Consider the following 56,492-nt stretch of genomic DNA (forward strand, 5'->3'; position numbering starts at 1 on the left):
GGCAGCTCGGTGGGCTTCCTCGGCCGCACGGCGGCTGGCGTAGCCTTTGAGCCGAAGCTCCATCTTGTCGCGCCACATCAGGCCGCGCAGGCGTTCGATGGTCATACGCTGACCATCCTCAGAGACCAGGTGGCGACCCCGCAGCCGCCACCCGTACCAGTCGTCCTCGAAGTCGAAGTTCATGCAGGCACCCCTTGTGCCAGAGACCGGGGACTAGCGTCCGGGCAGGGGTGACGGGTTGCCCTGAGGCGGGTCAAAACCTTAGCCCAAAGCCCGCAGAGCCAAGCCAGGCGGCGGTTACGTCGTTTTACATAATATGCATTCGTCACGAACCACATCGACTGTGGTTATCGACTTCGCGCTGACATTTCCGAAGGGCAGTAGAGCGACAAGCGCTAGTGCGGCCGCTGTTCCAAGTTGACGCGCGAGGCGAGCCCACGCTTTGCCTGCAGGACCGTCAGTGCGTTCTGCCTTCACTGTAACGAGCCACTTCACAACATCTTCGTTCGCGACTTCTGCGAGTTGCGCGATGTTGTCTTCGCTTGGGTAGCTATCTCCACTGCGCCATTGGCTGATGACTTGGCGACGCCAGCCCATTGCGACGGCGAATGCGTTGTCGGAAGGAATGCCTTTGGTGGTTTTCGCCTTATCGAGCAAATTGGCAATAGCATTCATGTCCGGTGTCCTCTTGACATCTGTCCGTTAAACACTTTACATGCTCTCTGTCCGGTAATCACTGGACAGGGCCAACCCGCCGGGGACAGGCCCCGGCGGACAGGGGAGCCCCCTACGACCCGCCGCCGCAGTCCCCGGCCACCAGCCAAGGGGCAGGGCACATGGAAGGGTTCGTGGCGGTCGTGCTGCTCGGTGGGGCGCAAATAGCGCTCAGCCTGTTGGGCTACTGGGGCTTGGCGCTGGTCATTCGTGGGGCAGACCCGTTCGCAGGCGCCAGGAACCACGCGCAACGCGAGGCCAATCACTGCTGCGAGAAGAACCCCGTTCGCTCGGTGATCTGCCGCAGGGCGGAACGAAACACGTTGGCCGCCGGCGACTCAGGGTTCACCGAGTGCAGGAAGGCAAGGAACTCAGCTTCCATCTTGGATAGCTGCGACGGCGTTGCAAGGTCGATGCAAATCGCTAGGCAGGTCGCAAGCGCACCGAACATCTCGAGCGTCGGGTCTTCGTCGACTTCCATAGTGCCGTCCTCGGTGTGTTGGAGGGCCCAGGTCGCGAGCTTGATTCAGTGTACTGCTCTGCCGCTGGTGAAGCGTGTGAGGCCCAGGCGATGAGCCGCATCACCGACACCGAGCGCGGCGCGCGTCTGGCGCGGGATATCTCCCTTGGCAATCTGCACCCGGATCTGTTCCCGGACCTCATGCAGCCCGGCGAGCAAGAGCTGTGGGAATCCATCTTCTGCGCGGCCGGCGATCAGCTTGAGGAATGCCTGGCATTGCGTGAGGCGCGGCAATGAGCCGGGTGTCTGCGTTCTGGCGTTCGTACCGTCCGATCTATCGTCAGCAGGTCGCCGCACCCTCCGCCGCCGAAACCATCTCAGAGCTGGATCAGGCGCACGCAGCGGCCCTCAGTGAGGCGCGCACGTGCCTGCGCGACCCAAGCCGCTCTCTAGTCGCACACCGCGCTGCACGCGCATTCATTGCGTCTCAGGAGGTGCGTCATGGCTGATGGGGGCCGCCGTGAAGGACTCCCCTCGGCTAACAGGGGAGTCAGTCGTTCAGGTTCAGACGCGGTGGCGCTGGAGCATGCCCGTACCACGTCCTCCCGCACGTGGGCGGGCCTCGATTGGCTGGCCGGCAGCGTCGATCTGTGGAGCCTGATTGAGGAAATGGACTGGCGCTCGCGGGCTCCGTCGATCGACGGCTTCGAGACCGACGTGACCACGTTCGAAGGCCTCGCCGCGCACCTGCGCGCGTACGGGCCAAAGCGCAAGCGCGATGACGACCACACCGCCGACGGCGAGCTGGTGGTGGGCAAGCGCAACCCCTTCGTGCCCGCTGACGGCATCGTGATCAGCCTTGTCCAGGCGGCGTTCTGCTACTTCTTCGCCGGTACCGGACTGGTGCTCGCGGCGGAGGCCGCCCCGGGCAGCTTCTACGCGTATCGCTTCATGCTGCACAACGTGTTCGGCGACAACGCCGGCATGATCGAGATTGGCGGCGAGCTGACCCAGCGCAAGGGTGGCCGTCCCTCGTTGCGCTTCGAACTGACCGGCCTCGGATGCGCCCTGTACGAGCAGCGCGGCGATGCGTGCGCGGACCACGCGCAGCGGTGGTTGGCGCTGCGAGCGAAGCTCGCAAGCATCGACACGCTGCTCAGTCGAACCGACATCGCCTTCGATGATTTCGACGGCACGCGCAATCTTGCGCTGGCGCGCTGCATGTACGAGCTGGGCGAATTCGACTACCGCTTCGCGGGCGAACGCAAGCGCCCCGAGGCGAAGGGCTTCGAGGACTACGGCAGCGGCAAGGGCTCGACCTTCTACGTCGGCCACAGCAGCAGCGAGAAGCAGCTGCGCGTGTACGAGAAAGGCAAGAAGGCAGGCGATCCGGATTCGCCGTGGGTGCGCTGGGAAGTGCAGCTCAAAGGCTCCACGCGCAGGCGAGTCAGTCTCGACGTGCTCTCCGATCCGATGGCCTACATGCGCGGCGCGTTCGCGTGCCTGGACTTCGTCAGTTCGTGCGTGCAACGGCTGGTGGTCGCGAACGAAGTCAGCAAGGCGACGTTGAAGTCGATCAAGCGCCACGTGAAGCGGATGTATGGCGCAAGCCTCTATCAGTTCGTGCGTCTCGCTCCGTCAGCGGAGGCGCTTCTAGACCTAATCGAAATGATCAGCACGGACAAGGTGCCGCGCTGGATGAAGAACGCTGGGCGTCTTACGTGGGCGGACGTGTCCGGCATCGACCAATGCCCCGATTCAATGGAGAACAACGATGAACGCTGAAGTGATCGTGGAAGTACTGCCGGGTTCGGTGAAGGAGCGCAAGGGCGAATTCACCAACGACGCCGGTGACAAGGTCGCGTACGAGACCCGCTCGCAGGACGGCAAGCTCGAATGCAACGGGTTTGCGTACCCGTACACCGTGCGTCTGGAGAAGGACCAGCCCGAGTTCAAGCCGGGCCGCTACCGGTTGTCGCTGGAAAAGATGCTGACGGTGAACAAGGGCGCGCACTTCCTCGCCAAGTTCCCGGTGCTGGAACCGCTGGTTCCGGCGAAGTGACCCGTGGGGACCGTGCTCATCCAAGCCTGCCTGCCCGAGCACGTCTCGGCAGACGGCACGTGCGCGGTCCCGTTCTGGGTCGACAAACCCGAGCAAGTGTTGCCGACGCTCTCACTTGCCGAAGGCACCCAGGTGGCGCTGGCCATCGTCAGTGTCTGGACCGTCGGGCTGTGCTTCCGCCTCTATCGGCGCGCGGCGCAGCACTAGCGTCATCCCTCAACCACGAAAGGAGTAACGCCATGAACCGCACCAACGCCCAGTCCATCGCACTGCGTGCTCGCAGCCTGCGTGCCCGTGTCGCCGCGGTCACCGCTGCGCTGACCGCGTCGCTGTTCTCCGTCGCCGCCTGGGCGCAGGACAGCGACGTGGGTGCCGCGATCACCGCCGAGGTCCAAAACGCCAAGACCACGGTGGGCGGCATCCTGATGATCCTTGCCGGCATCGTCGGTGTCCTGCTGCTGTGGGCGTACGTCAAGCGCGCGAAGTAAGGCAGCCGAGCAGGGGAGGGAGGGCCGCCACGCGCGGCCCTTCACTCGAAAGGAGACACAGATGGGCTACTTCGTGATCGTCGCCATCCTCGGCGCGTTCTGGCTCGCGTATGAAGCGGTCTGACACACTCGTCGCCGTTGCGTTCGCGCTGCTGTTGGGACTGTTCGCGCCGGGAGCACACGCGGGCAACCCCGGCACGTACGTCAATCAGGCCGCCGCCGAGACGGCCTGTCATGAGTGGGGTGCGCACTGGGTCAACGTGTTCGCGACCGACAGCAACCCGAACCAGACGGCGACGTATGAATGCCTGCTCATCACGACCGTGCCCAAGCGCTACCAGTTCACGCTGACGGGCCAGCCCGGTGGCTGGTTGCGGGGCGACGCGTTCCAATGGAACAACGGCGGCGACTGCCCGCCCGGATTCGGGGCGGACCCGCTCAACCCGGCGCAATGCCTGGACGAGCAGAAGTGCAAGGACCGGCCGCCACTCAACGACGTGTTTACCGTGGGCATGGGCGGTTCCGGTTCCACCTGCAAGGACGGCTGCAGGTACTCGCCACCGGTCACCACGTGCACCGTCGTCAACGGACAGAAGGTCTGCTCGGTGGCGTCCGCGAAGGCCACGGGCCAAACGTGCGGTGCGGGCGATCTTCCACCCACGCCGGAGAAGCCGCAGGAGTGCGTTCCTGCCGGCGATAACCAGACCTTCTGCCTCAAGCCGGACGGCAATCACTGCCACAGCACGAGCAACGGACGCCAGGTGTGCTGGAAGCCGGGCGAGACCGGCGAGAAGAGCGATGGCAACGTCAAGCAAAAGCGCGACGCCGGCAAAGACCCGGTCCCGCCCAATCTGCAGCTGCCCAGCGGCGACAACCTGCAGCCGAAGGGGCCGCCTGTTCAAACCGTCACCACGACCAACAACACGACCGTGAACACCGTCGTGCAGAACTACCAGACCGAACACGGCACCAACGCCGGCACCGGCAACCAGGGCGAGAGCGACAAGGGCGACGGCTCCGGGAAGGAGAACGGCGACGGCAAGGGCGCCTCTGGCGGGGGCGATTGCAAGTCGCCGCCCATCGTCACGGGCGATGCGGTGCTAGGCATGGTCGCCACGCAGGCATGGGCTACGCGGTGCGCTGTCGAAGCCGGCAACGCGGCCAAGGTGAGCGGCGATGTCGGCGACTGCTCGCAGACGTTCACCGTCGAAGGCGACAACGCGAACGCCATCCAGCTGCGCGCGATGCGCGCCCAAATCTGCGGTAGCGACAGCAACGGCAACAAGCGTCCGGACTGGACCGAAACCAACGGCACCGAAAAGCCGGGGGAGGAGGGGGAGGGTGAGGGTGAAAAGCCCGGTCTCCTCGCCAAGCTCATCAGCACCGATTCGCTCGACGCCAGCGGCTTCTTCGGTGGCGGTGGCAGCTGCCCGCAGCTCGGCACGGTCGATCTCAAGTTCACCCAGGTGGACTTATCGGGCGCGGACTGGTGGTGTCCCTTCGTCACGATGTGCCGCGCCATCCTGCTGTTGATGGGTGCGTACATTTCCATTCGCCTGCTCATGGAGTAGCGCATGAACCCGTTGAGTTTCATTGCCGATATGGCGACGGCCATCGGCCGGTTCGTCTTCGCGGCCTTCCGTGACGGCATCGGGCTGCTCGTCGCCAAGCTGCTGGGCGTGTTCGGCCTGACCACGATTTCCATGTCGGCGGTGCTGCCGAGCCTGAAGTCGTTCCTGATGGAATATGCGGCCAGCTTGCCCTCCGTGGTGTTGGAGTTCGCCGGAGCCGTTGGGCTGGATGTGTTCATGAGCATGGTGCTCAGCGCCTTGACCATCCGGCTGTCCACGAAGGTCTTCATCGTGCCGAAGTCGGTCGCTGACCAGCTGCCGGGAGCAAGCCGATGATCTACTGGTACACCGGCCAGCCCGGCCACGGTAAGACGCTGCATGCGATCGATCACGCGCTGACCTTTCGCGATCAGGGCCGCCTGGTGTTCGTCGGCAACGTGCGCGGGTTCAAGCACGAAGAGGCGCGCGTGCTGCCGATTAGTCCCGAGCAGTTCCGCGACTGGGTGAACTTCCTGCCGGATGGCGCGGTGTGCCTCATCGACGAGGCTTACGAACACGAGATGTTGCCCAAGCGGCCACCGGGCTCCAAGGTGCCCGACCACGTGCGGGAGCTGGCCAAGCACCGGCATCGCGGCCTCGACTTCATCTTCGTCTCGCAGTCGCCGGCGAAGCAGGTCGATGAGTTCGTGCACGACCTGATTGAGCGGCATATCCACGTGCGCCGTCGCTTCGGTCTGCCGTTGGCGCACCTGCGGATCTTCGACCGGTTCGAGCGCAATCCGGAGAAGGGGAACCCGCTGATCCTCAAGCGGGTCAAGCTGCCGAAGCGGCCGATGGGTCTGTACGAATCCACGGTGCTGGACACCACCGAGAAGAAGATCCCCTGGTACTACATCGCCCTCGCGGTCGGCCTGCCGCTGACGGGCGTCGCGGCCTGGTATCAGTTCCGGGGTGTGGAAGAGAGCCTGGGCGGGAAAGCGACACAGGCCGCCACGGCGAACGCAGGAAGGGACGGAGCGGCTAACGGAGCGCCAGCGACGGTGGCCGCGACGGACCGCCCGGTGTCGAACGTGCCGACACGAGAAAGCGACTACGTGGCATGGCTCACGCCCCGCATCCCGGGGCAGCCGTGGACCGCGCCGGCCTACGACAAGCTGGGCGTCCCGATGCAGGCCCCTCGCGTGTTCTGCATGGCGTCGGGGCACGACGGCAGGGAAGGGTGCACGTGCCTGACGGAGCAGGGCACGCGGCACGTGATCGAGCCCAACCGCTGCCGGATGATCGCCAGGGAGGGCCAGTACGAGCCGTTCCTGGACGAGGTGCAGGGCGAACGGCGCCGCCTGGACGAAGTGACCCAACGCCGCCAGTTGCTGGAGCAACAGGTGCGAAGGGAAGGGGGTGTAGGGGGCGAGCCCCCTTCGGCTATGGCCGCGACTGCGGCCGCTCCTTCACCTGGTGCAGCGATCAGTGCGCCACAGGTGAGCGGCTATGGCGACATCGGAGCCCGTATGATCGAGACCGGCTCCCGCTAACCTTGCCGGTGATCGTTATGGAAGGCGAGTACGCGTTCCGATACCGCACTGTTAAGGGTGTTGCCTACAAGGGGCACACCATCAAGATTGCTGTGGCGAGGTCGAAGCTGCGGGGCAGATGGAGCTTCGAAGTCGACGTGTATCGCCCGGACGGCAGTTGGTTTCCGCGCTTACGAAGCACGGTCTCGTATGCCGAGGCGAGAGAGGCCTTCTCGACGGCGGAACGGATGGGAAGCCTGATCGTGGACTCGGCTAGTCTGGCGCGCCCATGACCGATTTGCTGCGATTACTTGCCTAGCTTTCCCGGGTGGTTGTCCGGTAGGTACTTCTTCCACCAGGTGCGCGTCTTTCTTCCTGCACGCCGATCTCTCTCGCGCTGCGCATCCTCAGGTGATTGCGCCATGCCACCGGGAGTCCACGTGTGCCCCCACGTGCCGTTGGCACGCGCGATCTGAGAGGTGGTTGGTTCGTTGTCGTCAGGGTCCGTGGTCATGACGGAAACGTTACGGTGAGCGAGTCTCAGGACGTGAGGCGTTCGAGCGTTGCCACCGGCGTGGGGAGGGGTAGGGGGCGAGCCCTGCGGCTATGGCCGCGAACACGGCCCTCCTTCACCTGTTGCTGCGATCTGTGCCCCCTCAGGTGAGCGGTTGGCGACCTTGGAGCCAGCATGCTCGAGACCGGTCTAGGTGACGATTCAAGGACTTAACGGCCGTAGGCCATGAGTTGAGGGCGGAAATGCGCCATGCTTCACGTATTGCTCATGCGCGGAGATGTAAGGTGCAATCAACGTAAAATATTGATTTAACATGATGTTGCGGCCGGGCCACGTTGTATATACAATGTGACCATCTCCTGCGGGGTCGCACCCATGCCGCTTATCATCACTGAAGATGTTCGGAAGAAGATCGCCGACGATAAGCACGGCAACCTCACGCCGGAGGAGGTGGAGCAATGTTTTCTGAACCACGATGGCCGCCTTTGCACTGACGATCGCGAAGAGCACCGGACCGACCCTCCCACACAGTGGTTTGTCGCCGAAACCAATCATCGCCGCAGACTGAAGATCGTCTTCGTTCGAAAGGGCTCGAACATTCATCTCAAGACCGCCTACCCGGCTACCGACACGATTAACCGCCTCTACTGCAAGTACGGAAGCTGATCCAGCTGATCCGATTACGGCGCGACGGTCGCCCAACTTTTGAAGTAAAAATTGAGGAATAACTATGAACCCTACCGAGAGAAATTCCCGTGGCGACGCTTGCCCGTGGGATTCGGGGAAGCTCGGCGAGGATGAGGCGCATGTTGTCGTTTCTTCGGCTGAGGAAGAGAGGGCAGTAGAGGATGCGCTGGGCTTGCAGATGATTTCGATTCGTCTGCAAAAGACGTTGTTGCGAGACTTGAAGACGATTGCTGATCACCATGGAATTGGATATCAGCCAATGATTCGGGATCTGCTGAATCGGTTCGCTCGATCCGAACTAGAACAGATTCTTGAGGCTCGGTTAAAGGAGCTGAAGGCATCGCAAGAGAATTCTGTTACGCAGCCAGTTGAGGACTTTCTTGAAAGAGAAAGAAATGTTGGTTGATTGGTAGATGCCCGTCGTAAGACGGGCTCTCCTTTCTCCTTTGCAGCGATCATGAAGGCAGGGAAGTTCCTGTCGCGCGTCACATGCTGAAAGGAGAAGTTTTATGCGATTCGTGGTCTACAAGTCGGGCGCATCGGCCCTAAGCCAGGTGTGGCGGTGGCGTCTCGTAGCAGCCAACGGCAAGACAATCGCTGATAGTGCGGAGGGCTACTACAGCAAGGCCGATTGCCTTCATGGCATCGAGCTTGTGAAGGGCACCAACGTGCTGACACCTGTAGTCGAGGTATGAAACAAACTGAGCCGTACGCACTGCGTACGGCTCAGTCATTTCGCGGGACAGAATTTACCTGGCGGCGAACAACCGAAACATGTGGTTGAAAATCGCTAGATATCCCGCGAACACGCATGCCAGTTTTCCCCAGAAGAACGCAATGGTCGGCCAGTTGGCGACGGGATGGACGCCTTCGAATTCGTCGTCCTCTTTCAGGCGTTTCTCGTAGTACCGATTGTAGGCGCCCCAGAGCAGGCTCGCGTACATAGCGTGAAGGAGATCCAAGCCGAGCGCGCCGACAAACAGTGCGGCAGGTATAAGCAAGTCACTCGGAATGGAGGCGACCGCTGGGCCAGGCGACTTGAACAGCCAGACAAGCGCAATTCCCGCGAATGACAGCTCGCGGGCACGCGAGCTAGCCTTCTCAGTGACGATGTTGTAGTACTCGCGTAGGTCACTGAGCTGCATATCTGTTGGTACCTATGGTGGCGCCGGACAAGGACCCATGCTCTTAGTTCGCTTTGCAGGTTTCTTGGCAGATTTATTCGACTGCTTAGGCTGGGGAGTAGGCTTAGGGCGCTGCGGCTTCTTTTTTGCTGCCATTTGCCACCTCTGCAAGTAGCGCGCGATTGACGCTCTGAGTTCAGTCTCCTTCGGAATGCAACGTTGATGGCGTTGCACCGCGGCCATCCCTGGCCTAGCCGCGCGCGCCTGTCGGCTGCAGGCTAGGACCAACGACGGCGGTAACTGGAGTAGGCGAAGGGGAGTGGGTAGGGGCGAAGGGCAGCGAGGAGCGTGTCCGGGGATACGGCGACCTCTTAAATCGTATGGTCGAGATAGGCTCACGCTGACCTGGCTTTTTGCTACGCTCGTCGCAGTTCCAAGGGGGTGGGACGATGCGACGGACAGCGCTCGTCCTGGGGCTGGTCATGGCACTCAGCGCCCAGGCACAGGTTCACATCTCAAAGCCAAGATCCACGAGCGCTCCCAAGCCGCGAGCGCCGACTGGCTTCAGTCCCAAGCAAATGGACTGCAAGACGCTGACTCAGAAGGACCCACATATGCGGTCATTCTGCGAGGCTTTGGACTACGACTTCGGTGTGGGATATTCCGCCCGAACGTTCGGCACGCCTCGGCCGTCCCGGCAAGTTGTCTCCCTACCTGCGCATGGCACTCCAAGGGCCAAGGTGTACGGAGTTGCGTGCATGGGGCAGTTAGCCATGCGTCGGCTCGAGAATGGCTGGGAGCAGCTTCGCGACAAGGAAGGCAACTACCTGCGTTGCCGAGATCTATAACGGAGGAGCTATGTCTTCATTGTTCGCAAAGAGCCCACTTAGCGAAGAACAGCTCTTCGCCGAGGTCGAAGATGTCATCCGTGCGGCGCCTGCCTTCGGAAACTTGGGTGACGACTCAGCCGAACAACATGCCTGGTTTGGGCGCGCTGTTTCCATTCTATCCATGTGGAATCCGATGAAGCAGTTGCCATTTGAGTTAGCTGCACAAAAGGCATTCGATGGAAATATTGCGACCTCAAGGTTAGGCGCGCGAGAAATCGTACTGGCATTGCAGCAAGCGCGACATGATCTCCGAATCCGTTCTGTCGGTCCGCTGGCGGTGGCTCTTCCACAGGGCGCTGTGTTCGACTATTTCGATGAGCTAAGAAAGCTTGTGGAAAGCGCTCATAGTGATCTTTTTTTTGTCGATCCGTACATGGATGCGGAGTTCGCAGAGAGATATTTGTTGCAGGTCAAGAAGGGGGTGGCTGTGAGACTCCTAGGCCGGGAGCTCATGGCGAAGCTTGTTCCAGCCGTAGAGCTAATTCGTCAACAAGAGGGCATGGCCATCGAAGTAAGGTCAACGAGCGCAATTCATGACCGATTTCTCTTTGTTGACGGAGTGTCCTGCTATCAATCCGGTGCGTCATTCAAAGATGGCGCGAAGAAAGCGCCAACTATGCTGACGCAGGTGCTGGATGCCTTTGATGCCGTCAAGAGAAACTACGAAGATTTGTGGTTGAACGCGACGCCTAGATAGCGCATGCGGTAGGCCATAGCAGCCTTGTCAGTAAAATTCCTTGCATTGGGGACGATCGTAATCGAACTAATGCCATGGCGCGAAACGCGCGCTTTCCCCGCGACCACCGGTCGCGTGGGAAGGGGCCTTAGCACAGCATGTTAGGAGAGGGTAAATGGTCATTTCTAGCGACTATGCGCATGACTCCATTGCCCAGCTATCTATTGCAGCCGGCTACATCAAGGCCAACATGAATAACGATGAGCGAACTATTGCGCTCGTCTTCTCGGCCATTGGCATTGAGAAGCTGCTGAAGTTTGTCATTGCAGAAGTAAATCCCTCTTTCGTACTCAAGTCTCAAGACTTCGAGAGCACGGTGCTGGCCTGCCACCGCGATCAAGTCGCAGCAGAGAGAATCGGCGATATTGAATCGAAGGCAAAGACAGATGTGCTTACCATGAGGGCGGCCGTGCAGCGGGCCAGTTTCTTTTCCGCAGCTGCTCGCAAACACTCCCAAGTGATTCACGCACTGGCAGACGCGCGAGACATCGCCGTGCATCGACCGACTCGTGAACTGGACGTTGCCAAAGTTGACGTATTGCTTACGCGTGATATTTATCGGGTAGTCGAAGATGTATCTTGCTCTACGACGCTCAGCATTGATCAGCTTCTTGGAGGTCATCGCGGACGACTCTCTAACCTGAGTCGTCAGATCGCGGAGCGCGACAACGTGCAAGCCAAGGTGAAAGCACTGCTTGCGGAAAGCTTAGAGCTCTGGGCGGGCCGCCAGACCAGGGGCGGTGTTGTTGAAGGCGCGGAAGCCGTTACGCAGAAGTGTTTGTCAATGATGGACAATGCGGTCTCGTGCGTATGTCCTGCCTGCGGCAACAAGGCTATTGCATACGTTGAGCCTGACTGGGACTTTGATGCCGACGATCAGGTTGTTTACGCAACCGGCGTAAGCGTGAGGGAGATCAAGTGTTTCTATTGTTCGCTTATGCTTGATGAGTATGACGAGCTTCAGTACGTGCGAGCGGATGAGTTGATCAAGGGCTAGGTCCCGGGCCTGACAAGCTCTCGGTGCTCGCTTCGCGACCGCTTCTGGCCGATAGCGCATTGGGGCAGGGCGGAAGGCGGGGGCTGGTGCTAATGTCCGCTTCCGACCCTACGCGGACACCGCGAACCAAGTCGAAGAGCAGCACGGAGCGGCGATGATCGGGAAGTACGACTGTGGCTCGTGTGGTGGGTGGCAGAGCCTCCACCTATTCGACCTGTTTCCTTCGAGAGGCAGCGGCTGGTCTGTCACCTGTGACCATTGCCAGATGCGAGGGTCACTGCCTCTTGTGCCGACGGTGCCTGCGTTCTTCATTGGGGTGGTGGCGTTCGTTATCGGCTGGCAGCATCTGCTTCGTGTTGGTGAGGGGGTGCTTGGCGCCCCTGTACCACTCGTGGCCTATCTCCTGGTCGTAGGCGCTGCTGGATTTATCGGGGTTCTCGCGATTGTCGTTGTGACATGGCTCTACCACCTGATGCTTGGCTAGCCTCTTGAATGACGCTTGTGGCCGATAGCGGTCATTGGCCGCGCGGGACGGCCGGAGCGGTGCTAATGTCCGCTTTCGACCCAAAGCGGACCTTGAGGGCGCCGGCTGCACTGACACGGGTCCCCTCCACGGAAGGTCACACTCAAACGGGGGCAAAGCGTGATTGAAGTTGAAATCTGGATCGACGTCGTCGAGAGGGCTGACGGTGTACTCGAAACGGTCTGTGTGCTGTTCGCAGCGCATACGCTGACCGTACGTCCGGTATGCGGAGAGTCGCTCTCCTACTTTCCGGGGAAGGGGGCTAGTCTCGAGTTTGAGCTCTGGACGTCGCTTGGCCCCATGAGGGAGAACTCGGTGCGAGTAGCAGTTGATGAGGTGACCCATTACGCCGTCAAGACCGAGGGCGGGATTGTGTACAAGACCTCCATTCGGTGCGAGGCGATTGAGGTTCCTTCCCTTGGAGATGCAAGGGCGGTGTGCGCATTCATGACAGAGCAAGCCGGATTCGAATTCGATCCGTACGCCATCAATCGTCTGTCGAGAGCCGACCTCTGAGCTTGCTACCGCCTAGCTCTTGCATTGCGAATGACCGGTTCTGGCCGATAGCGGACATTGAGACGGGATCAGGACGCAGCCATTCCGCGATGACGGTATTCGCCCAGGTCGACCACCAGCACCTTGACCTTGGGTCGGTTGGCGGCTCTCTGGGCTTCCTCGGCCGCACGCCGGCTGGCGTAGCCTTTGAGCCGAAGCTCCATCTTGTCGCGCCACATCAGGCCGCGCAGGCGTTCGATGGTCATACGCTGACCATCCTCAGAGACCAGGTGGCGACCCCGCAGGCGCCACCCGTACCAGTCGTCCTCGAAGTCGAAGTTCATGCGGGCACCCCTTGTGCCAGAGACCGGGGACCAGCGTCCGGGCAGGGGTGACGGGTTGCCCTGAGGCGGGTCAAAACCGCGGCCCAGAGCCGGAGAGCCCCAGCCCTCCGGCGTTTCCGAAGTTTACATAATATGCATTATGCGAAGTGATGCTAGTCACGGCAGGTCTGGGTGCTTCGCTCTTCCTCTTGAGGCGTCTGCGTTTCGCAGCCGCTATCCGACCCGCCCTAGCGGCTTGATCCTGATCCAACGGCGGCGAGGTTGAGCCCGATACGGTTGCTCGCCGCCCTCAAGGATGACTCCGATGACAACGATCGATCCGCGGCCGCCGTGCTGGCCTGAGGGCCAGCGCTGCCCAAACGACTGCGCTGCCCAGCAATTTGAGCGGCACGTTCACAACCGACTGTCACTCACCGGGCCATGGGCTGGCTGGCGATTCGCAGGTCGCGACCTGGTTGCACCAGACGGCCAGCGGATCAGCCCGGAACGCCTCCGGGGCCTGATGTTCCGCCAAACGCTCGAAGCACACCGAGATCAGGCCCGGACCAGGCGTCAGGCGAAACCTCAAATGGTACGAATCGTCGTGGTCGATCTGGCTGCTTACAGGATCCACGGCCTAGACGCGTCCTAAGGTCCGCTATCGGCCAGGAGCGGACATTGCCTTGCTCATTGGACCGGAGCGGCGCACCAACGAAGCAAGTAGTCATTCGCTTCGGACGTACCCATGAGGCCATCGCGGTGCAGTCGCCACACCACATGGACGCCCACTAGCTGGAGGCTTCCGTGAGCGATCAAGTCATCCCTTCGCGCAACCGATGCACGAACCACTTGGATTGCCATGGCGTCCGCCGATTCGTCGGCACGCAGCCAGGGCGTGACACTGGCATTCGCAGCCTCAAGGAGATCCTGCAGCGCGATTAGCTCGGCAGGTTTGCCGGCCAGATGGATAACCGTATGCCCACCATCGACGCTATCGCCGACTGCCGAGCAATGCGGGAACCGCCCGATGAGCGCGCATACCTCGTCCAGCGTCCTTCCAATGTCGTCCATGGGTGCTTCGGATGAGTGTCCGCTTTGGGTCGAAAGCGGACATTAACATCGCTGGCAGCCCCGCTCCCGCCCTAATGTCCGCTATCGGCCCGAAGCGGACGTAGCCCTATCTCAGCTTGTCACGGAGATACGCTTGGGCCCGTGGCGACAGCGACAGCGGCAATGGTCCGCCGCCCTCCACGAACTCAATCATTCGACCCACAGGCCAAGCCTCTCTTCGGCCATCCATGAACTCGATTCCGTGCTCGTCTCCGCGATAGTCGTGCCAGTACTTGGCGACCAGGTCAGTTTTGGAATAGATGCAGTAGCGGTACTCGCCGAATGGCTCGCGCTCGGCGTGCTCTTGCTCAATTCGATATGCCATGAGGCGCTCCGCCGCCTTTGCGCATCCGCGCATCCCATGGGATGACCAGGAGACGGGTGCCACAGAAGGCCCCGTTATCCATGCTGCCAGCTATGACAAGTCGAGCATTCTTGCCAGGATTGTCGTAGAACTCTGACCACTCATCACTGCCATGCAATGAGGCATCTGCGCCGGAAGACCCTGACCAACCGGCTGGAAGATCCAGTTGGCCAATGCAGATGGACGGATCCAACGGGATTTCTTGCTCCGATCGGTTGCCAAGTGCGGCGTCGACCAATCTCATTGCGCTTGCCTTCTCCTGCGGAGTTGCCCAACGCATGCCCACAGGAGGATGACCAATCTCGAGCACTGGCTCGACGAGCACAGGAAGTGCGGAACACGCCGTTAGCATGGTGATGCTTAGTGTGCTCGTAAGCAGAACGTGCGACATGGCCCCCCCCATGCGTTGTAGCTGCCAGACAGGCAGATCCAAGTATCCGATTATGCGTCTCTCGCTCGACCGGGAGCGTCCGCTTTGGATCGAAAGCGGACATTAGCATCAGCCCCCGCCGTCCGCCCTACCCAATGTCCGCTATCGGCCAGAAGCGGACATTTAACCAACCTAAGTCGAACCGGGAATTGTTACGCGCTCTCAAACTGCACTGTTTCCGACGACCTGTCCCGTGGAACGAGCATGCGCACGTACGACTTCTCCACGTAGGGTCTAACATCAGACGGCTTGTAGATCTCCAACTCGTAGAACAGGCGTTCTGTCGGCGCGAACCCGATGGTCAGCTCCCAACCCGGGCCTGGAGTGCCACCGGTTAGGAGCCCGTGAACCCCTAGGTCATCGAGCTCAACAGGCGTCAGATGGCCGGCGACAACAGCCTAGAAAGCCAGCCTCGCCCAACACCTCGGCCAAACCTGACAACCAACGCGCGAACCCCCTCCTTCTTCATGTCGCAAGTCTCGCAGACCCGCGGCGGCCGCGACGGAAGGTCGTACGGCTGGCGAAGATGCGGGCACGGAGCTGTACATGGCGACGGCGAAGGAGATCTTCGTTGCCGACATCCGGGCGACTGCACGCTCGCGGAGCGGTGGGCTGGTCGGTGACCTGCCCGACGGCGGCCAGCATCCGGACCGCCACACCCTCGCGTTCGGTCCGGACGGATGCTGTACGTAGCGTTGGATCAACCTGCAACGCGTGAAACGAGAGCAATTCCGAGCACGCCACGGCCCGCGCATGGCGCCGGACGGCAAGTCGCGGGTGATCTTCGCCAGAAGATCACGGGGCGCACCGGGTTCTTCTCGCATCGTTAGTCCGGTGCGGAGATTCCGGCAGCCATCGCCTGCATGGCACCCACGCAGCGCCGAACTTGATCGCCGTCAGTAGGTTCGCAGGGTCGCGCGATCAGACTCGAAAGCGGACGCTGTCTGAGCGCCCCGACCTTCCGGGATTCTCGCGCCATGCCCAATCTGCAAGAAGTCCAGAGTCAGTTCGCCAAGTTCGCGGACGCGAACAACCTTGGCGAAAGCAAGGAGGCTGAACAACTGCCAAAGTTGCTCGGCGATGACGAACGTGTTCTTGCCGCTGTTCGTGGGGTGATGGACGGTTTGACCTGGATGCTCGTATGCACTGATGGGCGACTGCTCCTGCTTGAAGAAACCGCGGCTAGAAACCCCATTGTCCGTGAGTTCCCGCTGAAACGTCTCAGCTCAATTCAGTACTACATTGGCTTGGCGCACGGAGAAATCGCGTTCACCGTTGGCGTTGTCAGAACACAGATGAAGAACGTCGAGAAGAAGCACGCGGCGTGGTTCGTTGGCATGGTCCGTCGGACATGCAATGAGCTCACACACAACAGGTCAGTGGGTACGAAGATCGGCCCAGAGGGCGATCTCGCCGGCCCGGTGATGGACGATGTCATCGGTAAGCTTGAGCGACTCGGAGCCCTTCGAGACAAGGGGTTGTTGACCGACGACGAGTACACCCGACACAAGTGGCGTCTACTAGGGGACAGCTAGGCGCCTCGGCCGCGCATTCCCCCTCAGGGCGGGCAAAGTCGGAATGCTGCAATGCCCGCGGGCAGCGCCTCGCGCGGCCGCGCATTTCCGTGTGAGTCGTGACGGCGGCGAGCGGTGCGAGGTCCTTTGGCTCCAAGAAAGGGTGACGCAGTCCCCTCGCCTCGCACCGCCTGCCATAGATTACGACACAGCCGCGCTACAAAAATCGGCGAGCGACGCAAAGATGCCACCACCCGGACCACCGAGACCCGGCTGCAGTGCGTCGCCCGCCGAAGCGGCGCCATAGGCAAGCCGTTCGCGGGGAGCACCGGAAAGTCGCTGCCACTCGCATAGCAGCAGGGCTCCAGCTACCTGGGCTTGCTTAGGGGATCAAAACAACAACGGACGGCACGACAACGGTGCAACGACCACGGAAGGGAGGATGTGGCCCCAGGAGCCGTGAGGTCCGCCGTGTTCCCCTAGCGTCAATGATCGACGCGTGCGTTCTGCGCAAACTTGATCCGGAGCAGGTTGTGCTCGCGACATTCTTGAAGGTTTTCCGATATATCGCCCAACACTCGGGCAATACCATTAGGCATCAACGCACTAACCCTTAGGGAGCGGAACACACAGACAGGCAATTGAGCCAGAACGCGAATCGCGGACGGACGAATGCAGCATGAAATCAGAGGTGACTGCCTTGAATGACAAGACTCGGCTCGAGCTGGAGCTGAATGACGATGGATCGGTGACCTTCTACATCGGTGAATCGCGCGCGACCTACTCGGTTGATTTTCTCGACGTACTCATTTCGTTCCTTGGCGAGGCACGGGCTGCTCACGCGCAGGAGATCTCGCGCGAACTACCAAGCGCTTTCTCGCCCGTCGTTATGTTTCCGATTGAATCTCCCGACTATTGTCTGCACAGAAATGCCTTTGTCGATGGCCTTCTCCTGTCGCTTCGGCATCCAGGCTTCGGCTGGCTCGCGTTCCACATGCAACGTCGACAGGCAAATCTACTGCGCGATGACTTGGCGCGTTCGCTCTTGCATCATCCAAAAGAGATCGGGCACGCATGAGTTGAAGAAGTATGCGAAGCGTGGGCACGCGCCCGTCCACCACCAGTGCTCTGCTCCTTCGTGACGTCAGACGACACGCAGCCTCAACCACAGGGCTAGCCCATTGCTACGTGCGCTGCAGCGCACTCAGCTGGGTCGGCCAGAGCATCTTTCCGGAGTCATCTCGCCACCAGGATCGGGCCCGGTTGCGGCTCCTCCCGACAGGTGTGGAGCGTGTCTGCGTAGTTGAGGTGGCTTTGACCATGCGCATCTTGGCCAAATACCGAGCGGTGCAGTGGCTAACGTAGTAGTGCATGCCCTACTTTGCGCGTAGACAAGATTGTGGCGCTCCGTTCTGCTCAGAATGGCTCTGTATCTGGAGCCGCCAGACGGGAGGGCGAGATGAGCATTCGAACACGGGCAGACTACATTCATCGTATATACGAGCACGCGTACAACACCGAGAGGTTGTTCATCGTCGAGGTGTTCGGCGACACGCTTAGTGAAAGAGAGGGATGGAACAACGAACTCGAGGGCCTCGAGGCAGTCCGGTTCTACCTAATGCAGAAGCATCAATGGCTACCCTCGCACGTTCGTGCGATGAGCGCCGATGAGCTTATGTTTGCGATCACCGAAGAAACCGCGTCGTGGACGATGCCCAGCGAAGCCCGCGACGCCCTGGCCCTATTGCCGCTGCCCCCTGGCATGCGTCGCAAGGCGGGGCAACCACCTAGAGAATCCGGGCCATAACAGCCCACAGATGGCGCTTGCGCTGGCGCCTCGTTCTCGGTGGGCGCCATGAAGAACCTCACGGCTTTGGCGATCTACCATCCATAGGGTCCGTCAATGGCCCAACGGTGGTAGCGACCGTTCGGCCTCCACATTGGTCAAGACTCGGCGGGGCCGCTGTACTGGCCCAGCGACCACTCCTAGCGCCAGGAGCGCAATGCTCACCAAGTTGGGGCTCTGCGGCTTCACGGGCACCGCCCCGCATTTCAAACTTTTTGCATACACAGGCCACCCGCACGACCGTACGCTCAGGGGATATGTTGACCCTGAAGATGAACCTCCCCGAAGGCAGGCAATCGCCCCCGGCGAAGGCCGAACGCCTTCCTGGGCCCCTGCTGGATCAAGCGGATTCGTGGCCGCCCTTCTACTGCATCCTGTGGTCTGAAGTAAGGGCCGCGTCATGAGTAGCGGAAGCCGACGCTGGCGGACCTTGCGTGGAGCCCAGTTTGGCCAGCGAAGCGAAGAAAACCGTGAGCCCCAGCCTGTCCTTGCCCAGAACGTTCAGGTACGGCGCGGAGAGTCTGGCCACAGCGTTCGTATTCTCCAGGAGGCACTGAACAGCTTGGGGTTTCGTGACCTCTGTGGACGCACGCTCGTGCCTGACGGTCGATTCGGCCCGCGCACAGAAGGCGCGCTGAAGGCCTTTCAGCGACAGAACAACCTTCGCGCTGATGGGGTTGCATGCAGCGATGTGTGGGCAATCCTCGGGCGAAGTCGAGATTTCTTGGCGGAAAGTACTCATCAGACGACTGCGCTTATGTTCGGCGACTACGGCGCGGATGTACGACTGGTGCAAATCCTGCTTCGAGCACATGGCTACGGTGATGTCCTTGGTGCGCCCATTCCCGTGACGGGTCACTTCGGGCTGCGCACAGAAGAAGCGATCCGCGCATTCAAACGCGATCGGGGGTTGCCCAAGAATGGAATCGCCGATGCGTCGACGATGCGGGCCCTGCAACAAACGGGGGCGGCCCCTGAAGGCGACGCCCTGCTGTCTGACCGCGGCATCCCGCTCCAAGCTCGGTAGACCATTTGGCCACCTTCGCAGCACGGAGACGGCCGCCCGGTCGCTCGTATCGAAACCTGGCGTGGCGAAAGAAGCGTTCCTACCGAAGCCACACTTCACCCCGTCTCCAGCGATGATCGAGAAAGCCGCGCCGCAGCAGTTGGGCGACGGGCGGCATGGGTAGCAACCAGTCGCAAGGTGCTGGTAGGGATTGGACCAACCCCATGCCATCCGCCATGCGTGGCCGAACAATTTCGCGGACGCGACACAGCAGGAGAAACGCTCCCGTTCCAGCTGGCTTCTCGATCAAAGCGTCATCCTGGCGATGCGCACCGTCTGCCAATGCCTCCTGCGCCCTGCACTTCTGACGCTCCTCGCATCGCGCCAAACGGCGTCGGTCCATGGCGCTTGAGAACACCAGCGGACGTCGCTCCTTCAAAGCCGCGACCTCCGTAGGGCGTGGTGGTCGTGGCATCGCGACGTCTGCCCCCAATGAGTCCATTGTCATCCATCGGCATTCGACGCATTTGATGCAGCGCACTTTCTTGCTTCGAAAGGGTTGAAGAAAGTACGAAACCCTCACTTCGCCCATCGACTGGGCGAGGTCCAACGGGAGAAAACGACGGGCGGCGCTGGAAAGTGGCCAAGACTGCATTACCGCCTGCAGCGCGACGCCGCCCGCCAAAGACGTGACAGGCGTGACCAAGGATGGAGTCAACCTGGGTTCTTAGACTGGCGTTGCAACGATTCACTCGTAATCGACTTCGGTGCGCACGTGTCTGCGCTATCAACGCGACCTCAATCGCGACAGCTTGCCGAGAAGATCCTCTCTGGTTTCGGCTCTTGCCTCGTCTGGATCGATGCATTCAACGGGGCAGACGACAACGCATTGCGGCTTGTCGAAATGACCAACGCACTCGGTGCATAGATCCGGATCAATCACGTAGATGCCATGGCCCTGCGAAATCGCGTCATTCGGACATGTTGATTCGCACATATCGCAATCGACGCAGAGCTCGTTGATCTTCAGCGACATCACAGCTTCCAGGAGAACGATGAGCGACACGCCAAATCTACCTGCCTGATCCACTGGCACAAGTACAACAAATCGTAAAAGAATCTTGCGACTGCCTGTTTACCGAGAAATCGCGCAACGTGTCGCGAAGTTTCACCCGGAATAGCAAACAATCATTTGCCGGCGCTCAAATAGCGTAGGTGCAGAAAACGGCATTCTTTTCCTGCCGCGTTCGTGCCGGCGGTTCGGAGGCCGGAAATGCAAAAGTCTATTCAAGTGACCGGCGTACCCTGGTTCGAGGCTAGTGACTACGAGAGCTTCAAACCCTTGCTGCCTGATCGCTACTGGCATGCAACATTCGCCGAATGGGAAGTTGCCGCCGTCAAGACGGTGAAGCAGTTCGAGAATCAAGGCCTTCGGGTCGTCAAGGTGTCGACCACGTCAGCCGAGTTCCTCGCTTGGTGCTTTGCCAGCGGCCGAGCCATCGATACGCAGTCGCTCATCGCCTTCGCCACTGAAGCGGCCTTCATGGAAGCGCATGGCTATCACCGCTAGGAAGCGGCCGGGCGCCAAGGACGACCCCGGAGCGCATGTGTCAGTTGCCAACGTCAGCGGTCCATAACCCGGCCGAAATGAGCGCCTGGCTTCTGCGAATCCAGGAGCAGCACACACCCCAGATTCCGCGCAGCGCAACAAGATCCGGCGATTGGCAACTCTGCGTCCACGCGCATGGCGGGGCGCCGCTGTTGCCGTCTGGCGTAGCCGGCACCGCACTTGCTCAGCCCTAGGTGCTAATGGTGTCGTCGATTCCACCGGTCGCGCTGCGCCATCTCCAACATGACGCAGCGTGTTGATCGATGTCTCTCGGATACCCAACAGTGGTTGCGGGGGTGCATCTGCGACGTACCGCGTTCGACGCGGCAGGCCACCGGAATGATCAGTCTCGCTTCTCCGTCTCCCGCACCTTTCGGTGCACGTACCAGGCCAAGGCAACTCCCAGCCCGAACATCACAATGCTGCCTCCTATGGCCAACCAACCGACAGGTTCCAAGAGGATTTCGCGCAGGACTGGATGCATGACGTATTGCTCCTTATGGCAAGGGTTCGATGAAGGTAGGACGGCGCACTGAACACGCCTTGATTTCGATCAATCTACGACGGCGGCCCGGCAGGAATCCGCTTCCATGGCTGCGCTATCCGACATCGCTCCGCGCGCTGGGTTGGACGCGCTAGAACGCAGGAATTGACGAGAAAACGCACGAGGAGTGGCATGTCGTTCGGTAACCAAGCGACGCGGGCCACTGCGAAGCGTGGCTTCGCCTCAGGCGAACTTTCGTACAATCTTCAAATCAGTAAGCGCTGTTTAGCGCATAGGATCACCGGTAGCTGCCGAGCCGATCCCAAGACATGCCGTTCGACTATAAGAGTGCGACTCCCGCACAGCTGTTTGAGGAGTACGACCGAATATCCAAGGAAACGGGATGCCACCAGTACGGGGCTCGCAAGGAACTGCTGCATCTGCCTGGTGTTCTTCAGCATGACGAAGAGCTGGTTGCTTTCACGTCGGGCTTCCTTGACACCAGCATATGGCTGGTCGCACTTACGGAGCGCAGGATCGTATGTCTATACAAGAGCTACTACGCCGGGCTAAAGCAGATCAGCATTGATCTCGATGGGATCGAATCGGTCAGCTGCGAGCTCCGGTTGCTCAACGCCTCGATGTGCATTTTGCTACCCCACAGCAGATGGACGATCAACAAGGTTCCCAGAGCATCCGTTGTTCCCTTTACCTGTCTCGTGCGGGCGCGGGTCGAAGAACGACGCCCCCGCTCTGACCGCTTCGATCCTCTGTCGAATGCAGGACGTCTCGTTACCATCGGCGAGTCCGTGGCATTCAACGAGGAGACGCCTTCGCATCAAGAGGCGCTGGCGATCCTGACCAAGCGCCGCGACCATCTTGCGCTGCGCAGATGACTTCATGTCGCCCTGGCCAAGATCCCGCCGCACCTTGGCGGCATTTCAAGGTGGAGAACTGAGGCGCTCAAGCTTCACGGCGTAATGCCAAGAGCGCATGGAAGCGGACTACTCGCAACAAGGAGGCGTGCCTTGCATCGAATCCAGCTCCTTTCGGTATGGACGAGCGTTTGGCCAGGCGCCAAGGGCCGCCTCAACGCCCTCCCCGCCGCCACGCTATTCAGCCACGGCGCAGATGTGAAGGAATCGCCCGCCATAGCCCACGATCCGGTCCGTCCCGGCCCCTCGGGTGCGCACCCGGGTTCTGCCCCGGTGCTAGGTTGGAAGCCGGTCATGCATCGAACCTTCACAATCGCTGTCCAACCATTCCTGATGGCGCGGAACCTCCCCTCGCCGTCCGCCGGCTTCTTGGATGCCGCTCGATCGAGGTGACAGTCAGAGAAGGTTGGAAGTGACCGACTTCAGGAGTTCCTCGTGCGCCCGCACATCGTTATCGCTGACGATCATCCACTCATACGCCTTGGCACGCGCTCGGTTATCGAGGGGAGCGCCGTCGGCGATGTCGTAGCCGAAGCCAACAACGCCGACGAGCTCCTGGAAGTCCTTACCGCCCACCCATGCGACGTGCTGGTTACGGACCTCGCAATGCCTCATGGAGGACAGGCCGACGGCCTGCCAATGATCGGGGCCATCAGGCGGCGCCATCCCGAAATGCCGATCGTACTGCTGACGCAGGCCAGCAACCTGAGCATCCTGCGGATGGCGCTCTCCGCTGGCGTCCTCGGCCTTGTCGACAAGGGTTCAACCGTGGACGAGCTTCCATTGGCCATCCAGTCAGCCCTTCGCGGCGCACCCTACGTAAGCAGGGTGCTCAAGGAACGCTTCGCGGAAGCAGAGGTACAGGTCGATTCTGGAGAGCGCAAACGTCCGCCCTCCGCCCGCGAGATGGAAGTACTTCGGCTGCTTGCCTCGGGGATGACCGTGACGGAGATCGCGGCACGATTGCATCGCAGCGTAACCACGATTAGTCGCCAGAAGGGCGATGCGATGCGCAAGCTCGGCATTCGAAACGACGCGGAGCTTTTCGAAATGCTACGCACCGATGGGTTCGCCCAGTAGGCATTCCGGGCTAGACATGCAATGAACTGGGCCAAGGCATTCCTCAGGGCTGCATACTCCGCCGCGTGGGTGTGCCTGCTCCTGCTCGTCACGTTCGCTGCCAGCGCCGCGCCCTCACCTGTCGATCTGACGTCGGCTGAGACTGCATGGCGCCAGCACCATCCCGTCGTTGTTGTCGGCGTGTTCGCTGGCGACCACTTGCCATTCGAGGCATGGGTTGGTGGTGAACCGCAGGGACTCGGCGTGGACTACGCGCGGCTTCTGGCCAGTCGTGTCGGATTGAAGCTCTCCTTCCAGTCCTTCGACGATTGGCATGCGACGACATGGACCGATGCGCCAAGGTTTGAACTGCTGGTCGGCCAGCCCCAGCTGCGGGAACTTGGCAACCGTTTCCAGTTCCTTACGCCCTACGCCACCGGTCGCATGGTGCTGGTTACAAGGAAGAGCGATCAAAAGGTTCGCGGTGAGGATGATCTGAAGCGTGCGCGCATCGTGATCGAGCGACGCTTCCGCAATGCTGCGGCCGAACTAGGCGAACTGTATCCAGACGCAGTCCTCCTGTTGGCCGAGGATGGGCGTCAGAGCCTCGACATGCTCGCCCGCGGTGAGGCCGATGCGTACATCGGAACCACGCAGTACCGCACGCAGAATCTGTTGCGGCAGCGCTCGGTTGGTGACGTGGTCATCATTTCTCCCTTGAGCCGGCCGGCGTTTCCCGTCGGGCTGGCGGTGTCCTCACACGACCCCACACTGCTGGCACTCCTGAAGAAAGCGGAGCAAAGCATTACGCCGGAGGACCTCGCACGACTGCGCGGGCGATGGGGCATGGAGGACGAGTCCAGCGCGCTGCTTCCCAGCGCTAAGTTGTCCAAGCAGGAGCGCCAGCAACTCTCCCGCCTACCTACCCTGCGACTGGTTTACGAACGTGATCGTCCACCGTACAGCTATCTCAATGCGCAGGGGACTTTCGACGGGCTGGCCGCGGACTACGTGAAGGCGCTGGAGAAGGCGCTTGGTCTACGCATCCAGCTGATCCCTGCGAGGGACTGGACCCAGTTGCAGGAGATGGTCCAGGCGCGCGAGGTCGATCTGGTCGCAGCGGCGGTTCCAGGGGATTTCGAGACCGACGACATGGTCTTCAGCCGTCCCTACGAACGCTTCCCGGAAGTGATCGTGGCTCGCGTGAACGGTCCGGCCATAGCCGGATCCGAGGATCTCGCAGGCCTGCGGGTCGCCACTCGGAAGGAAGCCTCTCTGTTGAGGGAGATCGGCATGGCATTGCCGGACAGCGTTCTCGTTCCGGTGGAGACCAACGAAGAAGGCCTGGCGATGCTGGACCGTGGCGACGTGGATGCGTACATCGGCACCCTTCCGGCCATCGATGCGCTGATCCGCGACCGGTATGCCGCACGGCTTCGGGTCGTCGCGCCCGCAGGATTGGACAAGGAGTTGTCCATTGGTATCGATCGTCGATACGCCTATCTGCTTCCGATCATCAATCGCACGCTGGCCGGCATCGATGATGCCAATCGACAGGAGATTCGCCGGCGTTGGCTGACCACTGAGTATCGGTACGGCGTACCGTGGAAATGGGTGCTCGGGCTCACTCTTTCCGGAATCGTGATCGTGATCCTGCTGGGGCTTGCGAACTATCGCACACGACGCGAAGTGCAAGCGCGCGCCGCTGCCGAGCGGACGCTCGCCGACCAACTCCAGTTTCAGCGTGTGTTGCTTGACACGATCCCCTACCCCCTGTTCGTGAAGGACAGTGAAGGCCGCTATCTTGCTGTGAACCCCGCCTACGAGGAGCGATTCGGCAAGGCAGCCTCACACCTAATCGGGAAAACCAAGTTCCAGACGGCGCATATTCCGGAGGTAGACATTAACGAGGTGGATGCCTTCGAAAGGTCCGCGATGCAATCGACCGAAGTGGAGAGCCGCGAGGTGCGCACGGTGTCGGCTGACACAGGCCGGGTCCGATACGACCTTCTGTCGATGAGGCGGTTCGCCATGCGCGATGGCCAAATGGGTCTGCTGGCCACCGGAGTGGATGTCACCAGTCTCAAGGAAGCGGAGGCACGCGCGCGCCTCTCAGAGGAACGCTTGGCCGAGATCACAGGAACGCTTCCGGCCGCTGTGTTCCAGCTGAGCTACACGCAGGAAGGGCGCCGGGTGTTCACCTATGTCGCGGGCAACACACTGGGAACCATCGGTTTGACATCTGCACAGATCATGGGGGACGAGACCCTCGCCTTCTCGAGGATCCATCCGGACGATCGGGAGCGAACGGTTGCGATCCTTGGCGAATCCATCGCGACCATGACCGCAGCGGCGCCGTTCGAGCTCAGGATGGAGACGAACCAGGGATTGAAATGGGTTCAAACGGCTGGCGGCACCCCGCGTCGAAACGCCAAAGGGGACATTGAATGGAGCGGCTATTGGATCGATGTCACTCGCGCGCATGAGCAGGCAGATGCATTGCGCGAGGCAAAGCAGCAGGCGGAAGCGGCGGTAGAGGCAAAGAGCGCCTTCCTCGCGATGATGAGTCACGAAATCCGCACGCCGATGGCCGAGGTCATCGGTCTGGTGGAGATGGCGGCGCAGGACGCGGAGGACGAGGCTCAGGCCGAGACCCTGCACCTGGTGCAGGACTCCGCGAATTCACTTCTCCAGATTCTGGATGACATCCTCGACTTCTCGCGAATGGAGTCGGGGCGACTGGAGCTCGACTCACGCCCGCTCGACATGCGCTCGCTGATCGATAGCGTGCTGGGGCTCTTTGTCGCCAAAGCCAGCGAGAAGGGCGTGACGATGAGCTCCGTGGTGGACTGGCGAATCGCGTGGCTACATCAAGGAGATGCGATCCGGATACGTCAAGTGGTCACAAACCTGTTGAGCAACGCGCTGAAGTTCACCGATAACGGTGCCGTTGACTTGTCAGTGAATCTTGTCGATGAAGCATCCGGCCATCAGCGTATTGCCATCGCCGTGCGCGACTCAGGCATCGGCATCTCTCCCGAGCAACTCGCGCGATTGTTCCAGCCGTTCAGTCAGGCCGATGCCTCGACATCGCGACATTACGGCGGAACGGGCTTGGGCCTGACGATCTGCCGGCGAATCGCCGGACTGATGAATGGCGAGGTTTCACTGCAGAGCGAGCCAGGACAGGGAACCATCGCAGTGTTCGAGCTCCCGCTACCCACCTTGCAAACCCCACGCACGCAAGCCCCGCTCGCAGGTAAGCGTGCACGCCTTTGGACGCAGGACGCGCTTTCGAAGCGGCAGGTCACCAACGCCCTGCGCGCACTCGGGCTCGAAGTATCAGAGCGGATTTCCGACCTGGACGACGCTCAGGTCGACTTGTGGCTGGTCGACGCGGAAGTACTTTCGGCACCCACGATCCCGAGCGATGCGCCCGTCATCCTTCTCGTTGCAGAAGCAACGAACCGAGGGCACCGAGTCGATGCTGGACAGGTGCGTCTGTTCACCCGGCCGCTACTGAGCAACGCGGTGAAGAACGCATGCTGCGCGGCGATGAAACTGGAGCTTCAACCGCGATCGTCGCTCGATCATTCGCCAAGGAATGTGCTCGCGAAGGATGCTCGCATTCTGGTGGCGGAAGATCAGCCCATCAACAGGATTGTGATCGCCAGGCAACTGGATCGGCTTGGATACAGGTTCACGTTGGTCGCCAACGGCGAGGAAGCCTGGTCCGCCTTGGGCAATGAACGTTACGACTTGCTCCTGACGGACTGCCAGATGCCGCTTCTCGACGGCTACGGACTCGCAAAACGCATTCGCCAGTCCGAATCCGGGACAAGCCGGCACCTGCCGATCATCGCGTTGTCTGCAGCTGCTCTGCCCGAGCAGATTCGAGAATGCCACGAAGCTGGCATGGACGATTTCATCGCGAAGCCGGTGCGCGTTTCGTCTCTCGAGGAAAAGCTCGCCTCGCATCTCGGGCTACTGGCCACGGCTTCGGGTGAGGCGCAAACGATCAACGCGTCGCCCACCACCCTCGCTCCACAGGAAACTCATCTGATAAGGCTTTTCGGTGGAGCCGAGCAGGCGCGCACTGCCGTTGCGGATTGGCTCGCAACGACGTCGCAGGACATGGCGGACCTCCAACGCATGATCGACATCGGCGACGCTGCAGGTCAGTCGGAGATATTCCACCGCATGAAGGGCGTGATCATCATGCTGCGCGGTAACACCGTGCATCCTCCATCGGAGGACGCCGATATCCAGCTGAGGCAACAGTTTCTGGCCGAGCAACTGCGCGAGCTTGGGGCAGCGCTGGAGTCCTTGGCCGCGCAACTGAATCCGCGCCAATAGAGCGCGTGCTGCGCAGACGTTGTGGTCCAGTTTTCCGCACGGAAAGGACCCGGCGACCAATCTGAACGATCCGCGACCGATTCTCTGATCAGGCGCACCGTTTCGTATTACTTGCATGGCCCGTGTCAAGAGGGATGAGGAGACTATTTGTGACCCACCGCACAGATGAACCGGTGGGCCAGCTGGCGGGTACCCCTAGCAGGATGGGGGGCAGCCGGACCAAGTGTCTCATCTAGTCCTCAATGGATCCCATGAAATGAAAGCAAAAGCCGCTGCTCTGACTTCCGTACTGACCGTCGCCACCCTTGGCATGGCTAGCGCTTCCGCTGCCGAGATCAACTTCACCGGCGAGGTCCTCGACGTCACCTGCAATGTAGTCGGCGGCGCCGGCACCAATGGCGGCGCCACCGGTGATTTCACCGTCGCATTGGAGGCAGTCTCGAAGGCCGACCTGTCGATCGCGGGTGCGACCGCCGGCGACCATGGCTTCTCCATCCAGATCGGCGGCGCGCCGGGTACTCCGGACAGCTGTGAGGCAATGAACGGCAAGACTGCAAAGATGCAGTGGTCGACCACGCAGGCCAGCATCGACGCCGCCAACAACGTGCTGCGCAATACCGGCACCGCACAGAACGTCGGCATCGAACTGGTAAACGGCCTGGCTGGCACGCCGATCAATCTGAGCAATCCGAACGACTCCGCCAACCCGGGGGCCACGGTGTCCGCTGGCACTGCGACGCTGAACTATGTCGCCCGCTATAAGGCCATTGGTGCGGCGGCCGTCGAAGGCGATGTCCAGTCCACGCTGGAGTATGTCGTTACGTACAACTGATCGGTCTCCGTACTGATCAGCCCTCCAGGTCACGGGCCTACGGGCCCGTGACCGAACCGCTCGGCCTCGTGCCGTTGTCGCGCAGGAGCCGATACATGTTTTCCTTCCCGCTTCGAACCGTCGTCGCGGTGGCACTCGCGTGCGCCGCCCTCGCCTTTCCCGCACACGCGAGCATCGTCATTCAGGGCTCGCGCGTGGTGTTTCCCGCCGAGAACAAGGATGTCAGCGTCCGTGTCAGCAACCCGGACAACAAGCCCGTGCTGCTGCAGGCGTGGGTGGATGAGTCAACACAAGGACTTCCCGAGGCCAGCAAGGCACCGTTTGCATTGAGCCCGGCCGTGAGTCGGGTGGACCCGAAAGGCATGCAACACCTGCGGGTGGTTGCTCTGCCGAACACGTTGCCCAAGGACCGCGAGTCCGTCTTCTATCTGCACGTGCTTGGCATCCCACCCAAGCCGACAGAGGACGCTGCGAACTATGTCCAGATCGCGCTTCGTAATGTCATCAAGCTGTTCTACCGCCCGGTGGGACTCGACGGAAACCCGAACGACGCACACCAGGACGTGACCTGGACTCTCGTCAAGCGCGGGAAAGGCGTGGCATTGCAGGCACATAACCCGACGCCCTACCACGTTTCGTTCGCGAACTTCCGCGTCGAAATCGGCGGTGTCAGCCACAAGCAAGTCGGTGGCGGAATGGTGGCGCCCAAGAATACGCAGGTCTTCGATCTCGACGAGCTCGATATCCACTTCGGAAAGCGGGATGCACATCTGTACTACACCTACATCGACGATTGGGGCGCATTGCGGGAGATGCCGCTGGCGCTTGCCACCTAACCGGCTTGCGTAGCCGCTGCTAACGGCCAGGAATGATCATGTTGTTGTCGAATGCGCACCGTGCAACGGGTTTCAGGTGCTCGGCGACCTTTCCGAGGAAAGGGGTGTCGATGCGCGGACCGATTGCGCGTCCCCTAACGATCGCCCTGCTGGTGTCGCTGGCCGGCGCGGTCCCGTTGCGGGCCCTGGCAGCGCCCGCGGCCGCAATGGGCGGCGGCATGCCTGCGGACTTCGACAGCGGCTTCCTCGTCGGTGGCGCGCAATCGCTGGATGTCGAGCGCTATCGCTATGGAAACCCCGTCAGCCCTGGCGAATTCCGCGTCGACATCGTACTCAACGGCGTTCACGTGACGCGCGAAACGGTTACGTTCGTGGATCGGGATCAGACCGGCTACGCGCAGCCTTGCCTGAGCACGGACCTGCTGCAGAAGCTCGGCATCGCCATGCCGACGACCGTTTCGGCGGATGCTTCGTGCGTGGACATCTCGGAGATCGACGCCGACGCGCGCGCTACGTTCGATACGTCCAAGCAGACCCTGACCCTGAGCGTTCCCCAGGCCGCCCTGCTTCACCAGCCGCGCGGCTATGTCGACCCGTCGCAGTTGGACGCTGGCATGAGCGCGCTGCGGTTGAGCTATAACGTGAACTTCTTCGACAGCACCCATAGCGAGGCCTACAGCTTCCTTGGACTCAACGTGGGCGCCAACCTCGGAGATTGGCGATTCCGTCAATCCCTGACCGGATCCCACACGGCCGGCGATACCAAATGGCGGACGTTGTCCGCGCACGCGCAACGCGATATCCCGAAATGGAAGTCGCAGCTGACGATCGGTGATTCGTTCACCAGCGGCGAGCTCTTCGACTCCATCGGATATCGCGGCATCCGGGTGGCCACGGACGATCGCATGTTGCCGCAATCGATGCGCGGCTATGCGCCCGTTGTCCGCGGCACGGCGAACTCCGCCGCACGTGTGCAGATCCATCAGAACGACAATCTGATCTACGAGACGAGCGTCGCGGCTGGTCAGTTTGTGATCGACGACCTGTACCCCACCGGGTACGGCGGCGACCTGGTCGTTACCGTCACCGAGGCCGATGGCTCGGTCAAGACCTTCAGCGTGCCTTATGCCTCGGTGGCCCAGTTGCTTCGACCAGGGTACGGGCGTTTCAGCGCCACGGTCGGACAGCTGCGCAGCTCAGGACTGTCGGACTCGGTGAATGTCGGCGAGGTCACCTGGCAGCGTGGCGTCAATAACTGGCTCACGACGTACGTGGGTGGTCAGGCCAGCGATTCCAGCTATCAAGCGGTGATGGGAGGGCTGGCGGTCAACACTCCCGTCGGTGCCGTGGCGTTCGACACAACCTACTCCCGGGCCAAAGTGGAATCACAGAAGAGCGGCGACGCGAAGTTGGACGGCACCAGCAGCCGTGTTTCGTACAACGTCGTCTCCGATACGGGAACGAACTTCTCGCTGGCCGCCTATCGTTACTCCACGAACGGTTACCGCTCACTCGCTGAGACCGCTCACCTCAATGATAGGCATCGGGACGACGATGACGCCGACGCTTCCCAGATCAGGAGCAAGAGCCGCCTGCAGGTCAGCGTCAACCAGGACCTGGGCGACTGGGGCGCGCTGCATTTCAGCGGGTCCGCGCAGAACTACTGGAATCGGGATGGCAGCGATCGGCAGTACACCGCCGGGTACAGCAAGCGCATTGGCCATGCGAGCATCGGCGTCAGCGCCAGTCGCGTGCGAGTGGACGACGGCCTGTGGGATAACCAGTATGGCCTGAACATCACGGCTCCCTTGGGTGGCAGTTCCAGGCAGAACCGTGCGCCACTGCTCTCGCTGAGCGCAGACAAGTCCGACGGCGGCAGCACCTCCCTGCGCACGGGCATCAGCGGTGTGATGGGCGACGACGGTCAAGTCAGCTACTCGGCCAGCGCCACGCGCAGGTCCAGCAGCTCGTACGACTACGGTCTGGGTGGCGCCTACAGCACGGGCCTTGGCACCTTTGGCGGAAACGTTTCCCGCAGCAGCAATGGCACCAACAGTGTGTCAGCCAATGCGTCCGGCGCACTCGTCGCATTCCGTGGCGGCGTGGCGCTCGCGCCTCAGTTGGGCGACACCATCGCCGTGGTCGAGGCCAGGGGTGCGAAGGGCGCGAAGCTGGAATCGGGAACGAACATCGCGGTCGACCGTAACGGCCTCGCCGTAGCGCCGTATCTCGTTCCGTATCAGTACAACCCGATCAGCCTCAACCCCGCTGGCGGCAGCCTCGACTTCGAGCTGAAGAACACCAGCCAGCGTGTGGCGCCGACCGCCGGCGCGGTGGTGAAGGTACAGTTCGAAGTCGACAGCGGTCGCGCGGTGATCATCAGCGGCCTCCAGTCGAACGGGCGACCGCTGCCGTTCGGGGCGAATGCCTATGAAGGCGAGACGCAGGTTGGCGTGGTCGGTCAGGGTAGCCGGTTGCTGGGGCGGGTTTCCGCCGACACCGGCACGCTGCGTGTCCAGTGGGGCACCACCAGCGACCAGCAGTGCTTGCTCGATTACCGGGTTCCGCCGGCCACCAGGCACGCATCGACGCCCATCGTCGAGACGACCTGCCGACTTCTGGACAACGAGGGCTGATAGATGCACCTCCTGAAGAAGACGTTCGCCTCATTGATGTGCGCGGCAATCGCTACCTTGATGCTGGTTGCTGGGCCTGTGCATGCGGGTCTGACCGTTCCGACACGTGTGGTGTTCGACGGGTCGCGCAAGGAAAAGACGATCGAGCTGACGAACGTCGGAGACCAACCTTCGCTGGTGCAAGCGTGGCTGGATGTGGGCGACCCTGATGCGGACCCGGCAACGATCAACGTACCGTTCGTGATTACCCCGGCGCTGTTCCGGGTTGAGCCGGACTCATCTCAGGTGCTACGCGTGATAAACGCGGCGCTCGGCAAGCCGCTGCCAAAGGACCGCGAAACCCGTCTGTTTCTTAACCTGCTGGATGTCCCGCCCAAGCTGGCAACGGATGCCGAACAGTCGAAGCTCAGTCTGGCGGTGCACTACCGCATGCCATTCATCTATCGCCCCGCCGCGCTGCAGGACGTGGCGAATCCCCACCCCAGCGTCCATGCGGCCACACAGGCGCAATTCTCTCTGAACCAATCCGCAGATGGCTGGACACTAAGGGTGGCGAACAACAGCGCGTACTCGCTGTCGTTCCGCAGCATCACGACAGGGCCCAGCGGATCGGAGTACGCCACGGCCGGCGGCGAGGTTCTGCCATTCTCCGAGTCCTCGTTCCCCATGTCCGAGAGCGTGCCGGGTCCTTCGGCTGAAGGCTGGGTAGTCCGCTACGGCGTAGTGGACGACGCGGGTTACGCCGTGCCTGGCGAAGGGCGGCTTCGATGAGCCCGTGTCTCCCCTATCCTTCACCTGCATTGCCACGCGCTACGCAGCCGCGCTCTTGTCGAACGAAACTCGCCATGGCTTACGTATTGCCCCCTTCCTTTCCCCGCATTCTCGCAGCGCTTTGCATGGTTGCTGGCCTGGGGTTGATGCCAAAAGCAGAAGCGGCCATAACGTGCAAGAGCGGCCCCACGGAAGTCATCGTGAAACCTTGGGCCCAAACCGGTCTCGAGTGGGCGGTCACCAAGAACACGACCATCAATACGGCTATTGTCGAGTACACATACACCCTTCAGAAGACCGGAAGTACGGCAGAGGAAGTGGCGTTCGAGGCGCACTGGATCAACGGCGCATCAAGCAGCTGGTACCCGGAGGCCAATGCACGGGGCTTCTTCGGCGGAGCTCAGGGCTACGGCCTATCGATGATGTTCGGCAATGGCAATTTCGTCACCAACGCGGGTCCTGCGTACTCGACAATGACCTTGCCATCGGCGGGCACGTATCAGCTGAAGACGACGGTGTACTACTCGTTGAAGAAGGTATCGGACACAACTACCGAAGGGCTCTTCGGAGTATTCGCTTCACCGCTGGCGTATTCGGCGCAGGTGAGAACGAACGGGAACTGGACCACCCCTTCTGGATGTCTGTCCGGCGCAGGGACCGACCTCCATACCCTCGCCCTTGGCGTTGGCCTACATCCTGCGGCGCCCAAACCTTCCGCGGTGTGCACGCTCAACAAGGGACAAGGAATCGCTATAAAGTTGCCCGCTGTTGAAGCCATCGCGATGAACAATCTCGGCGCCTTGCCCGTCAATTACCAAAAGCATGAGTATTCGCTGCACTACGTCTGCACGGGCACCGGTGGAGTCGTGAATCCGAACTACCGGATCGGCCTGATTGGCACAAAGGCCGGTACCACGAACGCGCTCCAGAGTTCTAACCCGAATGTCGGTGTGGTGGTGGAAGCCGTCGATAGCCGAGGAAGCGCGCCTCAGTCGCTTGTGCCGGGAAGCACCACCAGCGCTTCGCAGGTTCGCCTGTACGACGCGGGCCAAAGTGGAGGTGCGACGATGAAGCTGCTCAGCTATCCAGTACGCAGCGCTGGACGTTCCGCGGGTGACGTCCAGCCCGGGGCGTTCAATGCCAATGGCACCCTGAGGGTCTTTACAGACTAGGTGGGTCCGCGTGCGGCTACGCGATTCCAGGCACTCACTATGCTGCCTGCTGAAACGCCGCCTCGCCGAGCGTGGAGGCGGCGAGCGATGCAAGGTCCGGAGGTCATTCAGCAGCCCCTCGAAGTCGCCGTAGCTCGCGGCGGCCTAATGCGGCCTATCGGCAGTGAGCGAACATCGCCCCGGGTAGCGAACGGGGGCGGCTTACGACTGCGAGCCGATCATTGGGGCCCATACAAGATCATGCTTCGTAAGCGCGGAAACCAACTGCCATCGGGGCGGAGTACGTCGACCTCGAATGTCCACCTCTCCCTCAGCTTCGATCTCGCCACAGCGATTCTGATGGTGTGCCCTTTGTAGGAACGTTCGCATCCCTCAGCGGCCTCGGAAGGCGTCGATACGCGCACGTCCATTCCTGCTGGACCTACAACAACAAGCACTCTTTCGACAGGGGCGTTCTTACGATGTCGCCCGCTCCGACACAAACCAGCATGACCTCGTCGCCCTCCGCCAAGAGTGCGAGCGCGGCCAGGCTTTCCTCGTGGAACTGGAACTGGGGCTCTCCGAACTCGTTCTGCCCGCCACGAAGCGTCAGGTACTGATCGCCGAAAAAGTCGGTGTTAACGCCCGCGACCATGCCCGTGACCCGATAACGTTTCCCCTTATATTTGCTATCCGCGGCGGAGGGGTTCTCCTCATAAGCACGCGCGAGCTCGACGGCTGCAACTTCGGGAAGCGCCTCCACTGCCTGCTGCCTGACGATTACGCCTTGCAAGGGGTTCTCGTCCCCATTGGGAGCGGCGCCGAGTCGAGCAACACCGCCAGCGTTCGGCCTGCCCTCTTCTGTGACCTTGCCGATCAAGCCGGCAACAAGCAGACCAGCAATGATGATCGCTAAACACCGCAACGACTTCATGGCATCCCCCCTTCGTTGGCGCATCGGTGCGCCGTTGCCATCACGGCGACGCCGTTGGCGGCCCAGATTCACTACTTCCAAGGCCCGAAGATGGCGCCCCTGGTCCAGGCCCCACCCATGACGGAGGCCCGGAGGCCGAGGGGGCAAGCCCCGCTGCAGCGGGGCTTGCCCTTCGCTACCGCATCAGAAGCGGTAGTTCACACCGGTATAGACGAAGCGGCCGATGTTGTCGTACTGGGCACTGCCCAGGCCGGTTCCGTACAAGTTGTACGGTGGCTCGCGATCAAACACGTTCCTGACACCAAGGTAGACATTCAGTCGATCGGTCGCATCGAAGCCAACTCGTGCGTCCGTGAACGTCTTCCACTTCACCTTGATCGGATCCTGCATGTCCGGGTTGCTCGCATACTGCTCGTTCGTCACGAGAATCTGGCTGTCGACATAGCGCGTTCGAACGCTCGCCTTCCATGGACCACGTGCGTAGGCGAGCGTGAAGATCCCCTTCCAGGTCGGCGTGCTGGAGCCAAGGACGCCACGTCCATCAACCTCTTCGTCGGGGAAGCTCTGGAAGGGGTAGCTGAGGTACTCCTTCAGGTAGGTACCCTCCAGCTTTGCGGTCAAGCGCCCGTCGAACACGTTGTCCCAGACATAATCCACTCCAAAATCAATGCCGCGTGCCTTGAGCTTACTAATGTTAAACGGGATGATTTGAAGGCCAGTGATCGCGTAGCGGTGTTCTGTTTCTCCCGCCATGTCACGCGAGATGTTTGCGCAGAACTCATTGCCAATTCCGCCGACGGCATCGACACAGTGTTCGGCGATCTGCTGCCCGGTGATATAGCTGATGGCGTCCTCGATCTCGATGTCCCAGTAGTCCACCGTAATGCCAAATCCAGGCAGGAACGTCGGCGTAAGCACCGCGCCCATTGTGAACGTCTTGCTGGTTTCCTCGGAAAGCTGCGGATTGCCGCCGGACAGTCCGCGCCGCGTGGAGGTGTCCTCTAGCGTCCAGCCAACTGGAATACCCAAGGCGCTGCAGTTGGCTTGGCGAAGCGCCGGATCGGCCCCGTGACGAATGTTTTGCGCTGAACACGGATCGCTTATCGTGTAGAAGTTCACCGATTGCGGATCGTAAAGCTCAGCGATGTTGGGCGCACGTACCGCATTGGAGAACGTGCCGCGCAGTCGTACCGAATCGTTGGCGGCCCAATCCAGACCTGCCTTCCAGCTGAAGGTACTTCCCACCGTGGTGTAGTCGGACACACGGCCGGCCAGGCTCAAGCTGACGTTCTGTGCGAACGCCATGTCAGCCAGCAGAGGTACGTTGATCTCGGCGAAGGCCTCGCGGACCGAGTACTCGCCACGCTGGTTCTGGATCGCATTGAGGAAGGTAAGGTCCGCCTGCTGCAAAGGATCGGTCGTCTGCTGGCTAGTCTCCTTTCGAAATTCGATACCGGATGCCAGGCCGACCGACCCCGCCGGCATTGCAAACAGCTCAGTCTTGGCCAGCGTGGCACTGAAGACCTTCTGGGTCAGCTCGGTCCGACTCGGCGTACGCGTGTTGAACCAGGCAGCCGCTTCTGGCGACACCGCACCTTCACCGAAGATGCTCGTCGGGACACAACCCGCCAGCAGATCCTCGCCCGTCACTGGATCAACCGGACCCGCGATTCCGTCACGTACGGAACGGCAGACGATGTTTCCGCCTGCATCGAACACTGCGTCGATCGATGCGTTGAAGCGATCGGGAATCAGGTTGTTGAGATTGGCTCGGGACTCGCTAGTGCGGCCGTAGTTGGCGCTGGCCTCGTACGACCAGTCAGTACCGAAGATGCCGCTGATGCCCGCGACGATGCGACCTGTCTTCCGGGTGATGTCCTCTCCGCGGAACCCCGCATCGGTGTTGTTTCGGTTGATCCGAAGATTCGGGAGTCCATTCTCATCCATGAACTCGCCGAGCTCATCGCTAATATAGGCGTTGTCACGGGAAATCGAGTAGGTTCCAAAGGATGGCCCGGAGGTGGAGAAGGCCTTGATCTTGCTCTGGACCAACTTGCTTTCAACGAAGATGCGATGGTTATCGTTGAGGTCGAATCCGAGGTTGACATTGAGCGATCCAGTTCGGTTGCTTGGCTGCATTTGCCCATACTGATTCGGATCCAGGCTGTCGCAATCGGTGCAACCACTGCGCACAGTGTCGACGAGGCCATCAAAGCGCTGGGGACGGAATCTCCCATCCGGATCGAAAACATAGCGGTCGTTGACCGTTTTGCCGTTGCGATCCACATCGAACACCCCCCCTGATGTATAGGTGTAGACGCTGGCGCCGCGTGTCAAGATCGTTCTGGCGTTCGTTGGATCGTTCGGATCGGTGAGGTAACGTTGGGAATCCCGACTGAAGTCCCGATCCCGAAGGTAAAGCGGATCCTGACTGTTGAACCCGGCAGACATGACGAATTGACCGCGCCCATCTGCAAAGTCGGCACCACTGGTAACACTAAAGGCCCGCTCGTTGAATCCGCCTTCCTCGGATTGTCCGATCTGAGCGTTCAGCACCGTGCCTTCGAAGGACTTCTTCAGAATGAAGTTCACCACCCCGCTGACCGCATCTGCGCCATAGATTGCCGAGGAGCCCCCGGTGAGGATCTCAACGCGCTCCACCAAGGCGGCCGGAATGGTGTTGATATCCACTGCAGAGGACCCAACGGAGCCCCCGACGTGACGGCGACCGTTGACCAGAACCAGCGTTCTGTCGGTTCCAAGTCCGCGCAAGTCCAGCAGGTTCAGACCGGCGGTACCGATGAACCTGGTTGAGTTGCCCATGGAGAATGTCGTCGACATCTGCGGTAACGCGTTCACGACATCGCCCAACGAGACCGCGCCTGTCGCCTTGATGTCCTCCGCGGTCAACGTGCCGACTGGGGAGGCCGAAAGATAGTCGACCCTGGGGATACGGGAACCGGTGACGGTTACGGTGTCGAGTTGCGTCGGCTCCCGGGCTTGGCTGTCGTCCTGCTCCTGCGCATGCACCGGTGTCCCGGCGAGAATCAGCACTGTCGCAATGGCAGTCGTTAAGCGGCTTCTATGCATCCTTGAGTTCCTCGTACGTTTTGTATGCGCGGCATCTACTCGTCGCCCCTTACCCGGGCGAGCCGATATAGGCCTGCGCTATTGGCGAGACAGCATTCTGTGTTCGATGACAGGTGTCAGCGGAACTTGCTATGACTCGCACGTACGAAGTCGATCGACAATACGAATAGTTGCAGAGTGCATTGCTTGCTACATGCACAGGGATTCTCGAAGCCTTGGGGCGAAGAACATGGCATATTTCAAACCAAGTTCGCGCTGCCATGCCTATCTGCTGCACGCCCTCGAGCTTCCTGCTGACCAAGGACAGAACCGAACGACATGAAGTTGACTGGAATCAACTGCCGGCCCATCGAGGCGGCGCATGATCCCCCAAGCAATCCACCTCGTCCGATCACGTCGCATGCGCACTCCTCTCAACATTCCGGTCCTACCCAACAGCGCGCTTGTGCGCCAGGAACCATTGCATGCTGAGATTGCAGGCCATATCGCCTCATTCGAGGCGGGTGGTGGGGTCGTGGAGCAGCTTGCGCATGACACCGTCGGCTGTAGAGGAAGCAGCTACTTCAACGGGCGCATGGTCGGCGGCGCGGCAGAAATGAGGAGGTCCACTCCTACGTCACGGCGGACCGTTCGTCGCCGCGCCTAGCAGTGGCAGATGATGTGGTCTTCGCCAGCATCAGTTGGCGCGGCGGCTATGCGGAACAGTGCAAGCAAGTGACGGCTCTAACTGTGATCGACCGAATCGCTCCGTTCGGAGCAAGACAGTAGCTGCCCGACGGGCGCCAGCTTCTATTACTTAGCGTCCGCTGCACACCTTCGCATTTCGTCCCACACGTGAAGGACGTCTTCTCGGAGCGTCACGAGCAGCACGTCTCGCGTATATGTGCCGACCTCATTCAGGACCAAGGGTCGTCGTCCGCGCATGGACTCCCTCCCATCCCAAAGGACGCGCCGCCGCTTCGACAAGTACAGTGTCCGAACCCTGCCAGCGGGCAGTGCGAGGAGCGCAAGCCACGCCTTCTCAACCTCGACCTCTATCGCTTCTGAACCCATCGTGCTACCTCTTCATTCCTGGTCGCCTGGAATCACCGCGTTCTCGCGACCGGATCCATTTGCAGATTCTTCTGAGAGTGAGTCTCTAATCAATTCCACCAACTCGGGGGCCATTCCAAGGCCAGTTGCCAGGATTGCGCCTCCCAGTACCAGCGCCCATCGCGACGGTGAAAGTGCGGATCTCCGCTTGGGGTCGGCACGGAAGAGGCGTCCATTCCCGTATCCGGGTACGTTGACCAGTTCCCATCCTTTTGTCGCCAGCGCTGGATTGGCAACTCGATGTATCTGGCCATCTATCCGCGACGTTTGCCACCTTCCCGACTCGCGCTGGTAGCAAGGACAGTGATCGAAAGCGTGGACACCTCCATCAGAGTCATACGCAACCCAAGCGGTCCAGGCGCGAAGACATGGCTCGGAATGTCGAATCATGTGGTTGCCTGCCAATCGGGATTGGGAGCCGAACTAATCTTCGATGCACGGAGATGCGAGGTCTCCCGGCATCGCACGTACAAGACCAAACCCATTGTCTGAGGTGCTACCCCTGTGACGGCGCGGACCACGCGAGGCCCTATGGCCCGCCTGAGCAGAGCCGGTGCACATTTCTTCACGTCGCCCGCCATGGGCGGCTGGGACGACCCGGAAAGACAAGATCGATGGGCGACGCAGTAGTACGCCCTCGCGGTTCTGAACCGAGAGAACTCTGCGCCGCCCATCGAGGGGCGCCGTTTTAACCCAGGAACCTGGAGGGAACGCAACGACTCGCAAGGCAGCACATCGACAACCACCAGAACCTGCCGGAGGAACTCAAACGGCGGCCGACGTCGCGTCAACGAATCTGCAGCCATGGGAGGGGCGAAGTGGCCACGGGAGTCGCGACGTCTGCCGTGCCCCTTGAAGATGAGAATGGTGTAAGCAGTCACCCTAGAACTTGACTGCGCGCAATATCGTTTGCGCCGGCATCGGCAGGAGGTATTTCCGACTTTGGTGGCCTACTTTCCACTGCGATGTGGCTGCCGGCACCGAATCGTTCTCGAACGGTCGCCAAGGCGCCCGATTCTTCCTCACGAGACGACGGCACTGGCACCTGCCAGAGAGCGATCGTCGGATCGCCATCTTGGCTTCAGGCGCGCGAATGGCATACAAGAACCTGTATTTTTCGCGCGCGTGATCGGCACGACACAACGCGCAAAACTTGCTCAGAACACCGTCGATATAGTCGCCACACGCCCTTTGCATGGGCGCACATAGGCCGAGAACGGGGGGGTATCGAAGGTATGGTAAGCACTACCTCATGCAGTTCGCATACGGAGACGCCTGGCCTGAAGTGCCGTAGTTGCGGCAGCGATAGGTTCCGGCCCGTCGGAAGTGCGAGCGCCGATAACGAAGCGACCTGCGCCGTTTGCGGGGAGACATTCGCGATCTCGGCATTGCTCGATGATGCCCGCCAGTTCGACATGAACGAAGCAATCAGGCTGACAATAAAGGCCCAGCGCGAACTCGCACGAAGGGGGCTGAGCACCGCCTAGGATTGCCGATTCCGCAAGCCTTGCGACCACCTGATATGCGACTAGCTTTGCGTTCCCAGGCGAAGACGCTCATCGCGCTGTACGCGCTACGGAGAATGAAATGGACGACAAGATAATTCCGATTGAAATCGAGATGAATGACGACGGGACAGTGACGATCGAGCTTGGCGTCATGCGGGCCAGGTACTCCGTCAGCTTTATTGATGCGTTCATCGCGACTTTCCGTGAGGCGCGTACTGGCCACGTTCAATCAGCATTCCGAGAAGCTCCCAAGCCTGCAGTCATTGCCGTGGCAAACGCGGCGGAGTCGCCGGACTATTGCCTGTATCGGCACGCCTTATCCGACGGTTTGATCCTGGTATTGCGGCATCCAGACGTCGACTGGATTTCGTTCCAGCTGCCTCGCCGCCAAGCGGCGCACCTGAGAGATCATCTGGGGAGATTTCTTTCGTATCCTTCGGTCATTGCTGGTCGCGCGTAAGTGGACGAAGCCTTGCGTTATCCGCCGAGAGCTCGCGGTTTGAGGCACGCCGACGGACGCCATGTCGCCTGAACGCGCATCGAAACTCTGCCGCATAACGTCACTGGGGGCACCAACTTCAATGACCCGCTAGGCGTCGTTTTGCCTGGATCTCGCCAGATCGATCGCTGCCTGAACTGCTGATCTCGCCAGAGGGCTGTTTCTCCAGCACCTAGAGCCCACCAAGCCAGCTACGCTAGCAACCACCTCAAGCACATCCGCGCCAGCGAGTTCCTGCAGTGAGTTGAACCCGATCTGCTCAAGGCGCTCGACCACCGTCGGACCGATGCCGCTGACAGACAGCAGTACCTCTCTTTCTTGCGGTGAGAATGCCACCAGGCGCCCTACCCTGTTATCCGTCTCACGAGCCACCTCCTTCGAAGCAGCGAAGCAGGCATCTCTCTCGTTGCGATTGACCTCACCAGCATTGCGTTGCGTCGTCCGTGCCACTTACGCCCTTCGTGCCAGCGACGTCCATGCTCAATGTCGCGCACCTGGGGTCCTTCTGAGCGGTCGTCGGAACGGCTTGCAGCGTATAGCCCTTATCCGTCGCGGCCGCCTGTAAACCGATCGTGTAGAACCTGCCCAGATCGGTGCGACACTGCATCACTGGCACCGCTGCTCCTACGTACGTCAGGTTTGTCGTATAGAAGCGTTCCATGTACTGCGCCACTTCCTGAAGGCACGCCTGGGCGGCCGCACGCCTGCTCTTGATGACGTGTTGTGAGTACGACGGGTAGGCGATTGCCGCTAGAACCCCGATGACCAGCACCACGATCATAAGCTCGATCAGAGTGAAGCCACGCCGCATCTGAACCGTCTGACAGTCGCGCATCCTCAGTCCCTCACGATCTCTCGCCAGGATATGCGCCCCTGCAAGTCGGCCAGGTTCACCTTCTCCCTCTCCAGCCCGCCGACTGCGGTGCCCGCGGTCAGGAGTCCAACACTGCCGTCCGAGATAAGGTTGCCCTGGGTGATCATGCTGTTGCTCCTCTGGCTGCCCAGCGTTCCCTTTACTTGCGTACCGTCCGACAGGACATAGATGACGTAATCGAGCGCGTTGAACACGCCGTCTCCATTGGCGTCGAAGTACGGATTACCCGTTGCTGCGCCGGTATAGGCATCGAGAGCATTCATGTATCCCGTGCCCTCAGTTGCGCAGGGATCTGCCGATGGCACGATACTGTTGACATTGAGCACCGCTCCCACCAGGTACGAGTCGGACACCACACGCTCCCCAAGCTTGTTGGCGGTGGCGTACGGCGGATTCACCATATCGATGTACCACCCCTTCATATTGTTCATGTCGTTGACCCTGGCCTGCTCGAACACGCGATCACCCGAGGTAGCCACCACATGCGCGACCTTGCGCTGCTTGAGGGTCGTGCGCCCGTCGTCAATGGACGAACCGCTATCGATCAGGCCATACCAGGTCTGCACGTCCTTGCTGCCAGGGTCGCCGGCGGTGATGTAACGGCCTGTTCCGAAGAAGATCCAGCGCTTGTAGGTGGCGGGATCGATCCCGATGGCGATACCGCCAGTAATGGGCTGCGCCTTGTGGGACGAATCCTTGGCCACGAACATCGGCTTCGCCACGCCGCCAGTCTTGAAGTACGAACCCCAGTTGCCCGTGTTCGTACTGCTGAGGTCGAACTTCCAGACGTTGCCGAGCAGGTCGCCTGCATAGACGTATTCGATATCACCCTGCGGATCACGATCGAGATTCCAGCCTTTCGGGGCGGCCAGGCCGTTGTCCTCGGTGGCCGAACCCTTGGCGGTATCGAGCTTGGCGATCAGCTCGCCCGTTTCCAGATTGATCACGAACAGGAACGCACGGTGATTGGCACTGTTCAGACCGTTGCCCACGACGACCACGGGAAGCAGGCCGTCCTGCGTGGTCACCTTGGTGATCACGGGACGAGTCAGCACGTTGCCAAGGTCGGCATCCGCGAACTCCCACATCACTTTGTTGGCGGTGAAGTTGCCTGGATCTGTCACGTCTAGCGCGTACAGGCCCTTGCCGCCGCGCCCCAGCGCGCCGACCAGAATGCTCTGGTTCGGTGTCTGCTCGCGTGTGGACACTGCGATCTCGCCGTCCACGAAGTACTGGTGCGTGTAGTCGTTGTGGCTCAGACTCTGCAAACCGGTCCAGCTCACGTTTCCGGGCACGTACGCGAACTTCTCGGCACCATCCAGAGCCGAGAACGCATGCAGCATCCCGTCGTTGGAGCCCACATACACTGTCTGTGTCGCATCCACGTAGGCGGGCGACGAGTTGACGATATCGCCCAGCACCTGGGTGCGGTTGCGGAGCGTGCCGCCATTCTGCCGCTCACCCGTACGCACTCCGCGCAGGTAATTCAGCACCGTCTCGCCGCCTAGCGCGGTCTTCTGGGCGCTGCTCAGGCTGTTCCAGGCGAACGGCACGCCCGCTGAACCGTTCCAGGTGAAGATCTTGCGATCTCCCGCATTGGCCGGAATGCCCGTCGAAGCCGTCCATAAGGTCCGGGTCGCATCGACGCCGCCCTGGTTTCTGACGACCGGAAAGGCCTTCACCTCGCCCGTCCAGCTGCCGGAGACATAGCTGGCCTGAAACAGACGCGTATCGGTTCCGACCGACGAGCTGTTGGCCGCGACGCTCGATGCCGACGCCTCACGTTCATTGATGCGTGTCAGCACATTCTGCATGCCGGAAGCGAACGCCACCGGCTCCTTCGCGCTGAAGAAGCCGCCGCGCGAGTTGACCGCCGCATGCAGAAGGTCGTCCACGTTGTAGACCGAATCGCCGCCGTTCGGGGCGAGGCCGGGCTCCGGCCAGCCCGTGCGCGCGCCCTCGCCGTAGACACCTTGGTAAGTGACGTTGGCACCGCTTTCGATGGCGGCGAAGGCGCGCTCCGGATTCACGCTCGTCGTCAGGCCCAGACCCACGCCGAAGGTGATGACGTGCTGCCAGAAGGCCGGATTCTGGCTGCTCGATCGGACGTTGTTGGTCAGATCCGTTCGCAGATCATTTGCCCAGTAGTACATGGCGGTGTCGGCGAGCGTGCCGGAGTATGCGTCGATGAACGGCACCCTCGGCGCGTAGCGGCGCTGCTCGCCCGTCGTTGGATGCGTGTACGTCGGGCCGATCGTGTTGTCGACGTTGCCGCTACGCCCGGCGTTTCCATTCCAGTAGCCGTCGGTCATCAGGATGTGGTAGTTCGCGCGGCACGAGACCTGCGGCGATGTCGAAGTGGTGCCCGGAGTGTCGGACCACGGCCCCCTGCTGTCGCTACGCGCGAAGTACTTTCCGATGACGTCGGCCGTCTCGCGCAGTGGTGTACCTCCAGCCATGCCCGTTGTGTAGAGCAGCGTATAGAAGTTCACCTTCTGCGTCGCATTGAACGCGCGCACCCCGCTTCGGATCTTCGGCGTGCTTACACCGTCGATGTCCCGTGCAGTCGAGTTGATGGTCGCAAAACCAATGCGAACGCGCTCCGTCTGCTCGACGAAAGCACGGCCCACGCCCGCGCGTGCAGTTAGCACACGCGACCGGTAGTACGTATACCAGTTTGCGAAGTTCTGAACTTCCTCCGCGTACGTACACGTCGCACCCATGCAGTCGGTACGGGCGGCCGACTTCGCGTAGGACGTTGTGGTGGATTTGATCTCCACCTTCGTGTAGCAGGTCGAGCTCTCATGGTTCGTGCACCGATCCATGAGGTAGTAGCGCGCAGGGTAGTAGGTTCGGTAGCTGGGGCTGTCGTTGCGACCGTCGGTGCCAGGCGCCCGACCGTTGCCGCTGGTGTAGCTGTACCAGACGGCTGCCTCGGTCAGGTTCACGGTCAGGTTACGGCAGCCCCGAGTGGCGTCCGCCGGATTGTTCAGCGCGCACGTAGCGCTGGCGTTCGGGAACAGGGTTCCGTCCGATGCCACCCACGGCAGGTATCGCACCGTTGGATCGTAGTACGACGCGTTGTGGCTCGGCGAGCGCGAGAAGCGGTTGAACCAGTCGTCTTCAACCGTCGTCACCACGAAGTTCTCGAGGTTGGCGTCAACGTAGATGTTGGAGGTGAGCGCCGGAAATCCGTAGTTGGGACTGAAAGCGGAGTTGGTGGTCCCGCCGCGTGGCGATTTGTTCTGTTCCGGCGTGATCTCGAACTGCATCGAACCCGAGTCGTCGAGCGTGAACATGATGTTCGGAGGCACGTTCACACCGGACTGCAGCGGCAGCTCCGGGAATTCGATCGTGGCACTCACCGGCAGCGCAATCAGCGTGGCCGAGAACGTCAGTCCAAGCGCTAATAGACGGTCACGGTAGGCCCTTCGGCGGCTAGGAGAACGCGACATTGGGGGCTTCTCGGTCAAGGCGTCATGTAGTTGGACTGCAGCAGGACATCGGCAGGGCCGCTGCCGCTGCGGGCGGTGATGCGATAGCGCGGTCGGAGGCACGTGGACTGGATCGGTACTTCCTGGTCGCAACCGGGCCATGCCGGATGCTTGCCCATGTCCTCGATAAAGAACTCTGGCGTGCCCTGTAGAGTCTTCAGTCCCGCTGTCGCCGGCCGCCAACTGGTGAAGTTGGTGTTGTTGTCCCAGCGGTCGACCTCCGTGGCGACTGGCATGGTGCACAGTCCATTGGCGCAGCCGGAGGTGAAGATCGGTGGAGGCGACACAATCAACAGGCTTTCGGCTTCGCGAAGGGCCGCCTCCGTCGCCTGGAAGCTGAGGCTGCGCGCGTACAAGTTCGCACTCATACGCTCTTCCAGCAGAGTGACGCGCAGCATGACCAGGCCGAGCACGGTCATGATGAGCAGCAGAATCAACGCCGTCACGAGCGCGACGCCGCCCTGATTCACAGGGGCATAAGGACCATGCTTCATGGCGTGCGGTTCCTGATGGCCACGATGTGCGTCAGCGTTCGGTTCAACGTCTGGTTTCCAACCGCGACCCGATCGCTGCTCACCACTGTCACCGCGACTTCCACCGCCGCGACATCTGCCCAGCTCGTAACGGCCGTGGAAGCGACGTGGTTGTCGCCGACCAGATAGGTCAGCTGAAGGTCGCTGACGTTCTCGGCAATTTCCTCGTTCGCGGATCGTGTTCCGCGGTACAGCGAGCGACCGCCTCGCCCGTTATTCCCGATGTACCAGCGTACCGAGCTCAGCTTTGTCAGCACCGAGTTCGGTCGGTACTGATAGGCGTTGCCGATGGCATCTCCGCAATCCGTCGGGAATCCGAGTCCCATGCTGCAATTGCCGGGTTCGCCACCGCCATGGGTCAGGATGACGGTATCGCTTGCGCTGTCGGCATCGTTGATCTGACCGATTGCGACCTGCGCGTAGTCGCAGATCATCACCGCGTCGCCAGGCACCAACCCGTGGGTCGCAGTGTTGAGCTGGATGGAGGCGGTGCCGGTGGTGTGCGCGACCACCGTGAAGCCTGGCGAGGCCGCCCCTGACTTCACCTCGATCGCGTCCGTTCCGCTCACGCGCGCCGTGACAGCGCTGCCGAATGCGGCGCCTGGAAATGGGACGGCATTGTCATACCCAAGAATGCCGGCGCCCCAGTTGGCCCACCAGTTTGCCGCCTGCGTGCTGTTGTTGATCACATTGGCGACAGGAGCCATCTTCGCGCACGGATTACCCGCGGCCTCGCGGATGTCGCGCGACATCATTTCGAACGCAATGCGCGCGGTCTCCTGCATTCGGCTCAGGCTCTCGGCCGTTCGCGAGGTCTGACGATTGCTGATGAACAGGCTGGCGGCGCCGCCGATGACGATGAGGCCGATCAAGAGGGAAACCATCAGCTCGATCAGGCTGAATCCCCGTTGACGGCGTTCAGGGGCCCTCATAGCCGTGTCCTGGTCTCGATGGAATACGTCCGCGCGGCCGTACGATCGCCAGTGCCACGCGCGTCGTCCCAGCGCAGGCCAACGATGCAGAGTTCCTCATTCATGCAAGCGACGCTGCCGCAGGCCGTGCTGCCCAGGCTCCTTTGCATCGCCTGCATCCAGCGACGACGCTCGTTATCGGCGCGAGTACCGGCGGTTGGCACCGCGCAGGTCCATTCGGCCAGGTTGTAATCGCCCGCGATCGCGGCGGCCCGGTTGGCGCGCAGAACGTCGAACATCGCGTAGCTCAGGATCACCGCTTCGCTGCGCTCGTAGGAGCTCTGGTTGTTGCGTAACGCAGTCGCCTGCAGTGCGGCCACGCCCAGCAGGCCAACGGCGAGCACCAATACAGCGACAAGAACCTCGAGCAGGCTTGCGCCCTTGGCCAGTCGGGCCGGATAGCACTGAATCTTCGACATCGCAGTCTCCATGCGATCAAGGGGCCACGCAGGTACCGTTTCCGTTGGCTGCTTCGACTGCCACCCGGCTGCCCGAGGCGATTGTCAGAAGCCGGCGGTTATCGGATGGCTTCGTAGTGGGAATGCAGACGCTGATCGTCGCGTTGAGCAACGCACTCCCGTTTCGCGCGAAGCCGTCGGGCCGGAACGTGACCAGGTTGTTCATCAGCGAGTTGCTGGCCAGCACAGATACCGGTGCGCGCACTTCACCGACGCGCAAGCGATCCTCGGCGTTCTGACGCGCACCGTCCCGGTTGGTGTCGACGAAGACCATCCACCCATCCCACGACGTGGCCGCGGCGGCGCAGGTCGTGCCGTCGTCACTGCGGCACACACTCACCCACTGCCTACGAGTTACGGCTTCGCTGCGAGCGAGCTGGACGGCCGTCACCAGTTCATTGGTCTGGGCTGCTAGCCGACTCGAATTGCGCACGATCTCGAAGCTGGGCACAGCCATGCCCATCAGGATAGCCAACACCACCAGCACGACCATCAGCTCCACGAAGGTCACGCCGCGCGCCCGGCCGGACGCAAACGGATCGGTCTTCCAGCGATACCGGTCTCCAATCATCGGCGTCTGGCTGCCGATCCGAGACTGCTGGACACGCGTTTCGTTTGGCATTCCCTCTGGAACGGTTCTTTCGAGCACGGTGTGATTGGTGGACTGGTAGGTCACGCCTACCCTTTTGCTTACAAGTTCTGCTGAGTCTTCTTCAGCACACGTCCCACCGCATGGGTCGCACCACGACTCTTGCTGGAAGGCGTCAGAAGGGTCGTACTCCATCGTGCGGGAGGAATATGCCGGCCGCTCACTCGTAACTAACTCGTTCCTCCGCACGTAATGGATCCTCCCCGGATCTGCGCTGGTATACGGACCTGAACGCACGTGGCGCGTCCGCAGCCTGTCGACGTCCATCGACCGATCGGAACCGACAAACGAGTTCGCTCATTCGTTCGTGCGGTTACATTTCGATGCGCAGATGATGGGCACTACCCGTTCCCGAGGAATTGACACCGCTCAACTTGAGCAGCCACAGGACTCGCCTTCGTGCGGTGCGCGCCATACGACAGGAACCTGGCGAGATCTGAACATTGCGTCGCTGACAGCGATCCGATCCCCCTTTCGCCAGCGACCTGTGGCTGGTGCGTATGCACGGCGGTGCTGCCTCATCTGCGGAGTCGTTGCCGCCTCCGGTCGAGCAGCAAAGAGGTCACAGTCGATGAAGGCCTTGGTTCAGCCCAGCCATCCGCTGAATCAGCGATCACGAAGAGCCCGGTTTTACAAGATTCTTCAAAGACGTTTCGTGGCGGTCCGTGATCAACTTTCTAATCTGTCAGCTGCGCGCACCGCCCCATGCCTTTCACTGCAACTCAACGCATCATCGTCCTCGCATGCCTCGCCTCCGGCCTTACCTTCGTGCGGCGGGCAGAAGCGGCGGTCTCATGCGTGACGGGACTTCCTACCGAGCGCATTGTTCAAGCATGGCGACAGACCGGTCTCAACTGGGATGTCGCCGTCAATCAGCCCGTTAACATCGCCATCGTGGAGTACACCTACAAGCTGACGAAGACGGGCAGCACGGCGGAGGACGTTGCATTCGAGACGCATTGGGGGGGCCAGCGCCAGCTGGCGACCCGACGCGAACGCAATGGCGTTCTATAGCGGCGCCCAGGGCTACGGACTTTCCGTGATGTTGGCCAACGGAGAGTACGGCACACCGTCTACGCAGGCTCGCTCGGTGATGACCTTATCGAAGGCGGGCACCTACGATCTGAAGACCATCGTCTACTTCGAAATACGCAAGGTCGCATCAACCACGACGAGCGGCACATTCGGCACCTTCGGTGGCTCGCTGCACCGGTCCGCGCAAGTCAAGTCGGGTGGGACGTGGTCGACAGCGACCAGTTGCACGGCTACCGGCGCAGTCATGGCATCGTCCCTCGCGTCGGGCGTTGGAACACCACCATCCGCCCAGGTGCCGGCGCTTGTGTGCACTCTCAACAAGGGACAAGCGATCAACATCACGCTGCCCGCCGTCGAGGCGCTCGCGATGACCCGCCTCGGCAGCCTGCCCAATGAATACCAGAAGCACGAGTACCCGCTGCATTACGTTTGCACCGGGACGGGCGGGGTCGCGAATCCAACCTACCGAATTGGCCTGGTCGGGACCAAGGCTGGCTCGACGAATGCACTTCAGAGCTCAAATCCGAATGTGGGGGTGATGGTCGAAGCTGTCGATAGCCGTGGCAGCGCACCTCAGACGCTCGTGCCTGGCACCGCCACCAGCGCCTCGCAAGTTCGCCTGTACGACGCCGGTCAAAGTGGAGGCGCCACGATGAAGTTGCTGAGCTATCCCGTGCGGAGCGGTGGAACGTCCGCGAGCGACGTGAAGCCCGGGAAATTCAGCGCCAGCGGAACGCTGCGGGTGTTCACCGACTAGCCAGGGCAAGGCGTTCGGCCGGTTCTGCCAGCCAAGGTCGGGTGGCGACTATGCCTGTCGTCGAGGCTTGTCAGCAACCCGGTAAACGCATCTGCGATGTTACGACGATGTCATTCCAAACTTGATTCGCATCAGAAGCGGGACCGACCGCTGCTCGCAGACTCCAAGGGTAGTCGCCATCGCGGGCACGCGCGCCACGGCCAGGAGAATCAGTTCATGCCTACGTTTGAAGAGGTACGAGAACAGCTCGCCGAGTTCCACACCTTCAACCACACTGGCTTCGGCAAGGAAGCCAGGTACCTGCCGCAGGTGCTTTCGCCCGATGAGAGGATCTACGCCTGCGCACGAGGCTTCGTCGACAACGCGACCTGGATGATCGTGTGCACTGGTACGCGCATCATCTTGCTATACAAGGGCATCTTCGTCGGCCTCAAGGTCAAGGAGATTCCGCTGAATAGCATCAGCTCGGCGACCTATGCCATTGGTCGAGTGAGTGGGGCGGTCACTCTGGTGGTGAATGGAAGCGAGGTCATCATCACGCACGTCAACAAAGACGCCGCCAAGTGGTTGGTCGATGTTGTGCGCTGGGCCTACGAGCACCTGAGCAACCCGATTGCTCCTTTCGCGCAGCCCGATCCCGCCAACGACTTGATCAGCAAGCTAGAACGAATCGGACGGCTTCACAAAAGAGGCCTGATTACGGATGCCCAGCTCGAAGAACAGCGAGAGCGCTTGCTCGCCAATCACCGGCACTGAGGCGGCGGGCGGTGCGGTGTTGGGGAACCGGACTCTGGACCGGAGTCACCGCACCGCCCACCAAAGGGCAGCGCAAGAATCGGCGGGCGGTGTGTTCCTGGTCACTCGGAATCGGGTAACGAGCGCCAGCTGAAGCCTCCATCCCGCCCGCCGAAAGGGTCCCACTCAATGCGTGGCGACGGCGGACGATGCTAGGCCCCCGTGCTCGGCTGAGGACGCCGAAAGCAGCATTCCTCGCATCGCCCGCCATCGGTGATCGGTGCGCACCTTGAGAATCATGGACAGGCGACGCGGTGTTATCACCACCTGGTCAAATCAGATCCCACCCACCGCAGCTTTGACATACCCGAATTGCAGACCGCGCCGACCAGAAGAACTAGCGGGTTGATTCAAAGCGACGGGGACGTCGCGCCAACATTTGGCCACCACTGGAGTTTGTGGCTATGGTCCAACGAGTCGCGACGTCCACGTGCTCCCCTAATGGTTATCTTCGACACATGGAAGGGCGAACTTCTTGATTCGGCGCAATTTCGACCATTCTCAGCGCCTACAACTTTTCGGATTCTCGAGCCAGTCCCTTGCGGTCTACGATGCGGGGCCCAGGCACTCCGACTGACCGGACTTACCATGAGTGTTCAAATGCTGATGGAGCCTTCTGCCTGTTATCAATCTTTGCAACGACGTGCAGGCGCTTTCACTCGCCGCCTCTCTCAGTGATTGCACTGGAACGGAGATGAACTTGGATAACTCGGAAGAACTGTTCGTGCCCATCGCCCTTCGCTTTCACATCGAGAGAGCATTGTGGCAAGCCCTGATACGTACACATCCGAACCCAAAGGCGTTTCATGACGCATGGCTTCTGCAACTTCCTGGATTGATGGAGCATGCCGAGAAGCTCAGAGGACAATCTCTAGGAACGACTGAGAGCGACCTTCGGAGCGCAATCGACGCGGTGAGCGCGGAGCTCTCGTTAGGAGTTGCCCAGCAGAAGGTGCAGGCGGCGTGCGACGAAGCTGTCTAGCTAGCGTCTGCAGCAGGTGTTCAGGTACGCGCTGCCAGCCCCACCGAGGACAGTTCGGCCACTTTAGGCGACGGCTCTTTCGCGCTCGCGAAAACCCAGCGGGCGGCCTGGGCGGAGCATGACCGTGTTCAGGGCGCATGCCATGCCTATTCCTAGTTCTTGGCGAGAAGCTCGGGTTTGACCTTAGTTCGTGTCGCAATCCAGAGCTTTAGCCGAGTTTTGCGAGGCGTGTTTACATAAGTAAATGATTTAATTGAATTTGCTATGTGGCATCAACTAGGGGCGCGGACACTGGCGCGGCGTTTCCCTACAACAGCGCCCCTGCTCCCGGCCGATATCGAGGCGAACGCCTCATTCCCCCGGGAGCGCCCGCATGACGGATTTCGACTTTGACGGTGATCGGTACGAATGGCGGCTGCGAGGCCGTCATCTCGTTTCCGCCGACGGCCAGCGTATGAGCCTTGAACGGCTGCGTGGCCTCATGTGGCGCGACAAGATGGAGCTCCGCCTCAAAGGCTACGCCAGCCGCCGTGCCGCCGAGGAAGCCCGGCGAGCCGCCAACCGACCCACGGTCAAGGTGCATCGCGGGATTGCCGCGTCCTGATCCGACCCCGACCAATGTCCGCTATCGGCCAGAAGCGGACGTTCAGCGCATCCAGCCTGAGCTCTTGGGCGAGATCGCAACGAAGTGAGGAACTGGCCGCTCGATGGGCTCGGTGGTCAAGCTGTAGCCCCACTGCACGCGCAGATCAAAAATGCCGTCGAAATCGGAATCGACGAGCGCCCAATTGCGATCGCAGCATCCAAAGTCATGCATCTCAAGATCGACGAAGCCGTCCAAGTTGTCGTCGTGGTACGTAATCTCGCCGAGATCTTCCGATCTCGACGCGCCAGGTTCGGACCGCGGCGCAGCCGGAGTGCTCGCGCATCCGGCCAGACTGATCGCGAAGACGAGAAGAAGGCCAAGGCATCCATGATTTTTCGGCGACACCATTTCCCCCTGCGGTGCTTGGTGCGGATCCATTCCGTGATATGGCGAGCTACCGCGCCCTCGAATGTCCGCCTAGGGTCGAAAGCCGACATTGCCAGCCGTCGGCGCCTCAGTTCTGCCGAACGTCCGCTATCGGCCATAAGCGGACGCTCGAAGCTATAGGAGCTCTTTCCATGCCAAAACATCGAGCGCTGTGTTCGATGACAACCATTGATGCAGATCCTTCGCGTCCTTCTCGCTATCCATACAAACAGTCTCCAACATGATCGAAGGCTGGCCGGGGTCGCCCACCACATGCGTCACTTTCAGGCGGCTATTGAAATCATCGCGCAAGCCGGCCAAAGCGCGCTTCATATCGCGGACATACTCCGGTCGAATGCGATCTGCTAGGTGAGAAGGAAGAACCTTGCCTTCGCCGAGGAAGGCAATCTCTTCTCCCGCTGAAGGCATACGTTCAATCTCGATATGGCCTTGGACTCGCCCGTAGGCATCCATCCCGTAAATGACAACATCGAAGTCAATAAGGAGCTTCATCGAGATGCATCTAATGTCCGCTATGGGTCGAAAGCGGACATTAGATGCCAGCCAACGGGGCTGCAACTACCAATCGGTCAGCGGGAGCCGGTCTCGATCATTCGGGCTCCAAGGTCGCCATAACCACTCACCTGTGGCGCGCTGATTGCTGCACTGGGTGAAGAAGCGGCCGCGTCCGCGGCCACAGCCGTAGGGGGGCTCGCCCCCTACACCCCCTGCCCCTCGTATCTCGCGCTCCAAAAGTTGGCGGCGCTGGGTGGCTTCGTCCAGGCGTCGCCGGCCCTGCACTTCGTCAAGGAACGGCTCGTACTGGCCGTCCTTCGCGATCATCCGGCAGCGGTTCGGTTCGATCATGTGCCCTGTGTCCTGTCCCGGCCATCGTGGCCGGAGGCCATGCAGAACACGCGAGTCGTCGACGAAGCAATCCCCACGTCCAGCGACACTAGGTTTTGGAGTCGGCTTGAAAGGATGGGCTTCGCTTTACCGTGCTCGTTGGCAACAATCATTCAGACGATCGTGCCTTTTGTTCCACTGCCCGGAACATGGTGTCGAGCATACGAATGTGCCAGCTTCCGATCGTACTGATTGGCCGCGTACCCAGGCCCGTTGTATGCGCGCGCGAAGCTCGCCCAGTCGTGCCGGCGCAATGGATCGAGGAATACCGCTCTGTCAACGAAACTGGCGAATGCGGCCAGCTGCGCATCGCCGCCTGCCATGTGCGCCTGCACGAAGCGCTCGACATCGGGAAAGCCGCACATCGCGTGGTTGAACCCCATCAACTGGAATGCCCCCCAGCTGGCGGACTTCAATGCAGCATCGCGATCGAGCGCAACAGCCGCTTCGAGCCGCTGCCATTCTCCCAGCGAAGAGCCGGCGTACTTCGACCGGTCCCAGCGCGCATAGCTCAACCGCGGAGCCGTCGTATCGAAGCGCCCTCCGGTCAGTCGATGAAACACGTGACCTTCGAAACGTACCTTAGGCTGCTGCGAGGGGGGCGGCAGGAAACCGGAGCCGCTGGACTCCACTTCGGCGACGGCGCGCAGGGCGGCCTCGTCCACGGCCAGACGCAGCGCACAGGCGCTCCATGCCTGCTCGGTGATCTCCCGGATCATTGCCGTCTCCTCGTCCGCGGCGCCGGTTCTCAGTTGAGCGTCAGCGTCAGATCGCTTGCATGTACGCCTTCGTTGCCGGAAGGGGCGACCGTCTTCGAGTTCGCTCCGCCGCCGCCCGTTCCACTGCTCCCGGCGGCACCGCCCGCAGTGCGGAACACGCCGCCGGCCTCGACGATCTCAGCGGTGCCCAGGCGCACCAGCGTGATCGCGGGCCCGCCGTTGCCGCCCGCGCCACCACCACCGCCACCGCCAGTGCCGCCCGATCCGCCCGATCCGCCGCGACCCGCGCTGCTGTCGTTGGTGCCGCAAAGCGTGCGCGACTGTCCGCCCTGCCCGCTCGCCGCATTCACTTCGCCTGCCGCGCCCACGTTGCCTTCGCCGCCCTTGCCGCCCCGTCCACCCGTGCCACCCAGCAGCGCGACATCCTGCACGGAGACTTTCGCCGCGTTGATCACCATCGCGAACGCGCCGCCTCCGAAGCCGCCGCTTTCGCCGCCGTTGCCACCGCAGCCGCCACGATTGCCGGCGTGTCCCGAGCCGCCCATCGCCGGGTATCCCACCAGGCACCAGCCGACGATGTTCCAGGAACCGCCCGGTCCGCCGCCGCCACCGCCGCCGCCCGCGCTTCCGGTGCCACCGTGCGGCGCCGACGCCGGACTGATCCATTGCAGATCCTGTCCGCGTCGGGAGAACGTGCCGTTGCCCGACGCCGCCGCCGCGGCCGGCGACCCTTCGATGCCCGCATCGCCGGTGCCCCCGGCATTGCCGTCGGACACGTTGTTCGCGCTGGGCCACATCGAACAGTTGCTGTTGCCACTGCCGCCGCCGCCACCGCCGTTCGCGGTGCGCCCGTTCAAGGTGAGCGACTGCCCCTGCGAGCCGTTGTGCTGCGCACAGACATCGTTGCCGTCCTTCGACTCGGCCCACCCGCCACCGCCACCCGCGCTGCAAAAGCCCTGGCCGGTCTGTCCGGTTTCGCCGTCGGCGCCGTTGCCCGCAACGCCGGCCTTGATCACCACGAACTTGAGCGTCGCGGGCACGCCGTCCACCACCAGGCCATAGGAGCTGCTCGCCGTCGTCTTGCTGCGATCCGGCCCGATGATCACCAGCTGCGACAACGAGACGCCCTTGTTGCGGATCGTCATCACGCGATCCGCGTCGGCACCGATGCAGGTGACCGTCTTCGTCGCACAGGGATCATCGCTGGCCTTGAGGACTTCGATCTGCTTGCTGGTGAGCAGCGTCTGCTGGGTGAACTTCGTGTCCCAGCCGCCTTCGATGGTCACGTTCTCCGGCGGCGCGAGCATTGCGCCGGTGAACCTGCCGGAGGAAACGCGCAACGTTCCGCCGCCTGTCGCGAGCGCGAGGCCGCGTGTCAACGTCGCGACTGCATGTCCGGCCGTGGTTCCGTCGGCCGTGTCGTTGCCTTGCGTGGAGACGTAGATGGTGGCGGCCTGCGCGCCCGTGGTCGCGACGGCGAGGCCGATCGCGATAGCGATTGCCACGGCGAGACGATCGACGAGCCGATCCGCTTCATGTGGAAATGAATACATGGTGCCCTCCTGACTGGGTCTGGATCGCAACGCGGACGTACTACTCGCTCTCGTCGTTCTCATTAATCGAATCTCTTTCCACCTTCAGGTCATTCTTTTCATTGCTGCTCTGCTGGAGATCTGCCTGGGCAATGCGCACTTCTTCCTCGAGTCTCGTCTTCTCCGCCTGCTTTTCTGCCTTCTTGAGCATCTCCTTCAGAGCTTCCACCTTCTTTTCTAAGCCCACAATCTGCTCGTCCATGCCGCTCATGGCGTTCTCAACCTTGTAAACGAATCCGGCGTTCGCCTTGATTTCCTTCGTCGCCGCGGCAATCTTCTTCAGATCTTTGCCGTAGGCTGACAGGCTATCGACCGACATCTTGCTCAGCTCGATGGTCTTGTCCGAACCTTCCTTCTTCGTCTCCCGGGCAACCTGCTTCTTGTAGATCACGATGCCCACCAGGATCGACCCGATCGCCGCCACCGCCGCCACCACGGTCGAAACCACGTTGGCCACTTCGGCGGCCTGCTTGTTCTCGGTATCCGGTTCGACGACGGTGAGCTGCGGGCTCGCAATCGCCGGTTTCATGACGCAACTGCGATCGCTCATCACCCGCA

The 56,492-nt window shown here is 61.3% G+C and carries 56 protein-coding genes and 1 pseudogene (2 of these 57 only partly in view); 35 read left to right on the plus strand and 22 right to left on the minus strand.

All coding sequences use genetic code 11. From position 1 onward, the window contains the following. The 3 genes from QLQ15_RS13160 to QLQ15_RS13170 form a co-directional block, all read right to left on the minus strand. Positions 1-183: the 5' portion of a DUF3653 domain-containing protein gene (locus QLQ15_RS13160; RefSeq protein ID WP_283213218.1), read on the minus strand. The gene continues 72 nt to the left of window position 1, outside the view; 183 of the gene's 255 nt are visible here — the first part of the coding sequence; the start codon lies at positions 181-183; the stop codon falls past the left edge of the window. Between the two features lie 114 nt (positions 184-297). Beyond that, the gene (locus QLQ15_RS13165; RefSeq protein ID WP_283213219.1) at positions 298-675 is read right to left on the minus strand and encodes a hypothetical protein; all 378 of its coding nucleotides are present in this window, start codon (positions 673-675) and stop codon (positions 298-300) included. A 301-nt stretch (positions 676-976) separates the two neighbouring features. Next, the gene (locus tag QLQ15_RS13170; RefSeq protein ID WP_283213220.1) at positions 977-1,195 is read right to left on the minus strand and encodes a hypothetical protein; all 219 of its coding nucleotides are present in this window, start codon (positions 1,193-1,195) and stop codon (positions 977-979) included. 90 nt (positions 1,196-1,285) lie between these two features. Between QLQ15_RS13170 and QLQ15_RS13175 the strand changes: the two genes are divergently transcribed. The 11 genes from QLQ15_RS13175 (at position 1,286) to QLQ15_RS13225 (ending at position 8,702) form a co-directional block, all read left to right on the plus strand. Further along, complete coding sequence (locus QLQ15_RS13175) at positions 1,286-1,471, plus strand: hypothetical protein (RefSeq protein WP_283213221.1); 186 nt, start codon at positions 1,286-1,288, stop codon at positions 1,469-1,471. A gap of 276 nt (positions 1,472-1,747) precedes the next feature. Continuing rightward, positions 1,748-2,959: a replication initiation factor domain-containing protein gene (locus tag QLQ15_RS13180; protein ID WP_283213222.1), complete on the plus strand. Its 1,212-nt coding sequence runs from the start codon at positions 1,748-1,750 to the stop codon at positions 2,957-2,959. Next, the gene (locus QLQ15_RS13185; protein WP_283213223.1) at positions 2,949-3,236 is read left to right on the plus strand and encodes a single-stranded DNA-binding protein; all 288 of its coding nucleotides are present in this window, start codon (positions 2,949-2,951) and stop codon (positions 3,234-3,236) included. Before QLQ15_RS13180 ends, QLQ15_RS13185 begins: the two co-directional genes overlap by 11 nt. A gap of 3 nt (positions 3,237-3,239) precedes the next feature. After that, entirely contained in the window at positions 3,240-3,443 is a 204-nt protein-coding gene (locus QLQ15_RS13190; protein WP_283213224.1) for a hypothetical protein, read from the plus strand. 32 nt (positions 3,444-3,475) lie between these two features. Continuing rightward, complete coding sequence (locus QLQ15_RS13195) at positions 3,476-3,724, plus strand: hypothetical protein (RefSeq protein WP_283213225.1); 249 nt, start codon at positions 3,476-3,478, stop codon at positions 3,722-3,724. 110 nt (positions 3,725-3,834) lie between these two features. Further along, positions 3,835-5,295, plus strand: coding sequence for a hypothetical protein (locus tag QLQ15_RS13200; protein WP_283213226.1), 1,461 nt, complete (start codon positions 3,835-3,837; stop codon positions 5,293-5,295). Positions 5,296-5,298: 3 nt separating this feature from the next. After that, positions 5,299-5,631: a DUF2523 family protein gene (locus QLQ15_RS13205; RefSeq protein WP_283213227.1), complete on the plus strand. Its 333-nt coding sequence runs from the start codon at positions 5,299-5,301 to the stop codon at positions 5,629-5,631. Next, positions 5,628-6,827 carry a zonular occludens toxin domain-containing protein gene (locus QLQ15_RS13210; protein ID WP_283213228.1) on the plus strand — a complete coding sequence of 400 codons (1,200 nt, stop codon included), beginning with the start codon at positions 5,628-5,630 and terminating at the stop codon, positions 6,825-6,827. Before QLQ15_RS13205 ends, QLQ15_RS13210 begins: the two co-directional genes overlap by 4 nt. 868 nt (positions 6,828-7,695) lie before the next feature. Continuing rightward, positions 7,696-7,986 (plus strand): DUF4258 domain-containing protein, encoded by a 291-nt coding sequence (locus QLQ15_RS13215; protein WP_283213229.1) that lies wholly within the window; start codon positions 7,696-7,698, stop codon positions 7,984-7,986. A gap of 64 nt (positions 7,987-8,050) precedes the next feature. Then, positions 8,051-8,413, plus strand: a complete 363-nt coding sequence (locus tag QLQ15_RS13220) for a hypothetical protein (protein ID WP_283213230.1) — start codon at positions 8,051-8,053, stop codon at positions 8,411-8,413. 103 nt (positions 8,414-8,516) lie between these two features. Then, positions 8,517-8,702 (plus strand): YegP family protein, encoded by a 186-nt coding sequence (locus QLQ15_RS13225; RefSeq protein WP_283213231.1) that lies wholly within the window; start codon positions 8,517-8,519, stop codon positions 8,700-8,702. 54 nt (positions 8,703-8,756) lie between these two features. Here QLQ15_RS13225 and QLQ15_RS13230 read toward each other — a convergent pair whose 3' ends face one another. Beyond that, positions 8,757-9,152 (minus strand): hypothetical protein, encoded by a 396-nt coding sequence (locus tag QLQ15_RS13230; RefSeq protein WP_283213232.1) that lies wholly within the window; start codon positions 9,150-9,152, stop codon positions 8,757-8,759. Positions 9,153-9,989: 837 nt separating this feature from the next. On the opposite strand from QLQ15_RS13230, the gene QLQ15_RS13235 reads away from it, so the two are divergent. From QLQ15_RS13235 to QLQ15_RS13245, 3 genes are all read left to right on the plus strand, one after another. Further along, a complete protein-coding gene (locus QLQ15_RS13235) occupies positions 9,990-10,718 on the plus strand; it encodes a phospholipase D-like domain-containing protein (protein ID WP_283213233.1) in 729 nt (242 codons plus the stop codon). A gap of 154 nt (positions 10,719-10,872) precedes the next feature. Beyond that, positions 10,873-11,754, plus strand: coding sequence for a hypothetical protein (locus QLQ15_RS13240; RefSeq protein ID WP_283213234.1), 882 nt, complete (start codon positions 10,873-10,875; stop codon positions 11,752-11,754). 643 nt (positions 11,755-12,397) lie between these two features. Beyond that, on the plus strand, positions 12,398-12,793 hold the full coding sequence (locus QLQ15_RS13245; RefSeq protein ID WP_283213235.1) for a hypothetical protein: 396 nt from the start codon (positions 12,398-12,400) through the stop codon (positions 12,791-12,793). A 68-nt stretch (positions 12,794-12,861) separates the two neighbouring features. Here QLQ15_RS13245 and QLQ15_RS13250 read toward each other — a convergent pair whose 3' ends face one another. Further along, entirely contained in the window at positions 12,862-13,116 is a 255-nt protein-coding gene (locus QLQ15_RS13250; RefSeq protein ID WP_283213236.1) for a DUF3653 domain-containing protein, read from the minus strand. Positions 13,117-13,420: 304 nt separating this feature from the next. On the opposite strand from QLQ15_RS13250, the gene QLQ15_RS18375 reads away from it, so the two are divergent. Continuing rightward, positions 13,421-13,747, plus strand: coding sequence for a DUF3653 domain-containing protein (locus tag QLQ15_RS18375; protein ID WP_432277815.1), 327 nt, complete (start codon positions 13,421-13,423; stop codon positions 13,745-13,747). A gap of 35 nt (positions 13,748-13,782) precedes the next feature. Here QLQ15_RS18375 and QLQ15_RS13255 read toward each other — a convergent pair whose 3' ends face one another. Together QLQ15_RS13255 and QLQ15_RS13260 are read right to left on the minus strand one after the other, a co-directional pair. Beyond that, positions 13,783-14,166, minus strand: coding sequence for a hypothetical protein (locus tag QLQ15_RS13255; protein WP_283213237.1), 384 nt, complete (start codon positions 14,164-14,166; stop codon positions 13,783-13,785). A 106-nt stretch (positions 14,167-14,272) separates the two neighbouring features. Then, positions 14,273-14,530: a hypothetical protein gene (locus tag QLQ15_RS13260; protein ID WP_283213238.1), complete on the minus strand. Its 258-nt coding sequence runs from the start codon at positions 14,528-14,530 to the stop codon at positions 14,273-14,275. A 1,015-nt stretch (positions 14,531-15,545) separates the two neighbouring features. Here QLQ15_RS13260 and QLQ15_RS13265 point away from each other — a divergent pair. The 6 genes and pseudogenes from QLQ15_RS13265 (at position 15,546) to QLQ15_RS13285 (ending at position 19,386) form a co-directional block, all read left to right on the plus strand. Continuing rightward, on the plus strand, positions 15,546-15,692 hold the full coding sequence (locus QLQ15_RS13265; RefSeq protein ID WP_283213239.1) for a hypothetical protein: 147 nt from the start codon (positions 15,546-15,548) through the stop codon (positions 15,690-15,692). Positions 15,693-15,976: 284 nt separating this feature from the next. After that, positions 15,977-16,534, plus strand: coding sequence for a PH domain-containing protein (locus QLQ15_RS13270; RefSeq protein ID WP_283213240.1), 558 nt, complete (start codon positions 15,977-15,979; stop codon positions 16,532-16,534). A 658-nt stretch (positions 16,535-17,192) separates the two neighbouring features. Next, complete coding sequence (locus QLQ15_RS13275) at positions 17,193-17,591, plus strand: hypothetical protein (protein WP_283213241.1); 399 nt, start codon at positions 17,193-17,195, stop codon at positions 17,589-17,591. A gap of 381 nt (positions 17,592-17,972) precedes the next feature. Next, positions 17,973-18,320: a hypothetical protein gene (locus QLQ15_RS13280; RefSeq protein ID WP_283213242.1), complete on the plus strand. Its 348-nt coding sequence runs from the start codon at positions 17,973-17,975 to the stop codon at positions 18,318-18,320. A gap of 439 nt (positions 18,321-18,759) precedes the next feature. After that, positions 18,760-19,053: pseudogene (locus QLQ15_RS18380) on the plus strand (peptidoglycan-binding domain-containing protein); the annotation flags it as partial. Positions 19,054-19,116: 63 nt separating this feature from the next. Beyond that, entirely contained in the window at positions 19,117-19,386 is a 270-nt protein-coding gene (locus tag QLQ15_RS13285; protein WP_283213243.1) for a peptidoglycan-binding domain-containing protein, read from the plus strand. Between the two features lie 766 nt (positions 19,387-20,152). Here the strand turns inward: QLQ15_RS13285 and QLQ15_RS13290 are convergent. Beyond that, positions 20,153-20,401, minus strand: a complete 249-nt coding sequence (locus QLQ15_RS13290) for a YfhL family 4Fe-4S dicluster ferredoxin (protein ID WP_283213244.1) — start codon at positions 20,399-20,401, stop codon at positions 20,153-20,155. Positions 20,402-20,638: 237 nt separating this feature from the next. On the opposite strand from QLQ15_RS13290, the gene QLQ15_RS13295 reads away from it, so the two are divergent. From QLQ15_RS13295 to QLQ15_RS13335, 9 genes are all read left to right on the plus strand, one after another. Further along, positions 20,639-20,935 (plus strand): hypothetical protein, encoded by a 297-nt coding sequence (locus QLQ15_RS13295; RefSeq protein ID WP_283213245.1) that lies wholly within the window; start codon positions 20,639-20,641, stop codon positions 20,933-20,935. A gap of 852 nt (positions 20,936-21,787) precedes the next feature. Next, the gene (locus QLQ15_RS13300) at positions 21,788-22,354 is read left to right on the plus strand and encodes a PH domain-containing protein (RefSeq protein WP_283213246.1); all 567 of its coding nucleotides are present in this window, start codon (positions 21,788-21,790) and stop codon (positions 22,352-22,354) included. 474 nt (positions 22,355-22,828) lie between these two features. Continuing rightward, complete coding sequence (locus QLQ15_RS13305) at positions 22,829-23,473, plus strand: response regulator (protein ID WP_283213247.1); 645 nt, start codon at positions 22,829-22,831, stop codon at positions 23,471-23,473. Positions 23,474-23,494: 21 nt separating this feature from the next. Further along, positions 23,495-27,808: an ATP-binding protein gene (locus QLQ15_RS13310; RefSeq protein ID WP_283213248.1), complete on the plus strand. Its 4,314-nt coding sequence runs from the start codon at positions 23,495-23,497 to the stop codon at positions 27,806-27,808. Positions 27,809-28,064: 256 nt separating this feature from the next. After that, positions 28,065-28,640 carry a fimbrial protein gene (locus QLQ15_RS13315; protein WP_283213249.1) on the plus strand — a complete coding sequence of 192 codons (576 nt, stop codon included), beginning with the start codon at positions 28,065-28,067 and terminating at the stop codon, positions 28,638-28,640. Between the two features lie 47 nt (positions 28,641-28,687). After that, positions 28,688-29,476 (plus strand): fimbrial biogenesis chaperone, encoded by a 789-nt coding sequence (locus tag QLQ15_RS13320; RefSeq protein WP_283213250.1) that lies wholly within the window; start codon positions 28,688-28,690, stop codon positions 29,474-29,476. 110 nt (positions 29,477-29,586) lie between these two features. Further along, positions 29,587-32,112: a fimbria/pilus outer membrane usher protein gene (locus tag QLQ15_RS13325; protein WP_283213251.1), complete on the plus strand. Its 2,526-nt coding sequence runs from the start codon at positions 29,587-29,589 to the stop codon at positions 32,110-32,112. Between the two features lie 3 nt (positions 32,113-32,115). Then, positions 32,116-32,883 (plus strand): fimbrial biogenesis chaperone, encoded by a 768-nt coding sequence (locus QLQ15_RS13330; protein WP_283213252.1) that lies wholly within the window; start codon positions 32,116-32,118, stop codon positions 32,881-32,883. 74 nt (positions 32,884-32,957) lie between these two features. After that, complete coding sequence (locus QLQ15_RS13335; RefSeq protein ID WP_283213253.1) at positions 32,958-34,055, plus strand: fimbrial protein; 1,098 nt, start codon at positions 32,958-32,960, stop codon at positions 34,053-34,055. Between the two features lie 421 nt (positions 34,056-34,476). On the opposite strand, the gene QLQ15_RS13340 is transcribed toward QLQ15_RS13335, so the two are convergent. Beyond that, a complete protein-coding gene (locus tag QLQ15_RS13340) occupies positions 34,477-34,968 on the minus strand; it encodes an OB-fold protein (RefSeq protein WP_283213254.1) in 492 nt (163 codons plus the stop codon). Positions 34,969-35,151: 183 nt separating this feature from the next. Further along, positions 35,152-38,022 carry a TonB-dependent receptor plug domain-containing protein gene (locus QLQ15_RS13345; protein WP_283213255.1) on the minus strand — a complete coding sequence of 957 codons (2,871 nt, stop codon included), beginning with the start codon at positions 38,020-38,022 and terminating at the stop codon, positions 35,152-35,154. A 2,715-nt stretch (positions 38,023-40,737) separates the two neighbouring features. On the opposite strand from QLQ15_RS13345, the gene QLQ15_RS13350 reads away from it, so the two are divergent. Next, positions 40,738-41,118, plus strand: coding sequence for a hypothetical protein (locus QLQ15_RS13350; protein WP_283213256.1), 381 nt, complete (start codon positions 40,738-40,740; stop codon positions 41,116-41,118). 129 nt (positions 41,119-41,247) lie between these two features. Here QLQ15_RS13350 and QLQ15_RS18335 read toward each other — a convergent pair whose 3' ends face one another. The 7 genes from QLQ15_RS18335 to QLQ15_RS13380 are packed head-to-tail and all read right to left on the minus strand — an operon-like array spanning position 41,248 to position 48,163. After that, entirely contained in the window at positions 41,248-41,607 is a 360-nt protein-coding gene (locus tag QLQ15_RS18335) for a helix-hairpin-helix domain-containing protein (RefSeq protein WP_345782424.1), read from the minus strand. Continuing rightward, a complete protein-coding gene (locus QLQ15_RS13355) occupies positions 41,576-41,992 on the minus strand; it encodes a type IV pilin protein (RefSeq protein ID WP_345782425.1) in 417 nt (138 codons plus the stop codon). Before QLQ15_RS13355 ends, QLQ15_RS18335 begins: the two co-directional genes overlap by 32 nt. Before the next feature lie 2 nt (positions 41,993-41,994). Beyond that, on the minus strand, positions 41,995-45,504 hold the full coding sequence (locus QLQ15_RS13360; protein WP_283213257.1) for a pilus assembly protein: 3,510 nt from the start codon (positions 45,502-45,504) through the stop codon (positions 41,995-41,997). Continuing rightward, positions 45,501-46,019 (minus strand): pilus assembly PilX family protein, encoded by a 519-nt coding sequence (locus QLQ15_RS13365; RefSeq protein WP_283213258.1) that lies wholly within the window; start codon positions 46,017-46,019, stop codon positions 45,501-45,503. The genes QLQ15_RS13360 and QLQ15_RS13365 overlap by 4 nt, the downstream gene beginning before the upstream one ends. Further along, positions 46,016-46,990 (minus strand): PilW family protein, encoded by a 975-nt coding sequence (locus QLQ15_RS13370; RefSeq protein WP_283213259.1) that lies wholly within the window; start codon positions 46,988-46,990, stop codon positions 46,016-46,018. Before QLQ15_RS13370 ends, QLQ15_RS13365 begins: the two co-directional genes overlap by 4 nt. After that, the gene (gene pilV / locus QLQ15_RS13375) at positions 46,987-47,448 is read right to left on the minus strand and encodes a type IV pilus modification protein PilV (protein ID WP_283213260.1); all 462 of its coding nucleotides are present in this window, start codon (positions 47,446-47,448) and stop codon (positions 46,987-46,989) included. The genes QLQ15_RS13370 and pilV overlap by 4 nt, the downstream gene beginning before the upstream one ends. Before the next feature lie 16 nt (positions 47,449-47,464). Beyond that, positions 47,465-48,163: a GspH/FimT family protein gene (locus QLQ15_RS13380; RefSeq protein WP_283213261.1), complete on the minus strand. Its 699-nt coding sequence runs from the start codon at positions 48,161-48,163 to the stop codon at positions 47,465-47,467. 678 nt (positions 48,164-48,841) lie between these two features. Between QLQ15_RS13380 and QLQ15_RS13385 the strand changes: the two genes are divergently transcribed. The 4 genes from QLQ15_RS13385 (at position 48,842) to QLQ15_RS13400 (ending at position 52,309) form a co-directional block, all read left to right on the plus strand. Then, positions 48,842-49,150, plus strand: coding sequence for a hypothetical protein (locus QLQ15_RS13385; RefSeq protein ID WP_283213262.1), 309 nt, complete (start codon positions 48,842-48,844; stop codon positions 49,148-49,150). After that, the gene (locus QLQ15_RS13390) at positions 49,137-49,928 is read left to right on the plus strand and encodes a fimbrial protein (RefSeq protein ID WP_283213263.1); all 792 of its coding nucleotides are present in this window, start codon (positions 49,137-49,139) and stop codon (positions 49,926-49,928) included. Before QLQ15_RS13385 ends, QLQ15_RS13390 begins: the two co-directional genes overlap by 14 nt. A 216-nt stretch (positions 49,929-50,144) precedes the next feature. Continuing rightward, on the plus strand, positions 50,145-50,684 hold the full coding sequence (locus QLQ15_RS13395) for a PH domain-containing protein (protein ID WP_283213264.1): 540 nt from the start codon (positions 50,145-50,147) through the stop codon (positions 50,682-50,684). Positions 50,685-52,078: 1,394 nt separating this feature from the next. After that, positions 52,079-52,309: a hypothetical protein gene (locus tag QLQ15_RS13400; protein ID WP_283213265.1), complete on the plus strand. Its 231-nt coding sequence runs from the start codon at positions 52,079-52,081 to the stop codon at positions 52,307-52,309. A gap of 42 nt (positions 52,310-52,351) precedes the next feature. Here the strand turns inward: QLQ15_RS13400 and QLQ15_RS13405 are convergent, their stop codons facing one another. From QLQ15_RS13405 to QLQ15_RS13425, 5 genes are all read right to left on the minus strand, one after another. Beyond that, the gene (locus QLQ15_RS13405; RefSeq protein ID WP_283213266.1) at positions 52,352-52,729 is read right to left on the minus strand and encodes a hypothetical protein; all 378 of its coding nucleotides are present in this window, start codon (positions 52,727-52,729) and stop codon (positions 52,352-52,354) included. A gap of 123 nt (positions 52,730-52,852) precedes the next feature. Next, positions 52,853-53,230 carry a hypothetical protein gene (locus QLQ15_RS13410; RefSeq protein ID WP_283213267.1) on the minus strand — a complete coding sequence of 126 codons (378 nt, stop codon included), beginning with the start codon at positions 53,228-53,230 and terminating at the stop codon, positions 52,853-52,855. 506 nt (positions 53,231-53,736) lie between these two features. After that, positions 53,737-54,342 (minus strand): N-acetylmuramidase family protein, encoded by a 606-nt coding sequence (locus QLQ15_RS13415; RefSeq protein ID WP_283213268.1) that lies wholly within the window; start codon positions 54,340-54,342, stop codon positions 53,737-53,739. A gap of 29 nt (positions 54,343-54,371) precedes the next feature. Continuing rightward, on the minus strand, positions 54,372-55,847 hold the full coding sequence (locus QLQ15_RS13420; protein WP_283213269.1) for a hypothetical protein: 1,476 nt from the start codon (positions 55,845-55,847) through the stop codon (positions 54,372-54,374). Positions 55,848-55,935: 88 nt separating this feature from the next. After that, positions 55,936-56,492, minus strand: the final stretch of a protein-coding gene (locus QLQ15_RS13425; protein ID WP_283213270.1) for a BAR domain-containing protein. The gene runs 2,107 nt beyond the window's last position; only the last 557 of its 2,664 coding nucleotides appear in the window; its start codon lies beyond the right edge, outside the window; it ends in the stop codon at positions 55,936-55,938.

Origin of the sequence: Lysobacter stagni (assembly GCF_030053425.1) — a bacterium.
GTDB classification, from domain to species: domain Bacteria; phylum Pseudomonadota; class Gammaproteobacteria; order Xanthomonadales; family Xanthomonadaceae; genus Lysobacter_J; species Lysobacter_J stagni.

What these genes read in the sequence shown, in the direction of transcription:
- QLQ15_RS13165 (WP_283213219.1), bottom strand. Translation starts at nt 675, where the DNA reads ATGAATGCTATTGCCAATTTGCTCGATAAGGCGAAAACCACCAAAGGC.
- QLQ15_RS13170 (WP_283213220.1), bottom strand. Translation starts at nt 1,195, where the DNA reads ATGGAAGTCGACGAAGACCCGACGCTCGAGATGTTCGGTGCGCTTGCG.
- QLQ15_RS13175 (WP_283213221.1), top strand. Translation starts at nt 1,286, where the DNA reads ATGAGCCGCATCACCGACACCGAGCGCGGCGCGCGTCTGGCGCGGGAT.
- QLQ15_RS13185 (WP_283213223.1), top strand. Translation starts at nt 2,949, where the DNA reads ATGAACGCTGAAGTGATCGTGGAAGTACTGCCGGGTTCGGTGAAGGAG.
- QLQ15_RS13195 (WP_283213225.1), top strand. Translation starts at nt 3,476, where the DNA reads ATGAACCGCACCAACGCCCAGTCCATCGCACTGCGTGCTCGCAGCCTG.
- QLQ15_RS13200 (WP_283213226.1), top strand. Translation starts at nt 3,835, where the DNA reads ATGAAGCGGTCTGACACACTCGTCGCCGTTGCGTTCGCGCTGCTGTTG.
- QLQ15_RS13205 (WP_283213227.1), top strand. Translation starts at nt 5,299, where the DNA reads ATGAACCCGTTGAGTTTCATTGCCGATATGGCGACGGCCATCGGCCGG.
- QLQ15_RS13210 (WP_283213228.1), top strand. Translation starts at nt 5,628, where the DNA reads ATGATCTACTGGTACACCGGCCAGCCCGGCCACGGTAAGACGCTGCAT.
- QLQ15_RS13215 (WP_283213229.1), top strand. Translation starts at nt 7,696, where the DNA reads ATGCCGCTTATCATCACTGAAGATGTTCGGAAGAAGATCGCCGACGAT.
- QLQ15_RS13220 (WP_283213230.1), top strand. Translation starts at nt 8,051, where the DNA reads ATGAACCCTACCGAGAGAAATTCCCGTGGCGACGCTTGCCCGTGGGAT.
- QLQ15_RS13225 (WP_283213231.1), top strand. Translation starts at nt 8,517, where the DNA reads ATGCGATTCGTGGTCTACAAGTCGGGCGCATCGGCCCTAAGCCAGGTG.
- QLQ15_RS13230 (WP_283213232.1), bottom strand. Translation starts at nt 9,152, where the DNA reads ATGCAGCTCAGTGACCTACGCGAGTACTACAACATCGTCACTGAGAAG.
- QLQ15_RS13235 (WP_283213233.1), top strand. Translation starts at nt 9,990, where the DNA reads ATGTCTTCATTGTTCGCAAAGAGCCCACTTAGCGAAGAACAGCTCTTC.
- QLQ15_RS13240 (WP_283213234.1), top strand. Translation starts at nt 10,873, where the DNA reads ATGGTCATTTCTAGCGACTATGCGCATGACTCCATTGCCCAGCTATCT.
- QLQ15_RS13250 (WP_283213236.1), bottom strand. Translation starts at nt 13,116, where the DNA reads ATGAACTTCGACTTCGAGGACGACTGGTACGGGTGGCGCCTGCGGGGT.
- QLQ15_RS18375 (WP_432277815.1), top strand. Translation starts at nt 13,421, where the DNA reads ATGACAACGATCGATCCGCGGCCGCCGTGCTGGCCTGAGGGCCAGCGC.
- QLQ15_RS13255 (WP_283213237.1), bottom strand. Translation starts at nt 14,166, where the DNA reads ATGGACGACATTGGAAGGACGCTGGACGAGGTATGCGCGCTCATCGGG.
- QLQ15_RS13260 (WP_283213238.1), bottom strand. Translation starts at nt 14,530, where the DNA reads ATGGCATATCGAATTGAGCAAGAGCACGCCGAGCGCGAGCCATTCGGC.
- QLQ15_RS13265 (WP_283213239.1), top strand. Translation starts at nt 15,546, where the DNA reads ATGGCGACGGCGAAGGAGATCTTCGTTGCCGACATCCGGGCGACTGCA.
- QLQ15_RS13270 (WP_283213240.1), top strand. Translation starts at nt 15,977, where the DNA reads ATGCCCAATCTGCAAGAAGTCCAGAGTCAGTTCGCCAAGTTCGCGGAC.
- QLQ15_RS13275 (WP_283213241.1), top strand. Translation starts at nt 17,193, where the DNA reads ATGAAATCAGAGGTGACTGCCTTGAATGACAAGACTCGGCTCGAGCTG.
- QLQ15_RS13280 (WP_283213242.1), top strand. Translation starts at nt 17,973, where the DNA reads ATGAGCATTCGAACACGGGCAGACTACATTCATCGTATATACGAGCAC.
- QLQ15_RS13285 (WP_283213243.1), top strand. Translation starts at nt 19,117, where the DNA reads ATGTTCGGCGACTACGGCGCGGATGTACGACTGGTGCAAATCCTGCTT.
- QLQ15_RS13290 (WP_283213244.1), bottom strand. Translation starts at nt 20,401, where the DNA reads ATGTCGCTGAAGATCAACGAGCTCTGCGTCGATTGCGATATGTGCGAA.
- QLQ15_RS13295 (WP_283213245.1), top strand. Translation starts at nt 20,639, where the DNA reads ATGCAAAAGTCTATTCAAGTGACCGGCGTACCCTGGTTCGAGGCTAGT.
- QLQ15_RS13300 (WP_283213246.1), top strand. Translation starts at nt 21,788, where the DNA reads ATGCCGTTCGACTATAAGAGTGCGACTCCCGCACAGCTGTTTGAGGAG.
- QLQ15_RS13310 (WP_283213248.1), top strand. Translation starts at nt 23,495, where the DNA reads ATGAACTGGGCCAAGGCATTCCTCAGGGCTGCATACTCCGCCGCGTGG.
- QLQ15_RS13315 (WP_283213249.1), top strand. Translation starts at nt 28,065, where the DNA reads ATGAAAGCAAAAGCCGCTGCTCTGACTTCCGTACTGACCGTCGCCACC.
- QLQ15_RS13325 (WP_283213251.1), top strand. Translation starts at nt 29,587, where the DNA reads ATGCGCGGACCGATTGCGCGTCCCCTAACGATCGCCCTGCTGGTGTCG.
- QLQ15_RS13330 (WP_283213252.1), top strand. Translation starts at nt 32,116, where the DNA reads ATGCACCTCCTGAAGAAGACGTTCGCCTCATTGATGTGCGCGGCAATC.
- QLQ15_RS13335 (WP_283213253.1), top strand. Translation starts at nt 32,958, where the DNA reads ATGGCTTACGTATTGCCCCCTTCCTTTCCCCGCATTCTCGCAGCGCTT.
- QLQ15_RS13340 (WP_283213254.1), bottom strand. Translation starts at nt 34,968, where the DNA reads ATGAAGTCGTTGCGGTGTTTAGCGATCATCATTGCTGGTCTGCTTGTT.
- QLQ15_RS13350 (WP_283213256.1), top strand. Translation starts at nt 40,738, where the DNA reads ATGGACGACAAGATAATTCCGATTGAAATCGAGATGAATGACGACGGG.
- QLQ15_RS13355 (WP_345782425.1), bottom strand. Translation starts at nt 41,992, where the DNA reads ATGCGCGACTGTCAGACGGTTCAGATGCGGCGTGGCTTCACTCTGATC.
- QLQ15_RS13365 (WP_283213258.1), bottom strand. Translation starts at nt 46,019, where the DNA reads ATGAAGCATGGTCCTTATGCCCCTGTGAATCAGGGCGGCGTCGCGCTC.
- QLQ15_RS13370 (WP_283213259.1), bottom strand. Translation starts at nt 46,990, where the DNA reads ATGAGGGCCCCTGAACGCCGTCAACGGGGATTCAGCCTGATCGAGCTG.
- pilV (WP_283213260.1), bottom strand. Translation starts at nt 47,448, where the DNA reads ATGTCGAAGATTCAGTGCTATCCGGCCCGACTGGCCAAGGGCGCAAGC.
- QLQ15_RS13385 (WP_283213262.1), top strand. Translation starts at nt 48,842, where the DNA reads ATGCCTTTCACTGCAACTCAACGCATCATCGTCCTCGCATGCCTCGCC.
- QLQ15_RS13390 (WP_283213263.1), top strand. Translation starts at nt 49,137, where the DNA reads ATGGCGTTCTATAGCGGCGCCCAGGGCTACGGACTTTCCGTGATGTTG.
- QLQ15_RS13395 (WP_283213264.1), top strand. Translation starts at nt 50,145, where the DNA reads ATGCCTACGTTTGAAGAGGTACGAGAACAGCTCGCCGAGTTCCACACC.
- QLQ15_RS13400 (WP_283213265.1), top strand. Translation starts at nt 52,079, where the DNA reads ATGACGGATTTCGACTTTGACGGTGATCGGTACGAATGGCGGCTGCGA.
- QLQ15_RS13405 (WP_283213266.1), bottom strand. Translation starts at nt 52,729, where the DNA reads ATGGATCCGCACCAAGCACCGCAGGGGGAAATGGTGTCGCCGAAAAAT.
- QLQ15_RS13410 (WP_283213267.1), bottom strand. Translation starts at nt 53,230, where the DNA reads ATGAAGCTCCTTATTGACTTCGATGTTGTCATTTACGGGATGGATGCC.
- QLQ15_RS13415 (WP_283213268.1), bottom strand. Translation starts at nt 54,342, where the DNA reads ATGATCCGGGAGATCACCGAGCAGGCATGGAGCGCCTGTGCGCTGCGT.